59 protein-coding genes and 1 pseudogene (2 of these 60 only partly in view) are annotated in these 55,688 nt (G+C 69.3%); 32 read left to right on the top strand and 28 right to left on the bottom strand.

The annotated features are described in order from the left end of the window. The 5 genes from AAF430_17820 to AAF430_17800 all read left to right on the top strand — a co-directional run. On the top strand, positions 1–1,376 hold the 3' portion of the coding sequence (locus AAF430_17820) for an ABC transporter ATP-binding protein (GenBank protein ID MEM7412090.1). The gene continues 439 nt to the left of window position 1, outside the view; the window shows 1,376 of its 1,815 coding nt (coding positions 440–1,815); the start codon falls outside the window, past its left edge; the stop codon is at positions 1,374–1,376. Positions 1,377–1,439: 63 nt separating this feature from the next. Further along, positions 1,440–2,063 (top strand): MSMEG_1061 family FMN-dependent PPOX-type flavoprotein, encoded by a 624-nt coding sequence (locus AAF430_17815; protein MEM7412089.1) that lies wholly within the window; start codon positions 1,440–1,442, stop codon positions 2,061–2,063. A gap of 296 nt (positions 2,064–2,359) precedes the next feature. Continuing rightward, positions 2,360–3,841: a DEAD/DEAH box helicase gene (locus AAF430_17810; protein ID MEM7412088.1), complete on the top strand. Its 1,482-nt coding sequence runs from the start codon at positions 2,360–2,362 to the stop codon at positions 3,839–3,841. A gap of 61 nt (positions 3,842–3,902) precedes the next feature. Next, positions 3,903–5,357 carry an NAD(P)/FAD-dependent oxidoreductase gene (locus AAF430_17805; protein ID MEM7412087.1) on the top strand — a complete coding sequence of 485 codons (1,455 nt, stop codon included), beginning with the start codon at positions 3,903–3,905 and terminating at the stop codon, positions 5,355–5,357. Between the two features lie 31 nt (positions 5,358–5,388). After that, positions 5,389–6,708 (top strand): NAD(P)-binding domain-containing protein, encoded by a 1,320-nt coding sequence (locus AAF430_17800; protein ID MEM7412086.1) that lies wholly within the window; start codon positions 5,389–5,391, stop codon positions 6,706–6,708. Here the strand turns inward: AAF430_17800 and AAF430_17795 are convergent. After that, complete coding sequence (locus AAF430_17795; GenBank protein MEM7412085.1) at positions 6,705–7,589, bottom strand: LysR family transcriptional regulator; 885 nt, start codon at positions 7,587–7,589, stop codon at positions 6,705–6,707. The two genes, AAF430_17800 and AAF430_17795, sit on opposite strands and share 4 nt — an antisense overlap. A gap of 109 nt (positions 7,590–7,698) precedes the next feature. Between AAF430_17795 and AAF430_17790 the strand changes: the two genes are divergently transcribed. From AAF430_17790 to AAF430_17750, 9 genes and pseudogenes are all read left to right on the top strand, one after another. Next, on the top strand, positions 7,699–9,978 hold the full coding sequence (locus AAF430_17790) for an aconitate hydratase (GenBank protein ID MEM7412084.1): 2,280 nt from the start codon (positions 7,699–7,701) through the stop codon (positions 9,976–9,978). Between the two features lie 77 nt (positions 9,979–10,055). Further along, positions 10,056–10,190 carry a hypothetical protein gene (locus AAF430_17785; GenBank protein ID MEM7412083.1) on the top strand — a complete coding sequence of 45 codons (135 nt, stop codon included), beginning with the start codon at positions 10,056–10,058 and terminating at the stop codon, positions 10,188–10,190. A 12-nt stretch (positions 10,191–10,202) separates the two neighbouring features. Further along, a pseudogene (locus AAF430_17780) lies at positions 10,203–10,529 on the top strand (hypothetical protein). 25 nt (positions 10,530–10,554) lie between these two features. After that, positions 10,555–10,929 (top strand): hypothetical protein, encoded by a 375-nt coding sequence (locus AAF430_17775; protein ID MEM7412082.1) that lies wholly within the window; start codon positions 10,555–10,557, stop codon positions 10,927–10,929. Positions 10,930–10,971: 42 nt separating this feature from the next. Then, positions 10,972–11,682, top strand: coding sequence for a hypothetical protein (locus AAF430_17770; protein MEM7412081.1), 711 nt, complete (start codon positions 10,972–10,974; stop codon positions 11,680–11,682). Beyond that, positions 11,679–12,443: an SDR family oxidoreductase gene (locus tag AAF430_17765; protein ID MEM7412080.1), complete on the top strand. Its 765-nt coding sequence runs from the start codon at positions 11,679–11,681 to the stop codon at positions 12,441–12,443. Before AAF430_17770 ends, AAF430_17765 begins: the two co-directional genes overlap by 4 nt. A gap of 108 nt (positions 12,444–12,551) precedes the next feature. Next, a complete protein-coding gene (locus AAF430_17760; GenBank protein ID MEM7412079.1) occupies positions 12,552–13,016 on the top strand; it encodes a VOC family protein in 465 nt (154 codons plus the stop codon). A 52-nt stretch (positions 13,017–13,068) separates the two neighbouring features. After that, a complete protein-coding gene (locus AAF430_17755; GenBank protein ID MEM7412078.1) occupies positions 13,069–13,818 on the top strand; it encodes an SDR family oxidoreductase in 750 nt (249 codons plus the stop codon). 45 nt (positions 13,819–13,863) lie between these two features. Continuing rightward, complete coding sequence (locus AAF430_17750) at positions 13,864–15,180, top strand: MBL fold metallo-hydrolase (GenBank protein ID MEM7412077.1); 1,317 nt, start codon at positions 13,864–13,866, stop codon at positions 15,178–15,180. 12 nt (positions 15,181–15,192) lie between these two features. Here the strand turns inward: AAF430_17750 and AAF430_17745 are convergent, their stop codons facing one another. Then, positions 15,193–15,615: a hypothetical protein gene (locus AAF430_17745; GenBank protein ID MEM7412076.1), complete on the bottom strand. Its 423-nt coding sequence runs from the start codon at positions 15,613–15,615 to the stop codon at positions 15,193–15,195. Between the two features lie 87 nt (positions 15,616–15,702). On the opposite strand from AAF430_17745, the gene AAF430_17740 reads away from it, so the two are divergent. After that, positions 15,703–17,007, top strand: coding sequence for a DNRLRE domain-containing protein (locus AAF430_17740; protein MEM7412075.1), 1,305 nt, complete (start codon positions 15,703–15,705; stop codon positions 17,005–17,007). Here the strand turns inward: AAF430_17740 and AAF430_17735 are convergent. Further along, complete coding sequence (locus AAF430_17735) at positions 17,004–17,891, bottom strand: SDR family oxidoreductase (protein ID MEM7412074.1); 888 nt, start codon at positions 17,889–17,891, stop codon at positions 17,004–17,006. The genes AAF430_17740 and AAF430_17735 overlap by 4 nt on opposite strands. 254 nt (positions 17,892–18,145) lie before the next feature. Here AAF430_17735 and AAF430_17730 point away from each other — a divergent pair, with 254 nt between their 5' ends. Genes AAF430_17730 through AAF430_17720 form a run of 3 tightly spaced genes read left to right on the top strand, consistent with a single transcriptional unit; the run spans position 18,146 to position 22,342 of the window. After that, entirely contained in the window at positions 18,146–20,101 is a 1,956-nt protein-coding gene (locus tag AAF430_17730; protein MEM7412073.1) for a VCBS repeat-containing protein, read from the top strand. A gap of 3 nt (positions 20,102–20,104) precedes the next feature. After that, positions 20,105–21,223, top strand: coding sequence for an ASPIC/UnbV domain-containing protein (locus AAF430_17725; GenBank protein ID MEM7412072.1), 1,119 nt, complete (start codon positions 20,105–20,107; stop codon positions 21,221–21,223). A gap of 24 nt (positions 21,224–21,247) precedes the next feature. Next, positions 21,248–22,342, top strand: a complete 1,095-nt coding sequence (locus AAF430_17720) for an aromatic ring-hydroxylating dioxygenase subunit alpha (GenBank protein MEM7412071.1) — start codon at positions 21,248–21,250, stop codon at positions 22,340–22,342. Between the two features lie 2 nt (positions 22,343–22,344). Here AAF430_17720 and AAF430_17715 read toward each other — a convergent pair whose 3' ends face one another. Then, the gene (locus AAF430_17715) at positions 22,345–22,899 is read right to left on the bottom strand and encodes a DUF4124 domain-containing protein (GenBank protein MEM7412070.1); all 555 of its coding nucleotides are present in this window, start codon (positions 22,897–22,899) and stop codon (positions 22,345–22,347) included. 105 nt (positions 22,900–23,004) lie between these two features. On the opposite strand from AAF430_17715, the gene AAF430_17710 reads away from it, so the two are divergent. From AAF430_17710 to AAF430_17700, 3 genes are read left to right on the top strand one after another with little or no spacing between them, the layout of a single operon-like run. After that, positions 23,005–24,414 (top strand): phosphotransferase family protein, encoded by a 1,410-nt coding sequence (locus AAF430_17710; GenBank protein MEM7412069.1) that lies wholly within the window; start codon positions 23,005–23,007, stop codon positions 24,412–24,414. Between the two features lie 13 nt (positions 24,415–24,427). After that, entirely contained in the window at positions 24,428–25,399 is a 972-nt protein-coding gene (locus AAF430_17705) for a hypothetical protein (protein MEM7412068.1), read from the top strand. Positions 25,400–25,445: 46 nt separating this feature from the next. Further along, positions 25,446–26,723 (top strand): acyl-CoA dehydrogenase family protein, encoded by a 1,278-nt coding sequence (locus tag AAF430_17700; GenBank protein MEM7412067.1) that lies wholly within the window; start codon positions 25,446–25,448, stop codon positions 26,721–26,723. Between the two features lie 9 nt (positions 26,724–26,732). Here the strand turns inward: AAF430_17700 and AAF430_17695 are convergent, their stop codons facing one another. Next, positions 26,733–27,188 carry a PaaI family thioesterase gene (locus tag AAF430_17695; GenBank protein MEM7412066.1) on the bottom strand — a complete coding sequence of 152 codons (456 nt, stop codon included), beginning with the start codon at positions 27,186–27,188 and terminating at the stop codon, positions 26,733–26,735. Between the two features lie 150 nt (positions 27,189–27,338). Here AAF430_17695 and AAF430_17690 point away from each other — a divergent pair, with 150 nt between their 5' ends. The 3 genes from AAF430_17690 to AAF430_17680 all read left to right on the top strand — a co-directional run bounded on the left by AAF430_17690 (position 27,339) and on the right by AAF430_17680 (position 30,203). Next, a complete protein-coding gene (locus AAF430_17690; protein MEM7412065.1) occupies positions 27,339–28,379 on the top strand; it encodes an alcohol dehydrogenase catalytic domain-containing protein in 1,041 nt (346 codons plus the stop codon). Between the two features lie 8 nt (positions 28,380–28,387). Further along, positions 28,388–29,089, top strand: a complete 702-nt coding sequence (locus tag AAF430_17685) for a VOC family protein (GenBank protein ID MEM7412064.1) — start codon at positions 28,388–28,390, stop codon at positions 29,087–29,089. Between the two features lie 226 nt (positions 29,090–29,315). Beyond that, positions 29,316–30,203 carry a fructose bisphosphate aldolase gene (locus AAF430_17680; protein ID MEM7412063.1) on the top strand — a complete coding sequence of 296 codons (888 nt, stop codon included), beginning with the start codon at positions 29,316–29,318 and terminating at the stop codon, positions 30,201–30,203. Positions 30,204–30,260: 57 nt separating this feature from the next. Here AAF430_17680 and AAF430_17675 read toward each other — a convergent pair whose 3' ends face one another. The 8 genes from AAF430_17675 to AAF430_17640 all read right to left on the bottom strand — a co-directional run bounded on the left by AAF430_17675 (position 30,261) and on the right by AAF430_17640 (position 37,141). Further along, positions 30,261–31,451: an MFS transporter gene (locus AAF430_17675; GenBank protein ID MEM7412062.1), complete on the bottom strand. Its 1,191-nt coding sequence runs from the start codon at positions 31,449–31,451 to the stop codon at positions 30,261–30,263. 30 nt (positions 31,452–31,481) lie between these two features. Next, positions 31,482–32,255 carry an acyl-CoA thioesterase gene (locus tag AAF430_17670; protein MEM7412061.1) on the bottom strand — a complete coding sequence of 258 codons (774 nt, stop codon included), beginning with the start codon at positions 32,253–32,255 and terminating at the stop codon, positions 31,482–31,484. Positions 32,256–32,266: 11 nt separating this feature from the next. After that, a complete protein-coding gene (locus tag AAF430_17665; protein MEM7412060.1) occupies positions 32,267–32,734 on the bottom strand; it encodes a hypothetical protein in 468 nt (155 codons plus the stop codon). Between the two features lie 51 nt (positions 32,735–32,785). After that, entirely contained in the window at positions 32,786–33,763 is a 978-nt protein-coding gene (locus tag AAF430_17660; protein MEM7412059.1) for an aldo/keto reductase, read from the bottom strand. Between the two features lie 101 nt (positions 33,764–33,864). Continuing rightward, positions 33,865–35,106, bottom strand: coding sequence for a cytochrome P450 (locus AAF430_17655; protein ID MEM7412058.1), 1,242 nt, complete (start codon positions 35,104–35,106; stop codon positions 33,865–33,867). Beyond that, entirely contained in the window at positions 35,103–35,594 is a 492-nt protein-coding gene (locus tag AAF430_17650; GenBank protein MEM7412057.1) for an SRPBCC domain-containing protein, read from the bottom strand. Before AAF430_17650 ends, AAF430_17655 begins: the two co-directional genes overlap by 4 nt. 2 nt (positions 35,595–35,596) lie before the next feature. Continuing rightward, complete coding sequence (locus tag AAF430_17645) at positions 35,597–36,433, bottom strand: SDR family oxidoreductase (GenBank protein MEM7412056.1); 837 nt, start codon at positions 36,431–36,433, stop codon at positions 35,597–35,599. 48 nt (positions 36,434–36,481) lie between these two features. Beyond that, positions 36,482–37,141, bottom strand: a complete 660-nt coding sequence (locus tag AAF430_17640) for a TetR/AcrR family transcriptional regulator (GenBank protein MEM7412055.1) — start codon at positions 37,139–37,141, stop codon at positions 36,482–36,484. A 202-nt stretch (positions 37,142–37,343) separates the two neighbouring features. Between AAF430_17640 and yghU the strand changes: the two genes are divergently transcribed. Next, positions 37,344–38,183: a glutathione-dependent disulfide-bond oxidoreductase gene (gene yghU / locus AAF430_17635; GenBank protein ID MEM7412054.1), complete on the top strand. Its 840-nt coding sequence runs from the start codon at positions 37,344–37,346 to the stop codon at positions 38,181–38,183. 60 nt (positions 38,184–38,243) lie between these two features. Then, entirely contained in the window at positions 38,244–38,927 is a 684-nt protein-coding gene (locus AAF430_17630; protein MEM7412053.1) for a glutathione S-transferase family protein, read from the top strand. 25 nt (positions 38,928–38,952) lie between these two features. Here AAF430_17630 and AAF430_17625 read toward each other — a convergent pair whose 3' ends face one another. Next, positions 38,953–39,813, bottom strand: a complete 861-nt coding sequence (locus AAF430_17625) for a phytanoyl-CoA dioxygenase family protein (GenBank protein MEM7412052.1) — start codon at positions 39,811–39,813, stop codon at positions 38,953–38,955. A 190-nt stretch (positions 39,814–40,003) separates the two neighbouring features. Here AAF430_17625 and AAF430_17620 point away from each other — a divergent pair, with 190 nt between their 5' ends. The 3 genes from AAF430_17620 to AAF430_17610 all read left to right on the top strand — a co-directional run bounded on the left by AAF430_17620 (position 40,004) and on the right by AAF430_17610 (position 42,100). Continuing rightward, positions 40,004–40,639, top strand: a complete 636-nt coding sequence (locus AAF430_17620) for a hypothetical protein (GenBank protein MEM7412051.1) — start codon at positions 40,004–40,006, stop codon at positions 40,637–40,639. 104 nt (positions 40,640–40,743) lie between these two features. Further along, entirely contained in the window at positions 40,744–41,400 is a 657-nt protein-coding gene (locus tag AAF430_17615) for a hypothetical protein (protein MEM7412050.1), read from the top strand. An 85-nt stretch (positions 41,401–41,485) separates the two neighbouring features. Beyond that, the gene (locus AAF430_17610; GenBank protein MEM7412049.1) at positions 41,486–42,100 is read left to right on the top strand and encodes a glutathione S-transferase family protein; all 615 of its coding nucleotides are present in this window, start codon (positions 41,486–41,488) and stop codon (positions 42,098–42,100) included. Positions 42,101–42,130: 30 nt separating this feature from the next. Here AAF430_17610 and AAF430_17605 read toward each other — a convergent pair whose 3' ends face one another. Further along, a complete protein-coding gene (locus AAF430_17605) occupies positions 42,131–42,895 on the bottom strand; it encodes an SDR family NAD(P)-dependent oxidoreductase (protein ID MEM7412048.1) in 765 nt (254 codons plus the stop codon). A gap of 194 nt (positions 42,896–43,089) precedes the next feature. On the opposite strand from AAF430_17605, the gene AAF430_17600 reads away from it, so the two are divergent. The 3 genes from AAF430_17600 (at position 43,090) to AAF430_17590 (ending at position 44,230) form a co-directional block, all read left to right on the top strand. Beyond that, positions 43,090–43,254 carry a hypothetical protein gene (locus tag AAF430_17600; protein ID MEM7412047.1) on the top strand — a complete coding sequence of 55 codons (165 nt, stop codon included), beginning with the start codon at positions 43,090–43,092 and terminating at the stop codon, positions 43,252–43,254. A gap of 3 nt (positions 43,255–43,257) precedes the next feature. Continuing rightward, a complete protein-coding gene (locus tag AAF430_17595; GenBank protein MEM7412046.1) occupies positions 43,258–43,632 on the top strand; it encodes a hypothetical protein in 375 nt (124 codons plus the stop codon). A 109-nt stretch (positions 43,633–43,741) separates the two neighbouring features. Further along, positions 43,742–44,230 (top strand): hypothetical protein, encoded by a 489-nt coding sequence (locus AAF430_17590; protein MEM7412045.1) that lies wholly within the window; start codon positions 43,742–43,744, stop codon positions 44,228–44,230. Positions 44,231–44,252: 22 nt separating this feature from the next. Here the strand turns inward: AAF430_17590 and AAF430_17585 are convergent, their stop codons facing one another. The 13 genes from AAF430_17585 to AAF430_17525 all read right to left on the bottom strand — a co-directional run. After that, a complete protein-coding gene (locus tag AAF430_17585) occupies positions 44,253–45,101 on the bottom strand; it encodes an LLM class F420-dependent oxidoreductase (GenBank protein MEM7412044.1) in 849 nt (282 codons plus the stop codon). Continuing rightward, positions 45,098–45,541, bottom strand: coding sequence for a hypothetical protein (locus tag AAF430_17580; GenBank protein MEM7412043.1), 444 nt, complete (start codon positions 45,539–45,541; stop codon positions 45,098–45,100). Before AAF430_17580 ends, AAF430_17585 begins: the two co-directional genes overlap by 4 nt. Positions 45,542–45,571: 30 nt before the next feature. Further along, positions 45,572–46,537: an SDR family NAD(P)-dependent oxidoreductase gene (locus AAF430_17575; protein ID MEM7412042.1), complete on the bottom strand. Its 966-nt coding sequence runs from the start codon at positions 46,535–46,537 to the stop codon at positions 45,572–45,574. A 128-nt stretch (positions 46,538–46,665) separates the two neighbouring features. Beyond that, positions 46,666–47,940 (bottom strand): hypothetical protein, encoded by a 1,275-nt coding sequence (locus AAF430_17570; GenBank protein ID MEM7412041.1) that lies wholly within the window; start codon positions 47,938–47,940, stop codon positions 46,666–46,668. A 24-nt stretch (positions 47,941–47,964) separates the two neighbouring features. Further along, entirely contained in the window at positions 47,965–48,795 is an 831-nt protein-coding gene (locus AAF430_17565) for an enoyl-CoA hydratase (GenBank protein MEM7412040.1), read from the bottom strand. A 19-nt stretch (positions 48,796–48,814) separates the two neighbouring features. Next, positions 48,815–49,564: an LLM class flavin-dependent oxidoreductase gene (locus AAF430_17560; protein MEM7412039.1), complete on the bottom strand. Its 750-nt coding sequence runs from the start codon at positions 49,562–49,564 to the stop codon at positions 48,815–48,817. 8 nt (positions 49,565–49,572) lie between these two features. After that, complete coding sequence (locus tag AAF430_17555) at positions 49,573–50,511, bottom strand: oxidoreductase (GenBank protein ID MEM7412038.1); 939 nt, start codon at positions 50,509–50,511, stop codon at positions 49,573–49,575. A gap of 59 nt (positions 50,512–50,570) precedes the next feature. Continuing rightward, on the bottom strand, positions 50,571–51,317 hold the full coding sequence (locus AAF430_17550) for an SDR family oxidoreductase (protein MEM7412037.1): 747 nt from the start codon (positions 51,315–51,317) through the stop codon (positions 50,571–50,573). Between the two features lie 13 nt (positions 51,318–51,330). Further along, the gene (locus AAF430_17545) at positions 51,331–52,752 is read right to left on the bottom strand and encodes an aldehyde dehydrogenase family protein (GenBank protein MEM7412036.1); all 1,422 of its coding nucleotides are present in this window, start codon (positions 52,750–52,752) and stop codon (positions 51,331–51,333) included. A gap of 28 nt (positions 52,753–52,780) precedes the next feature. After that, positions 52,781–53,689 carry a CoA ester lyase gene (locus tag AAF430_17540; GenBank protein ID MEM7412035.1) on the bottom strand — a complete coding sequence of 303 codons (909 nt, stop codon included), beginning with the start codon at positions 53,687–53,689 and terminating at the stop codon, positions 52,781–52,783. Positions 53,690–53,709: 20 nt separating this feature from the next. Further along, entirely contained in the window at positions 53,710–54,195 is a 486-nt protein-coding gene (locus AAF430_17535; GenBank protein MEM7412034.1) for a MaoC family dehydratase, read from the bottom strand. A gap of 3 nt (positions 54,196–54,198) precedes the next feature. Beyond that, on the bottom strand, positions 54,199–55,401 hold the full coding sequence (locus tag AAF430_17530) for an acyl-CoA dehydrogenase family protein (GenBank protein MEM7412033.1): 1,203 nt from the start codon (positions 55,399–55,401) through the stop codon (positions 54,199–54,201). Continuing rightward, positions 55,398–55,688 carry the 3' portion of a MaoC family dehydratase gene (locus tag AAF430_17525; protein ID MEM7412032.1) on the bottom strand. Its footprint extends 204 nt past the window's final position, so the window shows 291 of its 495 coding nt (coding positions 205–495); the start codon falls outside the window, past its right edge; its stop codon occupies positions 55,398–55,400. The genes AAF430_17530 and AAF430_17525 overlap by 4 nt, the downstream gene beginning before the upstream one ends.

Below are 55,688 nucleotides of genomic sequence, written 5' to 3'. Positions count from 1 at the left end.
AATTCGCCCATGAGCCCCTCCAGCAGCTGATCGGCGCGATGGCCGCTCCGCTCGTCGTCTTCCTGGTGTTGCTCGTGCAAGACGTTCCGATGGCGGTCGCCACGATGGTGAGCATCGTGCTGTCCCTGCCGATCTTCGTATGGACGAATCGCGTGTTCCGGCAGCTCGCCGCCGAACGCCAGGAGCTCCAGGCCGAGGCGTCCAGTCGCATGATCGAGTACGTCCAAGGGCTGCCGGTCATCCGGGCGTTCCGACTCACGGGGGAGCGCCTGACCCTGCTACGCGCGGCGCTCGACGACTACCGCGCGATCAACACGCGCCTCGCGGTGCGGCTCGCGCCGCTCGGGCTGAGCTTCATGGCGACGGTGTTGCTCGGGATCCCCTGCGTGCTCTTCTTCGCAACGCTCTGGCTCGCCAACGGGACGATCGATGCCGGCACCTTCCTGGTCTTCGCCGTGCTCACGCTCCGAGTGTTCCAGCCGTTGGTCGCGGCGGCCGAGTCCTTCGAGAGCCTGCGCATCGCCGACGCCTCTCTCGACCGCGTGGCGCACGTCTTCGATACACCCGTCCAGGCCGAGCCGGACCGCGAGACGTCACTCGGCTCCGAGATGGATGTGGCCTTCGACGGCGTTTCCTTCGCGTACGGCGCGGACGGTCCCGTTCTCGAGGACGTCTCGTTCGTGGCACGGTCCGGCCGCATGACCGCGATCGTCGGTCCGTCGGGTTCGGGGAAGAGCACCCTGCTGCAGCTGGTGGCGCGCTTTCGCGAACCGCAGCAGGGCGCGGTTCGCATCGCCGGGATCGAGCTCCGCGACCTCACGACCGAGCAGATCTTCGACGCGGTCACCTTCGTGTTCCAGGACGTGTATCTCTTTCCCGGGACGATCTGGGACAACATCGCGATCGGTCGCCCGGATGCCCGCTTCGAAGACGTGGTCGAGGCGGCGAAGGCCGCGCAGGCCCACGCGTTCATCGAGGCGTTGCCCGACGGATACGAGACGCCCGTCGGCGAGGCCGGTGCACGCCTCTCGGGCGGCGAACGGCAGCGCATCAGCGTGGCCCGCGCGATCCTCAAGGACGCCCCGATCGTCTTGCTCGATGAAGCGACCGCGGCTCTCGACCCGACCAACGAGCGTCAGCTCCAGGAGGCGCTCTCGGCTCTGGTGCGAGACAAGACGCTGATCGTCGTGGCGCACCGTCTTTCGACGATTCGCGCGGCGGACCAGATTCTCGTGCTCGAGGAGGGCCGGATCGTCGAGCGCGGCCGCCACGAGGAGCTGTTGGGGCAGGGGGGCAGGTATCGCAGACTCTGGTCCCAGCGCGAGCGCGCGAGCCGCTGGCGGCTCCGCTCCGCGGACGATCCGCCTGCGGGCTGAGTTTCGAAGCGCGGACGAATCACCCAGCCGGGAAACCGGAGTCGCGAGCGAAGGAGCCTCCGCATGTCGCAGGAACACCAGATCACGACCGTGGCGCAGCTGCGCGAGCGGATGGGAACGGCCTCGCCGGCGACATCCGGGAAGATCGACGATCGGATCGATCGCTTCGCGCGGGAGTTCATCGAACGCTCGCCCTTCCTGCTGCTCTCCACCGCCGACGCGGCGGGCCATCAGGATGTGTCGCCGAAAGGCGACGACGCCGGCTTCGTCGCGATCCTGGACGATCACACCCTGTTGGTGCCCGACCGCAAGGGCAACAAGCTGCTGATGGGGTTGGAGAACATCCTGGAGAACCCCCAGGTCGGGCTCCTGTTCCTGGTGCCCGGCTGTGAGGAGACCCTGCGCGTGAACGGCAGGGCGACGATCTCCGCGGATCCGGACGTGCTGTCGGTTCTCGCGGCGCGCGGTCAGGACGCCCTGGTGGCGATCCGGGTGACCGTGGAGGAGGTCTTCTTCCACTGCGCGAAGGCGTTCCGCCGTTCGTCCCTGTGGAAGCCGGAGACCTGGACGCCTCACAAGGTGTCCTTCGGAGAGATCTTCGCGGAGCGGCTGGCGCGCCAGGAGGACCGCGAGATGATCGACAACATCGACGCGGCGATCGAGCAGGACTACCAGGAGAACCTCTGACGCACCGCGGGGTCGCCCACGCGTCGATGGCATGGCCCGGGAACCTGGGCTAAACCCTTCGCATCTCGGGCAGTTGTCCCGATCCGAGCCCACGGAACCCGACCTGCGGCTTCGATTCCAAGACCCCGAAACCGACGGCTTCCAGCAACCGGCTCACTTCTGACCCACGCGGCGACAGCAGCGCCCACGCATACCCGAGGCGCGCCGCCCCAGTTTCGTTTTCTCAGCTCTGTTGTCTGAGAACGCACGCCGTGCCCCGGAGCACCGATTCGCTCCACGGCACCTGGAGATCTCCATTGTCCAGCGCAATTGCGCATTCCCTCGAACCCGGGGGCTTCGAAGACCTGCCCCTCGACCGCGCGCTGCAGAAGGCCCTGGCCGCTGCGGGCTTCCGTGAACCCCGACCGATTCAGGCCGAGACCCTGCCCGCGGCGCTCGAAGGGCGCGACGTGCTCGGCCTGGCCCAGACCGGCACCGGCAAGACCGCGGCCTTCGCCCTCCCGCTGATCCAGCGCGCCCACGCCGAGCGGCGTCGCGGCACGCGCGCCCTCATCCTGGCGCCCACCCGAGAACTGGCCAGTCAGATCGAACGCGAGCTGCGACTGCTGTCCCGCTTCACGAAGGTCTCGGTCGTCTCGCTCTATGGCGGGGTGCCCGTCAGCAAGAACGTCCGTCAGCTGAAGCGCCGTCCCGACATCGTGGTCGGCTGCCCGGGCCGTGTGCTCGACCTGATGCAGCAAGGCGTCTTCGACCCGCGCTCGATCGAGGCCCTGGTTCTCGACGAAGCGGATCACATGTTCGACCTCGGTTTCCTTCCCGATCTGAAGCGGATCCTGAAAGGGCTTCCGAGGGACCGGCAGAACCTGCTGTTCTCGGCGACGATGCCGCGCGAGATCCGCAAGCTCGCGAACCAGGTCCTGGAGCAGCCCCAGGTGATCGAACTCGCGCCGTCCGCGCCGAGTCAGCACGTGGAGCACTTCCTCTACCGCGTTCCCGAGACCGGGAAGCGCGACTTGCTCGACCAGGTGCTGGCGGGGGACGACTGCGCCACGGCGATCGTCTTCACGCGCACCAAGCACCGCGCGAAGCGGACGGCCCAGCGGCTGGCCGAACTGGGCCTGAAGGCCGTCGCTCTCCAGGGGAACATGAGCCAGGGCCAGCGGCAGCGCGCCATGTCGGGTTTTCGCGAGGGCAAGTTCGACGTGCTCGTCGCGACCGACATCGCGGCGCGTGGCATCGACGTCGCGGGCATCGACTACGTGGTGAACTTCGACGTTCCGGACACGAGCGACGCCTACACCCACCGTATCGGTCGGACCGGCCGTTCGGAAACCTCGGGGAAGGCCTGCACCTTCGTCACGCCCGCCGACCGGCGCTGGCTGCGCGACACGGAGCGGGCGCTCGGGTCGTCGATCCCCGTGCGCGGCGTGGTCGGCGGCGCCGAGGAAGCCGAGCCCGAGGAGCGCGGCCGCGGCAAGCGCTCCGGCCGCCCCCACGCGAACCGTGGGCGACACTCGAAGCCGGGTCGCGCGAAGTCCAGTCGACCGAAGTCGACCGGATCCAAGCCGAACCGGGCGAGGCGTCCGGGCGCGAACGGAGCCGGGCTCTCGGAGGCGAGTGGCTCGGGACGCTCGGGCACGCAGGGGGCAGGGCGCTCGGAAGCGAACGAGTCCAGACGCACGGACCCGAAGCGGGCCGGGGGCCCGAAGCCGAAGCGCGCGCGCAAGCCGCGCCCCGCGGCGCGCCGGCGCTCGAAGCCGCGTTCGGTGAGTCGCTAGAGAGCCCGCGTCCGTCTGCGCTATCCCTTCCCGCGCTCAGTCGGAGGTGGATGTGTCGGACGTGACCCGGACGCAGTTCGCAATCATCGGAGCCGGAGCGGGCGGGCTCTGCGCAGGCATTCAGCTGCGAGAGTCCGGTCGCACGGACTTCTTGATCTTCGACCGCGCAGCGCGCGTCGGCGGCACCTGGCACCGCAATACCTACCCGGGCGCGGCCTGCGACATCGCGTCGCATCTCTACTGCTACTCGTTCGCGCCGAACCCCGAGTGGAAGAAGCCGTACGCGACCCAGCCCGAGATCCAGGCCTACCTCGAGCGCACCGCCCACGCCTACGGGCTCGAGCCGCACCTGCGCCTCGAGACGGGCGTGGCCGCTGCCCAGTGGGACGAGGGGCGCGCGCGTTGGCAGCTGCGCCTCGAGAACGGAGCCGCGGTCGAGGCCCAGTACGTGATCAGCGCCGTGGGGATGTTCGGCGAGATGGCACGTCCCGACATTGCCGGCCTCGAGACCTTCGAGGGCGTCTGCTTCCACTCCGCCGAATGGAACCACGACCACGACTTCGCGGGGGAACGCGTCGCCGTCATCGGAAGCGCGGCCAGCGCCGTCCAGTTCGTGCCGGAGGTCGCGCCCCGGGTGGAACGGCTCCATGTCTTCCAGCGCACCGCGAACTGGGTGCTCCCGAAGCAGGACGATCCCTACACGGATGCCGAACGAGAGCGGTTCCGAACCCACCCGGAGCTGATGGCCGCGCGGCGCGAGGAGATCTATCAGATCGTCGAGGTGGCGCTCACCTACAGCAATCCCGAGCCGTTTCGCGCCGCCGAAGAGATCGGGCGCCAGGCGCTTGAGGTGGTCGAAGATCCGGAGCTGCGCGCGAAACTCACGCCGGACCATCCGTTCGGTTGCAAGCGCCCGCTGATCTCGAACGACTATCTCCAGAGCTTCAATCGCGACAACGTCGAGCTGGTCACGGTCCCGATCGAGCGGGTCACGTCCCACGGCGTGGTGACCCAGGACGGCATCGAACGCGACGTCGATACGATCCTGCTCGCGACGGGCTTCCACACCCAGCGCTATGTGAGCGGGATCGAGGTGACGGGGCGCCACGGCGTTCCGATCGGCGAGGCCTGGGCCGACGGGCCCGAGGCGTACCTCGGGGTCACGACCCACGGGTTTCCGAACCTCTTCATGCTCTACGGGCCGAACACGAACGGGGGCAACTCGATCCTCCTGATGCTCGAGTTCCAGATCGCCTACGCCCTGCGGCTCGTCGCCGAGGCGGAGAAGTCCGGCGCCGATTGGATCGACGTGCGGCGCGACGTGATGGACCGATTCAACGACGAGCTGCAGCAGGAGCTCGGGGGCATCGACGTCCTCCACGCGGGCTGCAACGGCTACTACCGGAGCCCGTCCGGGCGCATCGTCACTCAGTGGCCCCACAGCTTCTCGGTCTATCGGGAGCGCGCCGATCGCGACGATCTCGGCTCCTTCGAGACCGGGCGCGTCGCCGGCTAGTTCGCCGCGAACCCACCCGGGAGAGCCTCCCATGACGACTTCCCCCCGCGTGGCCGTGATCGGCGCAGGGCCCTGTGGTCTCGCCGCGACGAAGACGCTGCGCGAGTTCGGTGTGGCGGTGGAATGCCTCGAAGCCGGGAAGGGCGTGGGTGGCATCTGGAACGTGGAGGACGCCCCGGGCGGCGGCTATCGCTCGCTGCAGACGAACACGTCGACGCGGGGCATGGCGTACTCGGATTTCCCGTTCGCGGAAGACGCACCGGTCTATCCGAGCGCCGCGCAGATGGTCGCGTACTTCGAAGCCTACGCGCAGCACTTCGACCTGTGGCCCCACATTCGCTTCGGGCAGCGGGTGGAGCAGGCGACGCCCCGCGACCGCGGGGGGTGGCGGCTCGAGATGGGCGACGGCGAGACCCGCGAGTTCGATGTCGTCGCCGTGGCCACGGGCCAATACCACACGCCGAAGCGGCCCCACGACGCGACTCGCGGCAACTTCGCCGGCGCCCAGCTCCACGTGTACGACTATCTCGATGCCAGCGCACCGGTGGACTGTCGCGGAAAGCAGGTGGTGGTGGTGGGTCTCGGCAGCAGCGCGGCGGAAGTGGCCGCCGAGCTCTCGGATCCCCAGGCACCGGCGGGCCATGCGGCCAAGGTCGTGCTCTCGGCTCGGTCCGGGCGCTGGGTGCTACCGAAGGTCATCGACGGGGAACCTCTCGATGCGAAGTCGCTCCACCCGTCGGCCCCTTTGCCCGAGGAGGCTCGCCAGCTCTCGCCCGAAGACGGTGCCTGGGCCATGCGCAAGCTCTTCGGCGGCATGCTGCGCGCCCAGAGCGAGAAGCTCGGCGGAGCCCGCGCACTGGGCCTGCCCGAACCCACGATCGAGCCTTGGGAGGACCGCCCCACCATGTCGCTCGACTTCATTCCCGCGCTCCAGGCCGGTCGCATCGAGGTGCGACCCGGGATCGAGCGCTTCGACGGGAAGACGGTCGTCTTCTCCGATGGGAGTGCGGTCGAGGCCGACGTGCTGCTCTACGGGACGGGCTACCAGCTCGGCTTTCCCTTTCTCGGCGACGACATCCTCGGGGCGCCCGCGCCCGACCTGGCGCTCTACCAGCGCATCGCGCATCCCTCGTTCGACGATCTCTTCTTTCTGGGCTGCTGTCGGGTGATGTGTGCGCTGTGGCCGCTCGCCGAACAGCAGAGCCGCTGGCTCGCCCGCTTACTCTCCGGAAGGTTCGCGTTGCCCTCGCGCGAGGAGCGCGCGACGCGGGCGGTTTCGTTGCAGGCCACGCTTCCCGTGATGTGCAACTTCTACGTCGAGGGGCTGCGGCGCGAGGCCGGCGGGCTCTAGATGCCCCGGCGTAGCCGCGCGAAGAGCGCGGCCGCCGCCGGCGAGAGTTCGCCGCCTTTGCGCGTGACCAGCACGAGGCTCCGCGAGACCACCGGTTCGACCAGGGGAACCACCCGCAGCTTCGGGTGGGCCCCGGCCTGGACGGCCAGCGCCGGCACGATGGCCGCCGCGACACCTGCGGCGGCCAGTCCGACTGCGGTCGAGCTGCGTTGCACCTCGTACTGCACGTCGAGGCGTGGCGGAGCGTCGGTCAGCGCGGCTTCGAGGAGCGGGCGGTTGCCGCTCGCGCTGCCCACGAAGACGAGGGGGTGACCCGTGAGCTTTCGCCAGGCCAGGCGCTTGCGCTCGGCGAGCGGGTGGTCGCGTCGGCAGATGAGCACGAAGCGATCTTCGAGCAGAGGTTTGCTCTCGAGTTCGGTCGGCAGTGCGCCGGCGATCGCGATGCCGAACTCGACCTCGCGGCGCCGCACCGCTTCGATCACGTGGGCCGAGGCGTGGTCGAGGATCTGCACCCGGTTCTCGGGGTACTCGCGGGCATAGGCCTGGATCACTCGGGGCAGGTACTGGACGCCGACGGTGGGCACGCAGGCGATCGCGACGTCGCCGCGCTCGGCCCGACCCGTCTCGCGGAGCTCCACGAGCGAGGCGCGCAGCTCGCCGAGCAGGCGCCGCGCCCGCGGCAGGAAACGCTCGCCGACCGGAGTGAGACCGACCGAGCGTGTGGTGCGTTCGACCAGGGCCACGCCGAGGTCGGCCTCGAACTGCTGGAGACGGCGGGTGAGGGCGGTCTGGGTGATGTGCAGCGCGCGGGCCGCTGGGGTGAAGCGCCCGTGCTCGGCGATCGCGAGGAATGCTTCGAGTCCGAGAATGTCGACGTGCATGCTGGGCCTGGATGGGTGCGAGCGGGCGGATCTCATTGATGATCGAAATGCATCAATTCATCAGAATAATCCATTTTACGGGAAGGCGCGGTCCGGCGAAGGTCTCCCCATGGATGCCCATCCCCGATCCGACGAAGCCGCCAACCCGACCGACGGCCTCGCCGCGCAGGCGGCGGGGGTCTACGCACGCCTGGCGGAGCGCGTGGGCGAAGCCCGCGCCCACCTGGGGCGACCGCTCACGCTGGCCGACAAGCTCCTGTTCGGTCACCTGCACGAGCCGCCGCGCGGCAGGCTCTGCCCCGGCGAGAGCCGGCTCGTGCTGCGGCCCGACCGGGTCGTCCTGCAAGACGTCCTGGGGCAGACGGCGATGCTCCAATTCGCCCAGTTGGAGCGGGAGCGCGTCGCGATCCCCACCTCGATCCACTGCGACCATCTCGTGCAGGCCCGTGACGGGGCCGCGTCGGACCTGTCCGCGTCGCGTCGCGAGAACGACGAGGTCTACACCTTCTTGCGTTCGGCCGCGGCACGCTATGGCGCCGGTTTCTGGGCACCGGGCGCCGGCATCATTCACCAGGTCGTTCTCGAGACCTACGCGTTTCCGGGCGCGCTCGTTCTGGGTACCGACTCGCATACTCCGAACGCCGGCGGGCTGGGGGCTTGCGCCGTGGGCGTCGGCGGGGCGGACGCGGTCGAGGCGATGGCGGGTCTGCCCTGGGAACTGCGTTATCCGCGCCGAATCGGCGTCGTCCTGCGCGGTGTGCTCTCGGGCTGGGCGTCTCCGAAGGACGTCATTCTCTGGCTCGCGGGACGTCTCACCACTGCCGGCGGCACCCACGCGATCCTCGAATACCTCGGGCCTGGAACCCGCACCCTCGCGGCGACCGGGAAGGCGACGATCGCAAACATGGGAGCGGAAGTCGGCGCGACCACCTCCGTGTTCCCGGCCGACGACGCGATCTGCGCTTACCTCAGGGCTACGGGACGCGGCGCGGTTGCAACACTCGCGGCGGCCCACGCCGCTGACCTGAGCGCCGATCCCGAGGTCGAGGCCGATCCCGGCGCGCACTACGACGAGGTCATCGACCTCGACCTCTCCACACTCGAACCCCACGTCGTCGGTCCCCACGCGCCCGATCGGGCGCGCCCCCTCTCCCAGCTCGCCGACGAGGTGCGAACCGGGAAGAGCGAAGTCGTCGACGCACTCTCGGCGGCGCTGGTCGGCAGCTGCACCAACTCGTCCTACCAGGACCTGACCCGGGCGGCGCAAGTGGCCGCGCAGGCCTCGGAGCACGGCGTCCAGGCTCGGGTGCCGCTCTGGGTGACGCCCGGATCGGAGCGAACGCGGGCCACGGTCGAACGCGACGGCCAGCTCGAGGCGTTGCGAAGCCTCGGTGCCCGCGAGCTCGCCAGCGCCTGCGGGCCCTGCATCGGGCAGTGGCGTCGCCAGGACGGCAGCGACGCCGACGCTGCATCGAGCATCGTGACCAGCTTCAACCGCAACTTCCGGGGGCGCAACGACGGGCGGCGCAGCACCCAGGCGTTCATCGCGAGTCCCGAGCTGGTGGTGGCGTTCGCGCTCGCCGGTCGCCTCTCCTTCGATCCCACCCGCGACACGCTCGTGGATCGGGAGGGTCGAGCTTTCCGGCTGGACGCGCCCACGCCCGCGCCGGACGTGCCGCCCGACGGCTTCGCCGGCGCGAGCGACGCCTACGTGGCTCCTCCCGCGGATGGTCGTGGCGTCGCGCTCACCATCGCGCCGGACAGTGAGCGCTTGCAGCGGCTCGAACCCTGGCCGGCCTGGGACGGGCGCGACTTCCAGAACCTCCCCGTGCTGATCAAGACCGCCGGCCGGACCACCACCGACCAGATCTCGCCGGCCGGCGCGTGGCTGCGCTACCGCGGTCACCTCGAGCGCTTCAGCGAGAACCTGCTGAGTGGAGCGATCGACGCCTTCCTCGGGACGACGCGCAAAGGCGTCGCGCGCCAGGCGCGGGCCTGGCAGGCCGAAGGCCTGCGCTGGGTGATCGTCGGCGACGCGAACTACGGGGAGGGCAGCAGTCGCGAGCACGCCGCGCTCTCGCCGCGGTTGCTGGGGTGCGCGGCCGTGATCGCCCGGGGCTTCGCCCGGATCCATGAATCGAACCTCAAGAAGCAGGGGATCCTGGCGCTGACCTTCCGCGATCCGGCCCACTACGACCGGGTGGGTCGCGACGACCGCATCGACCTGACCGGGCTGGCCACGCTCGGGGAGGGCGCGCCGGTGGAGGGGCGCATTCGTCATGCCGACGGGACGACCACCGAGATCCTCCTCGAGCACTCCTACACATCGGCTGAACTCGTCTGGTTTCGCGCCGGCTCGGCCCTCAACGCCATCGCGGCCGAGGGCTGAACGACGCCTGGTTTTGGCTTGCCGTTCCCGGACGAAGCACCCACTCTGTGGACTTCGCGCCCCGCCGGGAGCCCGCCATGGCCGAGAAACTGAATCTGCTGGACACCTTCCCGAGCGTGACCCTGTCGCTCGTCGGGGGTGGGTCGGTGACCCTGCCCGACGACATCGAGACGCCGTACGCGGTGGTCCTCTTCTATCGCGGCCATTGGTGACCATTCTGTCGCCGGCTGCTCGCCGGCTATGAAGAACGCCGGGATGCGTTCTCGAAGCTCGGAACCAGCCTCTTCGCCGCGACGGTCGACTCCGAAGACGACACGGCCAAGGTGGCGGCCGATCTCGGCTACCCGGTCGGGTACGGCGTGACGCGGGACGTCGGCGACCGCATCGGCGCCTGGTGGGAAGAGCGCCGCGATCACATTCAGCCGAGCGAGTTCATCCTGACCCAGAAAGGGCGCGTGATGGCCTCGATGTACGGAAGCTCGCCGGTGGGCCGGATGGACCCGGACGAGACCCTGCGCCTGCTCGGAATTCTCGCGAGCCGCGCCAAGTAACTTCGCGCCCGAACCCGGAGGCCTCATGGCCCAAGTCCAAGCCACGATTCCCGATGGGCTCGCCGCCGAAGTCGAAGCGGCGCTCGCCTGGTGGAACGGCACCCAGGACCTCGATTTCGAGGTGACCGGGATCCTCGACCCCGACGCCGCACTGGCCAGTGCCGGCGCGCGCGAGCTGCGTCTCGTGTTGTGTGGCGGCGATCGCTGTGAGCAGCAGTCCTTCCGCGTCACGCCGAGCGACGCCGGCTACGAAGTGCAGCTGGCCGACGACGCGGCTCCGGTCAGCGGCTCGCCCCAGGCCGAGCTCGACCCGCCGCCGGGCGCGCGGCGCAGCTGGCTCGACCGCGCGCTCTCGCAGCACGCCTTCGTGGTGCTCGTCTTCTATCGCGGTTTCTGGTGACCGCCCTGTCGCTCCGAGTTGCGGGGCTACGTGAAGGAAGGGGTGGCCGCGAAGGTGCGTGCCGCGGGCGGCGAGATCTACGCGGTTTCGAGTGAACCGCAGGGGCTGAGCGCCCGCGCCCGGACGGACTGGGAGCTCGATTTCGAAACCGTCGGTGATCCCCACCACGAGATCGCCGAGACCTGTCGCGAACGGGGCTGGGTGGATCTGTTCGTGAACGAGCGCATCGAGTTCCTCGAGAGGAGCGTCGCCGCCTCGGACGCCGACTTCGAAGTCACCCACCCGAACGGCTACTTCCAGCCCGGTGTCCTGGCCGTCGGAGCGGGGGGCCGCGTGCTCTATCGCTGGCGTGGCGTCCCGACCCACCAGAACATGGGCGGCGCCACCGAGCGACCCACGGCCGAGTACGTGTGGTCTCGCCTCGAGCAGGCCCTCGCGGGCGACGGGACCCAGGGCGACGCCGCGCTGGACACCGACCCGCCCCTCGATTCGAGGGGGATCCCCTGGCCGCTGTTCTCGTCGTTGTTGATGGCGAACGGCTGGTTCCTGGGGCCGCGTGGCTTCCGCTCGCCGAAACACATCCTCTACGCAGGGCTGCGTTGGATCGGATTCATTGCGGCCTGGATCGCGGCCTTCGCGTTGCTGCCGAAGCTGCCGGTCGCGGTCGCCCTCGCCGGCTGGGTGGCTTACATCGCGCCGAAGTACCGGTGGGTGGGGGAACAGTTTCAGGAAGTGGAGGTACCGGCGGGATGAGCGTGGCGGTCGTGACGGGTTCGGCATCGGGGATCGGCAAAGCCGTCCGCGCGCTGCTCGAGGCCGATGGCATGCGTGTCGTCGGGGTCGACCTGCGCGACGCAGAGGTCGTCGCCGACGTCTCGACGCCCGAGGGGCGCGAGGCGGCCGTCGCCGGCGTTCGCGAGGCCACCCCCGACGGCATCCAGAAGCTCGTGGTGGCGGCCGGCGTGGGTGGGCACATCGAGCAAGGCGATCTGGTCCCGCGCGTGAACTACTTCGGGGCGCTCGCTGTGCTCGACGGTCTGGCCGAGTCACTCGAGGGTCAGCCCGGCGCGGCGGCGGTCGTGGTCTCCTCGAACTCGGCCCAGTTGGGTTCCCCCGACGAGCACCCTTTCGTCCAGGCGATGCTTGCCGGCGACGAGGAGCGCGCAGTGAAGGAGCTGCCGGGCGGGACGGCCGCGGCCGCCTACCCGATGTCGAAGCACGCGGTCGCGCGCGCGGTGCGGCAGCGCGCTGCCGCCTGGGGCGAGGCGGGCGTACGACTCAACGCGATTGCGCCGGGCACCACCGAGACACCGCTGTTTCGGGGCTCCGCGGATCACCCGGTGCTCGGCAAGTTCGTGGGGGACATTCCGATCCCGCTCGGACGTCCGGCCCAGCCCGAAGAGATCGCCCAGGTGATCTGCTTCTTGCTGAGCGACGCCGCGTCCTACGTGCACGGTTCGGTGATGTGGGCAGACGGCGGCTCCGACGCGGTACTGCGGCCCGGCCAGTTCTAACGAGCGCCTGACCTTCCCCGGACTTCCGGTCCTTCCTGCCGACGGGACGGGTTCTTCGCGCGTCGACGCGACGACCCGTCTATGATGGGCGCCCGCCAGGAGATGCCCATGGACGCTGCCTCGCTCGCCGCCGAACTCGGACTGCCGCCCATCGACCAGGTGGGCTACGTGGTGCGCGATCTCGAGAAGGCGCTCCAGTCGTTCGGACCGCTCTTCGGCCCTTTCCAGACGATGGACAGCGACCTCGAGGGCACGAACTACCGCGGCCGCTCGTCGGACGTGAAGCTGCGGATGGGCTTCGGGCGCTCGGGCGATCTCGAAGTGGAGCTGATCGAGTGGGTGTCGGGCGACAGCCCCCACAAGGAAGCCCTCGACCGCGGCGGAGAGGGCGTGCACCACGTCCGCTTCAAGATCGAAGATCTCGCCAGCGCCCAGGAGAAGCTCGAGTCGAAGGGCTTCTCGGTCGTGTGGTCTCACGCCTTTCCCGCGGCCGACATTGCCTGGGCCTATCTCGAGGGGCCGGCCGAGCAGGGTGGCATGATGGTCGAGCTCTACCAGAATCCCCACGTCTGACACGGACGCGGCCCGGGCGGATCGGGAAGGGAGCCAGGAGAGGGATCCAGGGATGGACGCGGTTCGGTTCGACTTCGCCGGCTGCCGGGTGCTCGTCACGGGCGGCACCTCGGGCATTGGCTACGGGGTGGCGAGCGCTTTCGCCGACGCCGGAGCCGAAGTGCTCGTCACCGGCCGCAAGGCCGCAGCGAGCGACTACGACCGCGATCTGTCGCGCTTCGAGTACGCGTCCGCGGAGATGACGAACGCGGCGTCCCTCGACGCCCTCGTCGGCGGCCTCGATCGTCTCGACGTGCTCGTGAACAACGCGGGTGCGAACCTCGTGGCGAAGGACGAGTGGAAGCCCGAGACCTTCGCCGAGGCCCTGCAGATGCACCTGGTCAGCGGCTTTCGCCTGGCCGTCGGCGCGAAGCCCCTGCTCGCGAAGAGCGCGCTCGAGGGTGGGGGCAGCGTCGTGAACTGCGCGAGCATGTCGGCGTTTCGCGCCGTGCCGCTGGTACCCGGCTACGGCGCCGCGAAGGCGGGGATCGTGCAGATGACCCTGAACCTGGGCGTCGCCTGGGCGCGCGAGAACGTGCGCGTGAACGCCGTCGCGCCCGGTCTGATCGATACGAACATGACCTCGGTGATGAAGGCGAAGGGCATGGAGGCGATCGAGTCCGCCGAACTGGCGCGGGTGCCGATGGCGCGCTGGGGCGTGCCCGGCGACGTCGCGCCGACCTTCTTGTTCCTGGCGAGCCCGGCGGCTCGCTTCATCACCGGTCAGACCCTCAACGTCGACGGCGGCTACTCGGTGATGTAGCGCCGGACGCCCGCGGCGTTCCGGCATGGCGAGATAGGAGTCCGAATGAGCGAACGAGGCGAGCCCCTCTACAAGAGTCGACCGACCGGTCCCGAGGCGGCCCGCTTCGGCTGGTGCACCCGCTTCAACGATTCCGTGTCGATGTCCGAGGGCAACTCGAACACCTACCTGATCGAGACGTCCGAGGGGAACGTGCTGATCAACACCGGCATGGGGTTCGAGGCGCCGGTGCACCACCACAACTTCCGCGAACTCGCCGGCGAGATCGACGGCAAGCTCCGGTACGTGGTGACGACCCAGGGCCACGTCGACCACGTCGGCGGCGTCCAGTTCTTCCGCGACCGCAACCCGGGGCTCCAGTACGTGGCCCACGCGAACAACCCGGAGCATCAGTCCTACGACCGGCGACTGACGCGGTTTCGCCAGGCGCGCTCCGCCTTCCGGTTCGCCGACACCTTCCCGAAGGTGTTCCAGGCCTACGCCGAGGCCGGCTACACCGACCTGAACCCCCAGGACACCCCGACCGCCGACGTACTCTTCGAAGACCGCCACACGCTGACGCTCGGCGGTGTCGAGATCGTGCTGATCGGACAAATGGGCGCCGAGACCAACGACTCGTTGATCGTTTGGCTGCCGGAGTCGCGGCTGTGCTTCACGGGGAATCTCTTCGGGTGTCCCTTCGGGCACTTCCCGAACCTCGTGACGATCCGCGGCGACCGCTACCGCGACGCGCTCACCTGCGCCGAGGCGGCCCAGACCGTCCTCGACCTGGAGCCCGAAGCCATCCTCTACGGCCACCACGCGCCGGTCGTCGGGGCCGAGCTGATCCAGCGCGAGGTGACGGCGATTCGCGACGCCATCCAGCACGTCCACGACGCGGTCGTGAAGGGCATGAACCAGGGCAAGGATCTCGCGACCCTCCAGCAGGAGATCACGCTGCCGCCCGAATGCGAGGTGGGGCAGGGCTACGGGATGGTCTCGTGGAGCGTGCGCGCGATCTGGGAGAACTACGCGGGTTGGTTCAAGCACGCGTCGACGACGGAGCTCTACGGCGTGCCCCAGTCGGCGGTCTTCCGCGACCTGCTGGAACTCGCGGGAGCCGACGCGGTGGTCGAGCGGGCCCGGAAGAAGGCCTCGGGTGGTGAGCGCGAGGCGGCGCTCCACCTGCTCGACATCGTCCTCGCCGCCGAACCCCAGCATGCGGGGGCCGTGGCCCTGTGCATCGAGGTGCACGAATCCCTGCTTGCCGACGCGCGTACCTTCTGCACGACCGGGAACTTCTGGCTCGAAGGCTGGCTCGAGCATCAGCTCAAGCTGCTGCGCGGCGGCAAGTTCACCTCGCTCGCGGAAGTGCTGAAGTAAGGGCGGCGCGCGCTAGCCCGAGCCGAAGAGCAGGTCGAAGGCCTGCTTCGAGTCCCAGTACTCCTGGAAGCGCGCGATCTTGCCGTCGCGCAGCTTCACCAGGAACAGATAGTCGTTGATGTAGTCGCGGCCCTGCTTCGTCTTGCAGGTCATCGTGAACTGGTAGACGACGTGGTCGTCCTCGGCCTCGAGGTAGAGGCGATGGGGGTGCTCCATCGTCTCGGGCAGATACCCGACATCGAGGTCCTTCCCGCTGTTGGCGACATTGAGCACCGCTTCGAACCCCTGGTGTTCGATCGAACTCTCGTTGCCCGGGATGGGCATGGAGCGCGTCGTGATCCAGGTGACGTCCTCGGTGGCCAGCGAACGCGCGAGCTCCGGGTCGGTCCAGAGCGAATCGAAGAAGGTCTGGACGGTGGCTTTGTTCGAGGCCATGGGGAACTCCGGGGTGGCTAGGGGCGGTTTCGAGAAGCCGATACACTGCCCGAGGACGCGCAGACGAATCAACCGGGGGGTGAGCCGATGCGTGAACGGTGGGGAGACGTGGGCCTGGCGTTCGTCCGGGCGCGACGCCAGGGCGTGGCCGGGGGGCTCGGCGCCGCGATCGCCGTCCTGTTGACGAGCGGGGCCTTCGGGGCGACTTCCGTGCTGGTACCGATCGCCGATGGAGAGCTGAGCGACGATCCACGTGACGGCGTCTTCGACACGATCGATGCGACGGACGTGGCGATCGATCTCGAGAGCATCGCGAGCCAGAACGTGTTGCGCCGCGGCGCCCTCGAGTTCGACCTGACGGCGATTCCGGTCGGCGCCACGATCACCTCGGCCACCTTGCGGCTGACCCAGTTCGGCGGTGGCACCGCACCCTCGCGCATCGACGTCCACGGCTACGTGGCCGACGGATCGATCGATCTCGGCGACGCCGAGGCTTCGAACACCCTCGCGGGTCAGACCTTCTACTCGAGCGTTCCGGCGTTCGTCGTGGTGGACGTGACGGGCTACGTCGAGAGTCTCGTCTCGCGGGGCGTTCCTACGCTGGGGCTCTCGTTGCGCACCGACGAGAGTTCGGCGAACGCGCGGCTGCGTTTCGGCGCGTCGGAGCTGGCGTCGGACCCGCCCGAGCTCATGATCGAGTGGGACGTCAGCGGGCCGGCGGTGCCGCCCCACATCTGGCGTTGGCTGCCCGTCCTCGAGGACGGCTACGCGACCGACGACCCGACGGATGGGACCTTCGACACGATCACGACGACGGGCTCGTCGCTCCGAGCGCACAGCCAGGTCACCCAGTTCCTGTCGATCTTCATCACCCGCCGGGCGATGCTCGAGTTCGATCTCGCGATGCTTCCCGGCGCACCGATCCTGGCAGCGACCCTCGAACTCGACGCGTCCCAGCTCTCCACGAGCGGCGGCTCCGCGGACTTCGAGCTCTACGGCTACGAGGGGGACGGCGTCGTCGAACTTGCCGACGCCGACGCGGGCGCGGCCCTCGTCGACACCGTGACGCTCAGCTCGACCACGCCGCCGGTGCGCTTCGACGTGGCCTCCTACCTCACGACGCTGCAGGGCAGCCAGGCGGCGGTCGCCGGCTTCAACCTCCGCTCGGCCCGCGACGGCATGTCCGGCGGGAACGGCCACGACGACGAAGTCACGGTCGGCAGTCGCGAGAGCACCTCGATCGTCCGGCTGCCGCCGCGCCTGATCGTGGAGAGCGCCGCGTCGACGCCCGTGCCGAGTGGGGGAGCCGTGTGGACGGCAGGGGCGGTTGGGCTCCTGGTGGCCTGCGCCGCCCGTCACCTCCGGCGGGTGCGTCGCCGCGCACCCGCCTAGCTCGGGGGCGTCGCCTGTTCGAGGGCCGCGGCGAGCTCGGGCACCGGCCACGGACCCTGCTCGGTCGGGCGGTAGGCCAGCAGGGTCTCGCTCCCGCCGGTGTGGAGTCCGACGTAGCCTCCCACGGCCGTGAACAGACGCCCGGTCCAGGCGGCGGCGCGTTGCCCGGCGAGCGCGGCGTAGAGCGGACCGACGAACCCGGGCGCATCGGGGGCAAGCGACGCGTCGCGCTGCAGGTCGTTCATGATCCCACGCGCATGGAGGTCTCGGATCTTCGCCTCGTAGGCAGGGCCGCTGCTGAGGCGCGTGCGGGCGCCCGGGCAGATCGCGTTCGCCCGCACGCCGTGCTCGCGGAGTTCGGCGGCGATCGCGAACGTCAGGCTGTTGATCCCGCCCTTGCCGGCCGGGTAGCCCGTCCCCCCGTAGTGGCCGAGGTAGGCGTGGGAGCTGGTGTTGAGGATCGCGCCGGAGCGCTGGGCGACGAAGAGCGGCGCTGCGTGACGGCAGGTGTGGAAGGTGGCGGTGAGATGGGAGTCCACCAGCTCGTGCCAGGCCTCGGGGGCGAGATCGAGGATCGAGGAACCTTCGGGCTCGGCGATGCCGGCGCAGTTGATCAGCACGTCGAGACGCCCGAACGTGTCGCGCGCCTGGGCGACGAGTTTGCCAGCCAAGTCGAAATCCGCGACCGACCCGACGCAGCCCACCGCGTCGCCACCTGCCGCGACGAGCTCGCCCACCACGCGCTCCACGGCGTCGGCATGGCGTCCGTTCACGACCACCCGGGCGCCTTCGCCGACGAGGGTGTGGGCCACGCTCCGCCCGATGCCCCGACTCGATCCGGTAACGACAGCGAGCTGGCCCTGAAGCGAGGAGGGCGCCGTCACCGCGAGGAGGCCGCCGGCTCCGCCCGCGCGCGCGGCGGGGACGGGGGTTGGGGGTGCGGAGCGCGGGATCGTTGGGGCATTCGGCCTCGGCGACGGGCGGTGGGTGGCAAAGGAAGCAGGCAGTGGTTCGGCAATGGAAGCAGGCGGTGACGGGAGGCAAGGCAGGCAGACGGCGGTGGTGCCTCAGGCGCACTCCAGACGCCGCCCGCGCGTTCCGATAAGATAGGTCGCCTGCGCCCCCAACCCGGGATCCCGTGAAGCTGCCCCTCCCGAGAATCCTCGCTCCCCTCGCCTCGGCCCCGATCGGCGTCGCCTGCACGCTCTTCCTGGCGGGCGTCCTGGCCGGCTGCTCCGAGTCCGAGCCCGAGCCGCCGCCGCGCGCCACGCCGCCGCCCGTCGAGAACCCGATGCTCGCCGAGCCGCGGACCGAGAACGACCAGCAGCGTCTAGACGCCGTGGTCCGCTCCGAGGACCTGATCGAGCAGATGCGCGCGCAGCTCGGCGAGCTGGCGTTCGCGATCAAGAACCTCCAGCTCCCCGACGCGCGCACCCGCGAGCTGTTCTGGCCGGCGGTGCTCGAGGTCTGGGATCTGGCACCCGAACCCGCGGAGAGTGCCTCCGGGCCGGCGCTCGGCGCGGTCGGGATCGCAGTGCGGGACTGGCCCGTGGTCGGCCCGAAGACGGTGGGGACGCCGGACCTCGACCTTTGGCGTCCGCTCCTCGATGGCGTGGCCCGCTTCGAGCACGCGAAGCTCAAGATCAAGAGCGGCCGGTTCGTCCCGGGCGATCCCGAGCGCTTCGAGACGGACGTGAAGTTCACCGCGCTGGCGGTGCTCGCGTCGGGCGAGCTGTCCTGGGTGAAGTCCATGCAGAAGATGCGCTGGCGGCCCCTGCCCGGGAAAGACGTCACGAAGTCCGAGAACTGGCGCATCGAATCCTGGGAGCTCGTCGACGCCCGTCGTCTCGATGCGCCCGAGCGTCTGTTCGAGGAAGTGGTCGACTTCGCGCTGCCGAGCCGCGAGGCCCGCTCCCGCGCGCGCTTCAACATCCACGAACGCCTCGTGGCGGACCGCATCCTGGCCTCGCGCGCGGGAAAGTCGTTCGAACTGCCCCACGACAACTTCATCGATCCCGCCAACGACCGGCAGCCCGGCGTCGCGGTGGTCGACATCGACCGCGACGGCTTCGACGACATCTACGTGATGTTGCGGCTCGGGAAGAACCAATTCTTCCGCAACCTGGGGAACGGGCGTTTCGAAGAGGTGGCGGGCGAACTCGGGATCGACGTCGATTCCTACTGCTCGGCGGCGCTCTTCGCCGACTTCGACAACGACGGCGACGACGACCTCTTCCTCGGGCGCACCGAGCGACGCAGCCTCTACTTCGAGAACGTGGACGGCCGATTCGCCGATCGTTCCGGGGAGCGCTTCGATGTGGCACTGCCGTACTTCGTGTCCGGCCTCTCGGCTGCCGACTACGATCAGGACGGCCTCCTCGATCTCTACGTCACGACCTATTCGTCGCTGCGCCAGACCGAGAGGACGCTGAAGGGATTCCTGGACCCGGGCGAAGTCGCCGAGGTGGTCAAGCGACGCACCCGCGGCGGGCAGAACGTCTTCTACGACAGCGCCGGTCCGCCGAACGTCCTCTTCCACAATGGCGGGGCGAAGGGCTTCACGCGCGTGCGAAGCCCCGGGGCCCTCGCGTCCTGGCGCAACTCCTTCCAGGCGACCTGGTCCGACTTCGACGGCGATGGCGACCCGGATCTCTATCTGTCGAACGACTTCGCGCCCGACGCCATGATTCGCAATGACGGCGAGGGGCGCTTCGTGGACGTGAGCGAAGAGTCGGGCATCACCCACTTCGGTCTCGGCATGGGTGCATCCTGGGGCGACTACGACCGGGACGGTGAGCTGGACCTGTACGCGACGAACATGTACAGCACGGCCGGCACCCGCATCACCGATCAGCTGACGTATCTGAACCCGAAGATCGCCGACGCGACCGCGGGCAACTACCTCTACCGCAACCAGTCCGGATCCTTCGAGAAGGTCTCCGAGCGAAAGCCGCCTGGCCTCGCCGTTCAGGAGACGGGCTGGTCCTGGTCTTCTCAGTTCGGCGACGTGGACAACGACGGCTACCTCGATCTCGCGGTGCTGAACGGTTTCTACACCGCGCCCCGCGAGGTCGCGCTCTCCGGCGACACCTGAAGCGTGTTCTGGCGGGCGGTCGCCCGCGACGATCCGAACTCCCCGGAACCCTCGATCTTCGATCGCAGCCAGGGGCCGCACTCGGCCGGCTACATCGAAGGCGTGTCGTTCAGTGGCAACGAGCGCAACAACCTGTTCCTCAGCGAAGCGGCGGGCCGCTTCGAGGACGTGTCCGGGCTGTCGGGGATGGACCATCCGGCAGATGGTCGGGCGATGGGCATCCTCGACTACGACCGGGACGGCTACATCGACCTCGCCGTCGTGAACGCGAATGCGCCGAGCTTCCAGCTCTTCCGCAACCGCATCGGTGACCTCGGCCCGAACCGGGAGATGCTGGCGCTCCGTTTCGTGGGCAGCCATCGCGGAGGCGATCCGGACCCGACCCGTTCGAACCGCGATGGCTACGGCGCCCGCGTGGAGCTCACGATGGGCGATTCCCGGATCGTCCGCGAGCATCGCGCGGGAGAGGGGTTCTCGTCCCAGAACAGCCGCACGCTGCTCGTCGGGCTCGGTGAGGATCCGGGCGCGCTGGGCCTCCAGGTGCGCTGGCCTTCGGGGAAGCTGCAAGAAGTCGCCGCCGCGGACGCGGGTTCGCTGGTCACGCTCTATGAGGATCCGGCCGAATCGCCGGACGGTTCGGGGGTCGTCGTCGAGCCCTACCGGCGCCCCGGGCTCGCGGCGAAGGCCCGGCAGGCGTCGCCCCGATCGCTCGCGCTGAAGAAGCTCGCGCTGAGCTCCTACGGTTCGAGCAACGGCGCGAAGCTGCGCATGCTCACCACGATGGCCACCTGGTGCGAGACCTGCAAAGGCGAGCTCCCCCAGATCGCGCTGCTGCGCGACGCCTTCGACGCGAAGGACGTGGCCCTGCTCGGCGTGCCCGTCGACGAAGACGACGACCCGGCGAAGCTCGAGCGCTACCGCGACGAAAACGAGCCGGCCTACGAGATGCTGATGCCGCTTCCCGAGACGGACCGCGCTGCGGTGCAGGCGGCGGTGATGGAAGCGCTGCGGATCGACGCGCTGCCCGCCACGATCATCGTCGACGGGAGTGGGAACGTCGTCTACGCCGATGCGGGCGTTCCATCCGTCTCGGAACTGCGCTCGCTGCTCGCGGGCAGCTGAACGAGGCGGGTAGGGGGCCACAGCGTGACCGAACCGCTTCCGCTCTCACCCGAGTCACTGGAGGCGGCGGCGCGACCGCTCGAGAAGGCAGGCACGCTCCCCGCCGAGGCGTACACGTCGCCCGCGGTCTACGCCCTGGAACGCCGCCATCTCTTCGAGGGCGGCTGGCTGTGCGCGGGACGCGTCGACCAGGTGCCCGAGCGCGGCGACTTCGCGCCGCTCGATCTCCTCGGCGACCGGCTCATGCTGGTCCACGGGAGCGACGGCGAGATCCGCGTGCTGTCGCGGGTGTGTCGTCACCGCGGCGCCGAACTGGTGGGCGAGCCGGGCAACACCCGCGTCTTCCAATGCCCCTATCACGCCTGGACCTACGATCTGACCGGCCGCTTGCGCGGCGCACCCTTGATCGACCGCGACGACCCGGCCCTCCACGACTGTCGTCTTCCCGAAGTGCGCAGCGAGGTCTGGCTGGGCTGGGTGTTCGTGAACCTCGATGGCCACGCAGCGGCACTCGGGCCCCAGCTCGAACCGCTCGAGGAAGCGCTGGCTCCCTTCGGGATCTCGGAGATGACGGCGGTCCATACGGCGACCTATCCCTCGCCCTTCAACTGGAAGGTGCTCGTGGACAACTTCATGGAGGCGTACCACCACATCGCCACCCATCGCGACACGCTCGAAGGGGTGTTTCCCGCAGCGCGCTCCGAGGTTCCCGACAACCACGGCCCCTACTCGCTCCTGCGGATGCCGGCGAAGGAGGAGGGCGTCGATCCGCTGCTGGCCGCCGTCGTCTATCCCTTCCACCTGTTCGCGCCCGGCAAGCATGGCACGGCGTGGTATCAGCTCTTCCCGTTGGACGCCGAGCACTTCGAGCTGCGGATCTACACCTGCGCAACGCGCGCGCAGTGGGAGGATCCGGCGACGGCCGAGGCGCTGACCGGGATGCAAGCGCTGGTGCGAACCGTGCACGAACAGGACATCGGCGCGTGCGAGGCCGTCCAGGCCGGGATGCAGGCGGCGAGCTTCGAGGTCGGCACGCTCGCGCGCTTCGAGAAGGCGATCTGGCAGTTCAACCAGTGGTGGCTCGGGCGTTGGTCCGGCCCCTCGGCGAGCGGTCGCTGAGCTCAGCGGAACCACCCCGGCGGCACGCCCGCGCGTCGACCGCTCTCGACCCAGTTCTCGAGCCAGGTCTGGTTCATCGAGAGGTTCGAGCGCGCGCGGCTGCAGGCCTGGGCTTCGCGGACCTCTTCATCGCGAGCGCGTCGCCCTGCACCCGACTTCCAGCGGAAGCGGTCCTTCTTGCAGGCTTCGACCTGGGGCTCGAGGCGAGCGATGGCGGCGCGGTAGCCCTCCGCGCGCTCGCGCCACTGGGCTTCGGTGAGCCCGTTGACGCGCTCTTCCTCGGGCTCTGGCCTGGCACCGCGACGCCCGGGCCGCTTCGTCGCGGGGGCCGGGGAGGCGGCGGCCGGAGGGGGCGACGAACCCTCGAAGCGTTGGAGGGATCCCTGGCCGCTGCCGAGGGGCCGCTCGGCGACACCGCGTTGATCGGGCGGGACTTCGTGCAGCCGGCTCGTGAAGTGGACGTTGCCCTGATCGTCGACCCACCGGTAGATCTCGGCGCTGGCCGGGAGCCCGAGCAGACACAGGACGACGGCGGCGCTGGCGGTCCGTATTCCCATGAAGCGCTCCTCGGAGGATCCCTCGGCCCGACCGGCCACGGTCTTGAGCGGCGCAACGCGTCGTGCTGGCAGCGCCGCGCGGAGCCGCCGTACACTGCGGCCGCCATGGCCGAGTTCGAGGAGCGTCTGCGCGAGAGCCTGGCCGGCGCCTTGCCCGGCTTTCGCGCCCTGCGTTCCGTCCGGCGTCTGAGTGGCGGGGCGAGTCAGGAGACCTACCGACTCGAGGTCGAGACCGCGGCGGGGCTGCAACCGCTCGCGGTGCGCCGGGCGGCTGGCGGATTCGACGCGGGCGACGAGGCGACGGGGCCCGGGCTCGCCGTCGAGGCCGAGCTCTTTCGGGTCGCGCGCGCGGCGGGGGTGCCCGAGCCCGAGATCCTCCACGTGTTCACTCCCGAAGAAGGGCTGGGCCCCGGCTTCGTCATGGAGTGGCTCGAGGGCGAGACCGTCGGCGGGCGGATCCTGCGCGCCCCGGAGCTGGAGGCCGTCCGTCCGCGTCTGGCCTTTCAGTGCGGTGAGATCCTGGCCCGCATCCACGGCATCGACGTCGCCGCGCACGGACTCGACGCGAAGCTGAAGACGGTGCCGGCGGAGGCGTTCGTCCGCGAGGTCTGGGACCGCTACGTCTCCTTCGAGACGTCGCTGCCGATGATCGACTACACGGCGCGCTGGCTCCTCGATCACCTGCCGCCCACCCAGGAAGCGCGACTCGTCCACAACGACTTTCGCAACGGGAACCTGATGGTGGGTCCGGAGGGCGTGGTGGCGGTGCTCGATTGGGAGCTCGCCCACCTCGGGGATCCGATTCGCGACCTTGGCTGGATCTGCACCAACTCGTGGCGCTTCGGTCGGACCGAGCTGCCCGTCGGAGGCTTCGGCTGCCTCGAGGATCTGCTCGACGGCTACGCGCACGTCTCTGGCGTGCGGGTCGACCCGGACCACGTGCGCTTCTGGGAGGTGTTCGGCTCGTTCTGGTGGGCGGCGATGAGTCTGTCGATGGCGGTGGCCTGGCGCGGTGGGCTCGATCGCACCGTCGAGCGGCCGGCCGTGGCGCGCCGGAGCTCCGAGTGTCAGGTCGACTGCGCGAATCTGATCATCCCCGGCCCGGTCGAACTCGTCGAGGAAGCGCCGGCGGCGAGCTCGGTCGACATGCCGCGTGTCGACGAGCTCTTGACGAGCGTGCGCGACTTCCTGCGCGAAGACGCCCGGGGGGCGCTCGAGGGGCGCGCCGCCTTTCTCGCCCTGGTCGCGTCGAACTCGGTCGACATCGCACTGCGCGAGGGCGCGCTGGGCCCGGCGCATCGCGCGTGCGAGCTCGAGCGACTGCGCCGACTGTTCCACAGCGAGGGCTCCCTCGCCGTCCTGCGCGCGCGACTCTGCCGCGAACTCCGTGAGGGCGACATGCGACTCGACCGCCCGGGCCTCGCCGACCACTTGCGCATCACCGCCGCCAACCAGCTCGCCATCGATCAGCCGCGTTACTCGGGGTTGGCGACGGCGCTGAACGCAGCCCCCTGACCCAGGAGACCCCATGGCCAAGATCCTCGGAAACCTCTCGCCGGAAGACGACGGGCTGCACGCGCTGGGGCCGGAGCCCAACTTCAACGAGAGCATGTACTTCAACTTCTTCGATCCCAGCCGCGGGCTCGGTGGCTTCGTGCGTCTCGGCAACCGGGCGAACGAGGGACGCGCAGAGATGACCGTCTGTGTGTTCCTCCCCGATCGCCGGGTGCTGTTCGCCTTCAAGCGGGCCTCGATCGACCACAACGACGCGTTCGACGCCGGGGGCCTGCGCCTCGACGTGGTCGAGCCCACCCAGCGGCTACGCACGCGCTACACGGGCGGCGTGATCGAGCTCGCCGACCCGGTGGCGCTGGCCGATCCGAGCCGCGCCTTCCGGGACAGCCCGAAGCGTCGCCTGAACCTCGATCTCACCCACGAGGCGGTCGGGCCCATGTACGGGAAGGCGAACGACCCCTCGGAGGCGGGCCGCGATCCTGAGAAACAGTTCGCGAAGGCCCACTACGAACAGCACATGCGGGTCTCGGGCACGCTCGACTATGGCGATGGCGAGATCGCGCTCGGAGGCTTCGGGCTCCGCGATCACTCCTGGGGGCCCCGCTACTGGCAGGCGATCGACCGCTACGAGTGGCTGACCCTCAACTTCGGTCCGGACCTCGGCGCGATGGTCAGCCGCGTGCAGGTCGCGGGGGCACCGCTGCGGCAAGGCGGCGTGATCGTCCGAGGCGACGACGTCGACAACATCGTTGGGATCGAGATCGATGCCGAGTACGAGGAGAACGGCCTGTACCACCGGTCGCTCATCGCGCGGATCGAGACGAAGAGCGGCGCGTCACACGAGATCAGCGGGACCGTGCGCGGCTTCATCCCGCTGCGGAATCGCCGCGACGGCCGCATGACCCACATCGGGGAAGGCATGACCGAGTGGCGTTGGGGCGATCGCACGGGCTACGGCCTCTCCGAGTTCCTGCGCCAGGTCTGACACGCCGGCCGCCTTCGCGCGGCCGAGCACGCAAAGGAGAACCCCGGTGGACTTCGAGATTCCCGCCGAGCTGCAGTCCTACCTGCAGGAACTGGACGCCTTCATCGAGGCGGAGATCCGCCCGCTCGAGGAGCAGGACGACAACATCCGCTTCTTCGATCACCGCCGCGAGGACGCCCGCACCGACTGGGACCGGGGCGGTCTGCCGAACGAGGCCTGGGAGGCGCTGCTGGGGGAGGCCCGCCGGCGGGCCGATGCCGCCGGGCACTACCGCTACCCCTTCCCGAAGGAGTACGGCGGTCGCGACGGTACGAACCTCGGGATGGCGATCATCCGTGAGCACCTCGCCCACAAGGGTCTCGGCCTGCACAACGACCTCCAGAACGAGCACTCGATCGTCGGCAACAACGTGGGGCTCCTGCTGATGCTCGAGTACGGCACCGAGGCACAGCAGCGCGAGTGGGTCGACGATCTCGCGACTGGGCGGAAGGGTTTTGCGTTCGGGATCACCGAGCCGGCTCACGGCTCCGACGCCACCCACATGGAGACCCGTGCGGTGCGCGACGGCGACCACTGGGTGATCAACGGCGAGAAGACCTGGAACACCGGGATCCACAAGGCCCCCTACGACATGGTCATGGCGCGCACGTCGGGCGAGGCGGGAGACGGGAAGGGCATCACCGCGTTCCTGGTGCCCATGCAGGCCGAGGGCGTTCAGATCGAGGAGATGCTCTGGACCTTCAACATGCCCACCGACCACGGGCGGGTGTCGTTCACCGACGTCCGGGTGCCCGAGTCCGCCATCTTCGGCGGGGACGGGCGGGGGCTCGCGGTGGTCCAGCACTTCTTCAACGAGAACCGGATCCGGCAAGCGGCTTCGAGCCTGGGCGCCGCCCAGTTCTGCGTGGATGCGTCGGTGGCCTACGCCAACGAGCGGAAGCCCTTCGGCAAGCCCCTGTCGGCGAATCAGGCGATTCAGTTCCCGCTGGTCGAGCTCCAGACCCAGTGCGAGATGCTGCGCGCCCTGATTCACAAGACCGCCTGGCAGATGGACCGGGATGGCGCCTTCTCGGTCTCGGACCGGGTGTCGATGTGCAACTACTGGTCGAACCGGCTCTGCTGCGAAGCCGCCGATCGCGCCATGCAAGTACACGGCGGTCTCGGCTACTCCCGTCACAAGCCCTTCGAGCACATCTACCGTCACCACCGCCGCTACCGGATCACCGAAGGCGCCGAAGAGATCCAGATGCGCCGCGTCGCGGGCTATCTCTTCGGTTTCATGAAGCAGCGCGCGCCGAAGGGCGTCGACGAGGCGAAGGGCTGAGGCCGCCCGCTAGGTGCCGATGCGCCGCATCTGGTAGCGGTTGGTCGTGCGCGCGACGACCGTGCCCTCGGCGTCGACGAGCTCGCACTCCCAGTCGTAGTCGGCCTTGCCGTTGGCCTCGGCCGCAGCGGCGATCTCTTCGATCCGAGCGTCGGTGAGCGAGACCTCGACGGTGATGTCACTCTTCGCGGGCCTTCGGAACTGGATGTCGAGACTCTTGACGATCGGGTAGAACTGCTTCGCATCGAAGCTGCTCACGAACAGAGCGCCGCCCGGGACCTCGGCCAGCGTGAAGAGTGCGCCGGCGTACATCATCCCGACGTGGTTGACGTTTCCCTCGAGGGGCATGCGCATCCGGACGTAGCCGCGGCGCGCTTCTTCGAGCACGAGACCGCTGCGATCGACGAAGGGGATCAGGCCGCCGGTCGCCGAGCGCGGCGGAGTCTGCGAGGAATATTCGGGCACCAGAAAGGCCTCCGGGTGGGGACCCAAGAGGTACACCAGAAAACGAACGGACCCACGCGCCTTCGCCGCCGGTCTGGTCGGCCTGTCGATTCCCGCTCGGCACCGGTCGGGCGGGGTAGAATGCGACGACCCGAGGAACGGAGGACGACCGTGCGCGCGCTCTTCTATCACGGCAAGGAAGACATCCGCTTCGAGGAGGTTCCGGACCCCTCGCCGGAACGGACCGACGGAGTCGTCGTGCGCATCGAGCGCACCGCGATCTGCGGCTCGGACCTCCACATCTACCACGGCACGATGGGCGACGACCCCTACGCAATCGGTCACGAGGCGATCGGGGAGATCGTCGAGGTCGGTTCGGCGGTCCGACGCTTTCGCAGCGGCGATCGCGTGCTCGTGTCGGGCGTGATCGGCTGTGGGGGCTGCGGAAGCTGCTTGCGCGACTACGTCGATGCCTGCGAGACGTCCGGGGCACGGGTCTTTGGTACGAACCAGGGACTCGCCGGCGGTCAGGCCGAAGCCCTTGCCGTCCCGGACGCCGACCGGAGCCTGCACCGGATTCCCGACGGCGTGACGGCGAAGAGCGCCGTGCTGCTCACCGACATCCTGCCCACGGGCTACTACGGGGCGCTGAACGCCGAGATCGAGCCGGGCCACGACGTCGCCGTGATCGGCTGCGGCCCGGTCGGGTTGATGGCGATCCAGAGCGCCCAGCTCTTCGGTCCGCGGCGGGTGTTCGCACTGGACAGCGTCCCGGACCGGTTGGCTGCCGCCCAGAAGCTCGGCGCGATTCCCTGCGATGTCGGGGCCGACGTGAACGCCGAGATCCTCGAAGCGACGGGCGGCCTCGGTCCCCACAGCGTGATCGAGGCGGTGGGCGCCGACGCGACCATCCAGAACGCCCTGGCGCTGGTACGGCGAGGCGGCCGGGTGAGTGTGATCGGCGTGAACCTGAACCCCGAGTTCGTCTTTCCCATGTCGCTGGCGCTGATGAAGAACCTGACCTTCCGGATCGGCGTGTGTCCGGTGCCGCGGCTCTGGCCCAACCTGGTGCCATTGCTCGCCGAGGGCACCCTGCAGCCCGACTTCGTCTTCACCCACGAGCGTCCCCTCTCCGAGGGGCCCGAGGCGTACGCGCTCTTCGACAGCCGTCGCGACGGCGTGTTGAAGGTGCTGCTCGACCCCACGGCCTGAGTCACCGCGTGCCCGCCCGTCCCGCCAAGCCGTCCTTCGCGAAACCGTGTCTGGACATCGCGCTGATGACCGATCGGCTCGACGCCGCGCGCGCCTTCTGGGGCGAAACCGTGGGTCTCCCTTTCGAAGAGACGCTGCGGCCCCAACGGGGTGTGGCCCAGCACCGTTTCGGGATCCACGGGTCCGTCGTGAAGGTGAACTGCGTGGAGTCGCTCCCCGAGGAGCCGCGTTCGGGCATTCGCGCCCTGTGGATCGCGGACCCGGCGGTGACCGAGGCGCGCAGGCTCGAAGGGCCGCATGGCGAACACGTCGAGCGGGTCGCACCCGGCACGCGGGGCATCACCGCCCTCGGGATCGGGCTCGCGGTTCGCGATCGCGAACGACACCGGGCCTTCTACCGCGACGTGCTCGGCTTCGACGAAGACGGCGACGCCCTGGTGTGTGGAACCACGCGCCTCTTCCTGGAAGAAGACCCCGATGCGCCGGCCGACGCGTCGCTGTTCGGGCCGGGCTATCGCTATCTGACCGTGCAGATCTTCGACTGTGCCGAATCCCACCGACGCGCCCTGGCCGCGGGGGCGCAGGAAGGCGCGCCGCCGCGCCGCGCGGGGGAGGTCGCCATCTTCTCCATGGTCCGCGACCCCGACGGCAACTGGGTCGAACTCTCCCAGCGCGCATCCCTCACCGGGCCCCTCCCGGCCCCGGGCTGAGCGGAGCGGCCCGCGAAAGAGCGGGAGTTTCGGTGGTTTGCGGCCCCGTCGGGCGCGCCCGCAGGACAGGTGATCGTGGCCTCCGACGGGCGCCCGGAGTGATCGCCGCGGCCGGCGAGCGGCGCTAACCTGCCGGCCTTCCTGGGAACTTCCCGTTCCCCGACCACCCCAACGCCAACCCCACTCGTCCGGATCTGCCGTCCGGCCGCAGCCGCACGGAAAGAGCATGAATCAAGAGCAACTCGACAAGGTCCGCACCCAGCCCGGCTTCATCGCCGCCCTCGACCAGAGCGGTGGCAGCACGCCGAAGGCGCTCCGCCTCTACGGCGTTCCGGAAGACACCTACTCGGGCGACGCCGAGATGTTCGACAAGGTCCACGAGATGCGCTGCCGCATCATGACCAGCCAGAGCTTCGGGGGCGATCGCATCCTCGGCGCGATCCTGTTCGAGATGACGATGGACCGCGAGGTCGAGGGGCAGTCGACCGCCGACTACCTGTGGCAGAAGAAGCAGGTCGTCCCCTTCCTCAAGACCGACAAGGGCCTCGCCGACGAGAAGGACGGCGCCCAGATCATGAAGCCGTTCCCGGATCTCGACGATCTGCTCGATCGCGGCGTTGCGAAGGGCATCTTCGGCACGAAGATGCGCTCGGTGATCAAGCTCGCCAACGAGTCGGGCATCAAGGCTGTCGTCGATCAGCAGTTCGAGATCGGTCGCCGTATCGTCGCGAAGGGTCTCGTGCCGATCATCGAGCCCGAGGTCGACATCAACAGCCCCGAGAAGGCGGCCGCCGAGGAGATCCTGCGGCGCGAGCTGCTCGCCGGGCTGGGGTCGCTCTCGGCCGACGAGAAGGTGATGTTCAAGCTCACGCTTCCCGAGACGGACGGCTTCTACAAGGAGTGCCAGGACCACCCGAACATGGTTCGCGTGGTGGCGCTCTCCGGTGGCTACAGCCGAGAAGAGGCGAACGGTCGCCTGTCGCGGAACCCGGGAATGGTCGCGAGCTTCTCGCGCGCACTCACCGAGGGCCTGTCGGCCCAGCAGTCCCAGGCCGAGTTCGACAAGCAGCTCGACGAGTCGATCCAGAGCATCTACGACGCCTCGAAGACCTGATCGCGAAATCGCGGAGCGCCGGAACGACTTCGGCGCTCCGCTCCTCGCGCCTCCCGCTCAGGGCGCCTCCGGGCCCTGCGCGGCACGACGCACGCCCCGGCGCCAACGCTGCGCCACGATCGCGTGCAGGAGCACGATCGCCAGCGCGGACAAGACGCCCGAGGTGAGGAACGCGCTCCGGTAACCGCTGGCGCTGACGATCCCGCCGTAGACCGGGCCGATCAGCGCATTCGCCACGTCGAAGAACGCGGTGTAGGTGGCCATGGCCGAACCACGCTGGTGCTCGGGAACGCCCTGCACCGCGATCGCGATGAAGGACGGCGACTGCAGCGCGAGCCCGCAAGACAAGAGCGCCGCGCCGACGAAAACACCGGCCGGCGCCGCCCATCCCGCGACCACGAGACTCGCAAAAACGGTCGTGGCCAGGGCCAGGGTGCCGGCGCGCACCGGGCCGATTCGATCGGGGACGCTGCCGAAGAAGATCCGCACCACGACCATCGCGATCGACGACACCAGGAAGACTGCACCCACGTTCTCGAGGCCGACCTCGCGACCGTAGAGCGGCACGAACATCTGGAAGCCGTTGAAGGCGAACACGCCGAGCAGGGTGAGCATGCCCGGGGCCAGTGCGTTCCGATGGATCAGCGGAGAGGGCTCGGTCGACGGCGGCTTGGGCTGGCTGTGGAGGAAGAGCGCGACGCCGCCCCCCGCGGCGGTAACGGTCGAGAGGGTCGCCCACACCGCGGCGTAGGAGAGAAAGCCGAGCAGCACTTCGCCCAGCGCCGGACCGAGGCCCATGCCGACGTGGAAGGAGATCAGGACATAACTCGCGGCTTCGCTGCGCCGCGACTCGGGTGCGAGCTCGATCGAACGCAGGGTCGAGGCGGTCATCACGGCCGCGCTGCCCGCCCCGAGCACGAGGCGGGAGAGAATCGCGCCGGGCACGTGGGGGAGGGCGGCCAGCAAGAGCAGCCCCAGCGTGGCGAGCACAGCGCCGAGCAGGATCACGAGCCGCGCGCCCCGGCGGTCGGCGAGACGTCCCAGGCCGATGCGCGTGAGCAGCGCCGAGATCGCCGTCGAACCCATCACGATGCCCGCGGTGAGCTCGCTGCCGCCGAGTTCGTCGACCACGAAGCGTGGCAGCAAGGCGTTGACCGCGCTCGTGCCGAGGAAGAAGACGCTGGCCGAGGCCGTCAGCGTCCAGAACTCGGGCGTGAGCAGTCGCGGGCGGCTGCCAGCGTCAGCCACGAGGATGGGCCCGTTCGATCGTCGGGCCCATCAACGTCGCTTCGGGAGCGCGCCGCTCTGGCTGGCCGTGGCGAGCAGGGTTCCGTCCTCGGCAAAGAGCGAGAGTTCGCCGTGGAAGAACCCGGACGCCATGCCCTGCACGCGCGAGTCGATCAGGCACCAGCGCGCGGGGACCAGGCGACAGATGCGCAGGGTGTTGTCGAGACTGCTGGACCCTCGGGTCACCGGGATCGAGCCGGGCAGGAAGTCGGCGAAGATGGCCAGCAGCCCCGCCGTGATCGGCTCGTCCTCCAGGGTGCGGATCCAGACGCGCGCGTGGCCGTCGTGGTCGGTGGTCGTGTCGACGACGTCGCGACGCTCGAGCCGCGTATGGAGATCGTCTTCGGCGACGAAATGCGGCTCGTGTACGGGACAAGCGTCGGGCGGCGGCACCTCGGGCATGGGGACGTGCTGGCGCCCGGCCTGGTCGGGCCGGGAGCCGAGCGCGGCGTTCACCGTCAGGATCTCGCGCTCGCCCACGTGGCTCACCACGCGCGCCTGGGTCACGGTCTTCCCGGTCACGGGAATGTGCACGTCGATATCGACGGTGGCTCCGGGCGGTGCGAACGAGAGGTACTGGGCGGTGGCCCAGATCAGCGGGCGCCCGGTCGCCGTCTCCAGGGCGTGGATCGCGGACCCGAGACCCACGCCGCCCATCATGAACTGCCGCTCGGCCGGTCCGACGAGCAGGTCGTTCGCCACGGGCAACAGGAAGCGCCTTGGGTTGTGGGTCGCGACGGGCGTATAGAAGCGCGAATCGGACAACGCGTCTCCCGCTAGCGGGCGCCGAGTCGGTAGAGGTAGACCTCCGCGATGTTCTCGTTGCGCGGTCGCAGGCCGTACTTCACCTCGTAGGCGTCGGCGAAGCGGTCGAACTCCTCCTGGGTCTCGACGCGACTCGCGGCGAGCTCGTAGACCGCGTCTTCCACCTGGAGTCGGACGCGCGGATCGGCGTCCATGTGCTCGATCCAGGTGGCGCGCTCGGCCCCCGCGTGCACGTAGAGCTGGTCGTCCGCCGCGGCGATCCAGAGATTCACCGAGTAGGGCTCGCCCGGGTTCGTCTCGAGCTGGATGGTGTCGACCTCGTCGGTGAACGACCAGTCGGCAGGCGTCGCGGCCGTGGCGCCTTCGAGGGCGCCGCCGGGAAACAGGACGAAGGGTCCGCTGCAGGCCACGGCGAGCGGACCGACGAGCAGGGCGGTGAGCAGACGGCCGGTCTTCTTGATGGAGATGTGGGAACCCATGGTGTCCTCCTGGGCGCGTTGAAGTAAGGGGTGGGCCGGGAGCGCCCGAGCTTAGTCGTCGGTATCGGTGGTGCGCATCCAGCTGTGGCCGTAGCGCTCTCCGAAGACGCGCTCGGGCGCGAACAGGGCGTCGAGTCTGGCTTCCGTATCTGCCGGCAGGGCGACGTCGGCCGCCGCGGCGTTCTCCTCGAGATACGCACGTCGCTTTGTGCCCGGGATCGGCACGACGTCCGAGTGCTTCGCCAACAGCCAGGCGAGGGCGACCTGGCCCGGCGCGGCGTCGAGCGACGTCGCGATCTCCTGCAACTCGCGCACGAGGGTCAGGTTGCGCTCGAGGTTCTCGCCCTGGAAGCGGGGCATCGACGCCCGCATGTCGCTTTCGAACGCCGCGCCCTGCCCGAGCTTCCCGGTCAGGATCGCGCGCCCGATGGGGCTGAAGGGCACGAAGCCCACACCGAGCTCGCGGCAGGCCGGCAGCACGTGCTTCTCCGGGTCGCGCGTCCACAGCGAGTACTCGGATTGCACCGCTGCGATTGGGTGCACGGCGTGGGCCTTCCGCAGGGAGCGGGCCGAGATCTCGCAGAGACCCAGGTGCCGGACCTTCCCGGCCTTCACCAGGTCGGCCATCGCACCCACGGTGTCCTCGATCGGCACCTCCGGGTCGGGCCGATGCAGGAAATAGAGATCGATGTGATCGGTGCCCAGCCGCTCGAGGGACTCGTGGCAGCGGTCCGCCACCTGCTCGGGGCGACCGTCGATCGACGGTCCGCCGTCGCCGACGACGAAGCCGAACTTCGTGGAGATCTGGATCTCCTGGCGTCGCGGGCCGAGCACGCGGCCCAGCAGCTCTTCGTTGCGGCCCAGGCCATAGGCGTTCGCCGTGTCGAAGAAGGTGACGCCGATGTCGAGTGCGCGCTGGAGCGTGCGCTCGGACTCTTCAGGGTCGGCCTTGCCGTAGGTGTCGGACATGCTCATGCAGCCGAGACCGATGGCGCTGACGTCCAGGCCGCCGAGGCTTCGTCGATTCATGCTGGGTTCCTGCCGTCGGGCGCGGCGAGAGGGTCGCGCAGTTCGGGGTGGGTCGCTCGTCGGGCGGGGCCGGACGGTCGAGCGAGCGGGGGCGGGAGGGGCTATGCCGGCGCGATCTCCGCGCGTACGGGAAGGTGCTTGAGGCCTCCGACGAAGCTCGAGGCGAGCTTGGCGGGCTCCCCGGCCAGCTCGATCCGGCGCAGTCGCGGGACCAGCTCCTCGAGGAGGACGCGGATCTCCATACGAGCCAGGGTCGCGCCGAGGCAGAAGTGCTCGCCGATCCCGAAGCCGAGGTGGGGGTTCGGGTGGCGGTCGACCCGGAAGGAGAAGGGCGCCTCGAAGACGCTCTCGTCCCGGTTCGCCGAGGCGTAGAAGAGCGCGAGGGACTCCCCTGCGCGGATCTTCTGGCCGGCGACCTCCGTGTCCTCGGTGGCCGTCCGAACGAAGTGGTTCACTGGCGAGGTCCAGCGCACGATCTCGTCGGCCGCGCGGTTCGCCAGGCCGATGTCGGCCTGCAGCTTCGCGAGTTCGTCGGGGTGTTCGATGAGGGCCAGGAGGCCGCCCGAGAGGGCGTTGCGCGTGGTCTCGTGCCCGGCCGTGAGGACGATCAGGTAGTAGCTCAGCAACTCGAGCTGGGGGATGGGCGCACCCTCCACTTCGGATTGCGCGAGCACGCTGGCGAGGTCGTCGCTGGGGTTCGCGCGGCGTTCGTTCGCGATCTTCTGGAAGAACGCGAAGAAGTCCTGGCGCAGCTTCGCCGCGTCGGCTTCGGCATCGCCCGTGGCCTGGAACTCGGGATCCTGCGCGCCGAACATCTCGTTGGTCGCTCGCAGCACGAAGGGTTCGTCGGCCTCGTCGAGGCCGAACAGGTGGGCGATCAGCCGGAGCGGGTGCAGGGCCGCGACCTCGGTGACGAAGTCGGATTCTCGCGCGCTGCCATCTCCTGACATGCGATCCACGAGCTCGCGCGCGGACTCGACCATGCGCTCCTCGAGCGCCTTCAGGTTTCGCGGCTTGAACCAGGGCGTCGCCAGGTTGCGATAGACGCGATGGTCCGGCGGATCCATGTTGACCAGGGTGCGCATCTGGCTGCCGATCGAGTCGGTTTCCTCGAGCGCTTGCAGCATGACGGTCAGTCGCGGCTCGCTCGAGAAGCGCCCGGGATCCTTCGAGATCGCACAGATGTCCGCGTGTCGGGTCACCGCCCAGAAGCCGCGATAGCCCTCGGGTTCGAAGTAGTGGAGCGGCGCGTTCTTCCGCAGCTCGGTCCAGAGTGCGTGGGGGTAGCCGTCGCGCGCGTAGCGCGCGGGCGCGATCAGTTCGAGGCCGGTTCCGAAATTCATTGGGAACCGCCTCCGGACAGCTCGGAAACACGCTGCTCGAGCCCCTCGAGCATCCGGGCGTATGCCGGCTCGATCCAGTCATGGTTCCAGAAGGGCACCGCGATGCCCCGGTAGTCCTCGTGCTGGATCACCTTCGTGCCGCCCGCGACCGGCTCGAGCTGGTAGCGGTTGTGGAACTCGAGGATCCAGAACGGCCCGCCGACCTGGTAGAGCTCCTCGGCCGGGCGCATCTCCCTTACCGAGGACGTGATCGTGTACTCGCGTCCATCGGGCTCACGGAGGTGGTTCAGAAGCTCCGCCCCTTCCTCGAACTCCCCCTCGACCTTGTAGATCACCGGATTCCATGCGCCGTAGCCCGCCGGGTCGGTGATCACCTGCCAGACGACCTCGGGCGGGGCCGCGATCACGCGTTCGGTGTGGACCGAGCTGCAGGCGACGAGGCCGCACAGCAGGGAGAGAGCGAACGGGGTGGTTCGAGTTCGCGACATGTCTAGGCCTCCGGCAGCAGCAGCGGTGCGGCCGTGTCCAGGAAGTTCTGGCGCGGCGGGCCACCCATCATCTGCACCAGCATCTCCGCGTCCGAGCCGACCGGGTTGTGGACCGGCGTGTCGGCGGTCGCGCACAGGTAGATCCGGTCCGCGACTTCCTGGGGGTCGGCGGTGTCACCGCCCTCGGCCGAGACCGAGGAGCGGAAGTGCTCGCGGAGCTTCTTTGCGTAGGCGGCCAGCTCTTCCCCGCCGGCGTCGACGCAGTCGTCGTTCGCGTTCGCCGTGAACTCGGTCCGCAGGTACGCGCCGGGGGCCACCGTCTTCGCGTAGAGACCCAGCGGCTTCAGCTCGTAGGCGAGGGCTTCGGTCATGCCCTCGACGGCGTACTTGCTGCCGCAGTAGCTGGTCTCGAGCGGCAGACCGACGAGGCCCGCCATCGAGGTGACGTTGATGATCGTCCCCTGGCGCTGGCGTCGCATGTGGGGGAGCACCGCGCGGCAGGTGTCCATCACGCCGAAGACGTTGGTGTCGTACATCGCACGGGTCATCTCGTCGGTCGACTGTTCCAGCAGGGCGTGCCCACCGCGGGCGGCGTTGTTCACCAGCACGTGTATGCCGCCGAAGCGCTCGACCGCAGCGTCGACGGCGGCCTGGATGCTGGCCTTGTCCGTGACGTCCAGCCGGGTGACCCACACGCGCTCGAGCGCCTCGAGTTCGGTTTCCTTCTCGGGCGAGCGCATGGTGGCGACGACGTTCCAGCCCTTCGCCTGGAAGGTCTTCGCGGCGAGCTTGCCGATACCCGTCGAGCAGCCGGTGATGAGGACGGTCCGTTCGGTCATGTCGAGGTCTCCCTGGGTGCGCGACGCGTGCGCCGCGGTGAGGCGTTCCTAGCGGCCCTCGAGCCGCAGGTAGTCGGACGAAGCGCGAATCGCCTCGGCGATGAACACCGCGTCGGGTCGTCCGTCGAGCGCGGTGGGGATCGGAAGCGGGTTCAAGCGCACGTGGAGCAGGGCGCCGAGCTGATCGAGCACGAAGCGGGTCGCGAGCTCCGGGTCCGGATGCCCGATCTCGTCTCGGCGTGCGAGGAGCAGGGCGGCGAGACCGTCGTCGAGCATCCCGCGCAACGCGGCCAGGTGCTCGCGGACGCGTGCATCGCTGCGTGCCGCGACTACGCCGGCTTCCTGGAAGATCGGGCGCGGGCGGCTCGTCTCGAGGGAGAACTCGAGATACGCCCGCAGGATGTCGACGACCTTCGCGCCCGCCCAACGGGTCGGGTCGACGGCGTCCCGGATCGTCTCGGAGAGCTGTTCGCTCATGCGGTCGATCACGGCGTAGAGCAGGGTCCGCTTGTCCCGGAAGTGGTGGTAGACCGAGCCCACCGAGCAGTCCGCGCGCGCCGCGACGTCGGCGACCGAGGCAGCCTCGACTCCCTTCTCGGCGATCAGCCATGCTGCGGCCTCGAGGATCGCCTCCTGGGTGGCCTGCGCCCGCGGCTGTTGCCCGGTGCGGACCCAGTGCAGGTCGGAGATCCAGCGGCTGCGCGTCATCGAGGGGCCCTCGTAGCTCGGAGGTGCTGACTTCGAAGCGAATTTATCCGAATCCGAATTCAGATTCAACTTCAAATCCGACGCCGCCTGGGTCACTCCCAGGCCCACGGACCGCGCCAAACCGGGGCCCCTGTGGCCTCGACAGGGCCCGCGATGGGCTCCGCTACGCTGAGCGCGCGCCCCAACCCGAAAGGAACCCCCCGTGAGCGACACCGAATACACGCCGCCCGAAGTCTGGACCTGGGACACCGAGAGCGGCGGACGCTTCGCGAAGATCAACCGTCCGATCGCTGGCGCGACCCACGAGAAGGAGCTGCCGCGGGGCGAGCACGATCTCCAGCTCTACTCCTTGGCGACGCCCAACGGTGTCAAGGTCACCGTGATGCTCGAGGAGCTGCTGGCCCTCGGCAAGAAGGAAGCCGAGTACGACGCCTACCTGATCAACATCGGCGATGGTGACCAGTTCGGCAGCGGCTTCGTCGACGCGAACCCGAACTCGAAGATTCCGGCGCTCGTCGACTACGGCACGACACCTCCGACCCGGGTGTTCGAGTCGGGCGCCATCCTGATCTACCTGGCGGAGAAGTTCGGCGCCTTCCTGCCGACCGAGCCGAGCGCCCGCGCCGAGGCGATGTCCTGGCTGATGTGGCAGATGGGCAGCACGCCCTTCCTCGGAGGCGGCTTCGGTCACTTCTACGCCTACGCCCCGGCGAAGTACGAGTACCCGATCAACCGCTACACGATGGAAGTGAAGCGCCAGCTCGACGTGCTCGATCGCAACCTGGCGAACCGTCGTTACCTGGCCGGCGACGACTACACCATCGCCGACATGGCCACCTGGCCCTGGTACGGCGGCTTGCTGCTCCACAACCTGTATCAGGCCGAGACCTTCCTCGAGACGAAGACCTACAAGAACGTCCGGCGCTGGGCAGACGAGATCCAGGAGCGCCCGGCGGTGAAGCGCGGGGAGCGCGTGAACAAGGCCTGGGGCCCCGAAGAGCTGCGGGTGCCCGAGCGCCACTCGGCCAGCGACCTCGACTGAGCGTCTCTCCAACCCAGCCCCACCGACGGATGGAGTACCCATCTGTCTGGAGGTCTTGCCATGAGCCTCATCCTCTACGGCGCACCCCTGTCCCCGTTCGTCCGCAAAGTCGACGTCCTCCTGCGCGAGAAAGGGGTCGAGTTCGAGCTCGAGCCCGTCAACATCCTGCCGATGCCCGACTGGTTCAAGGAGATCAGCCCGGCGCGTCGGATCCCGGTGTTGCGCGATACCACGGTCGGAAAGGAAGGACCGCCGGGCACGATCCCCGATTCGTCGGCGATCTGCGCCTTCGTCGAGAGGCGCTTCCCCGAGCCGGTCTGCTATCCGGCAGAGGCCTTCGAGCACGGTCGCGCGCTGTGGCTCGAGGAGTACTGCGATACCGAGCTGATCGGGCAGATCGGGATGGGCATCTTCCGCCCCATCCAGTTCGCGCGCTTCCAGGGGAAGGAGCCCGACGTGGCGACCGCTCGGAAGACCTACGCCGAGCAGCTGCCGTCCCGGCTCGACTACCTCGAGGGTGAGCTCGGCGACCAGGACTACCTGGTCGGCGGCGCGCTCTCCATCGCCGACATCAGCCTGGCCTGCATGATCGTCCAGCTCGAGCTGGTCGGTGGGCCGCTCGACGCGAGCCGCTGGCCCGGCGTTTCGGGTCTCGTGCGACGCCTCACCGACCGGCCCTCCTTCCAGCCGGGACTCGCGATCTGCAAGAAGGTGGTGAGCCAGGACCCGATCGACCTGGGCTGAAGGGCCGGGGGCACAGCCGCAGGGGTCAGGCGCCGGCTGCGTCGACGGTGCGACCCAGGAACCCGAGTTCCGGGTTCTCGAGCGGTTGAAGGCAGCCGTCGTAGGTCTGGCCGCGCACCAGGGTGAAGCCGTACTCGGCGAGCATCGGCCCCGTGCTCTTGCATCGCGCGTTCGCCATGTGGAGCGTGACCACGCGCCGGTGGCGCTGGGTGCGGTTGCCGCCGCTCCGGTGCAGCAGCCGAGTGTGGAAGAGCAGACAGTCGCCCGGATCCAGTTCCAGCGTGATCGCCTGCTCGTGGAATGCGTCTTCGCCCTCGACCCCCGCGGCGGCGAAGGCCCCGGCGTTGATCCCGTCCCGGACTTCGTGTTGCCGCACCTCGAGCTGATGGGAGCGCGGCACGATCGACAGGGAGCCGTTTTCCTCGTCCACCGGGTCGAGCGGAATCCAGACACCCAGGCAGTCTTCGTGCGGGCCGAACATGAAGTAGGCCGCATCCTGGTGGAACGGGTGGACCGACTGCGCCACGCCGGGCGGCTTGTAGATGAACATCAGCAGGAAGGCGAGCAGGTCGGACCCGATCAGTGACTCGACCGCATCGAGCACTTCGGGGATCCGCATGCACTCGGCGAGGACCGGGTCGAAGCGATCCGGATTCAAGATCTTCCAGATCGCGTGTTCCGGGTCGTCGGGGAGGGGGAGCGTTCCCTTGGCGTACGCGATGTCGCGCACGATCCGGTTTGCCGCGGCCTTGGGGACGTCGCCGTGGGCGATCTCGCGGGCGCGGTCGCAATAGCGTTCGACGCGCTCGGCATCGACGAGCCCAGGCACCACGACGTAGCCCTCGCGCTGGTAGTGGTCGATCTGTTGCGGAGTCAGGCTTCCCACTGCGCACCTCTCGCCTCGCCGATCGCACACGCTAGCGGGTGGTCTCGCGGTTGCCATCGAGGGCAGGGCGCCCGGGGAGGGTGGCTTCGGGCCGAGGCGCTGGGCAGAATGGGACGCCTCGATCGGTTCCCACGCGGGTTCGGCATCGTCGTACCCACCCGAGCGCCCACTCCCAAGGAGGGAAGACCCCATGACACCGACGCGCTGGACCTGGGCCGTGCTCCTGGGTGCCTATGCGCTCTTCTGCGGTTGGTACACCTCCTGCGGCGGACCCCTCACCGAGGTGGAGATCGACGCCTACGTCGCACGCATGCAGGACCGCGAGCCTCCGCTTCCGCCCGAGCGACTGGAGCGCCTGCGCCGGTTCCTCGAGGAGGACACGGGCGACGACTTCGTGATGGTCAACCTGATCGACATGTACGAAACGCCGCTCGCCGTGGAGGGCGTCGAGCCCGGCGAAACGAGCGACGAGGTGATGGACAAGTACATGGCGTTCATGACCCCCGAACTCGCGAAGCGCGCGAGTCACCCGGTGCTCTACGGCCAGGCGGCGAACACGGCGATGGACCTGATGAACGCCGATGGGATGGAGCGCTGGAGTGTCGGGGCAGGCATGCGCTACCGCAGTCGACGCGACCTGATGGAGATCGCGACGAACCCGGACTTCGATGGGGCGCACCACTTCAAGGTCGCCGCGATGGCGAAGACCATCGCCTTCCCGATCGATCCGTGGCTCCAGCTGGGCGACCCGCGGCTGGTGCTCGGGTTGCTCTTCGCCGCGCTGGGAAGCGCCCTCAGCTGGTTCTGGGCGCTGCGGAGCCGCTGAGGGCCGGCGGCGGCGCCTCGGCTTGGCCCGGCCCCGGAGATCCCCAATACTGACCCTTGCGTCCGGACGCCCGCCCGCGTCCAGGATCCGCTGGAGGGACCCCCATGGCCGAAGCCACCGTCGACCCCGCTGCCGCAGCTGCCGAGAAGGCCGCGCTCGAAGACGCGGCCCGCAAGATCGACCACGCCCGCATGCGCCAGATCGGCGGCTACCACTTCGCCATGGCGATGGGCGTCCTCACGCTCTGGGGCGCCGGGCAGGTGTGGGCGGCGACGACGGGTTCCTTCCTCGCGGAGGCGGTGGCCGTCGGCAACGCCGTGGTGGCCGGCTTCGTGCTCATGAGCATCTTCCACGAGTGGGGCCACTTCACGGGAGCGCGACTCTCGGGCGCGGTGTCTCCGATGCTCGAGGAACCGCGGCGCCACTTCTTCCTGTTCGACTTCGACATGGAGAAGAACGACCTCCGCCAGTTCAGCTGGATGAGCTGGGGCGGCATCCTGGCTCCCTGGCTGGCCGTGCTGCTCGTGTTGGCATTCGCAGACCTGAGGCTCTTGAGCAGCGTGGTGCTGCTCGCCACCCTGGTCTTCCGCGCGGTCGCCGCGGGCGCCTTCGAAGCGCCGATCGTGCTCGCCGCGGGCCAGAGCGGCAATCCGGGCGCCGAGCTCGGCAAGGCCGTGGCTGGGGGCGGCCTCGATCGCGGGCGTCGCGTGGGCATGGCGGTCGGGATCGCCTGCTTCGCCCTGGTGTGGTTGGCGGTCTAGCGCCAGCACGACTGCTTCCGAGACGGGCGTCTGGTGTAGGATCGTCGTCCGCGCCGACGACACCGGCTTGCCCCAAGGAGATCCCGTGCTCAAGCTTCACTTCGCCCCCAACTCCCGTGCGGTTCGTTCGCTCTGGCTCCTCGAAGAGCTCGGGTTGCCCTACGAGCTCAACCAGATGGCCTTCCACCCGAAGGACCTGAAGTCCGATGCCCACCGCGCGCGACACCCGCTCGGGCGGGTGCCGGTGCTCGAAGACGGCGATATGACGCTCTGGGAGAGTGGGGCGATCGCCGAGTACATCCTCGAGCGACACAAGAACGGGGGCCTGAAGCCCGCCGTCGACGCGCCCGAGTACCCCGCCTACCTCCAGTGGTTCCACTACTGCGAGGGCATGGTGATGCCGCCGGTGAACACGATCGTCGTGCACACGATCCTGCTCCCCGAAGACCGTCGTGACGCCACGGTGCTCGGCCAGGCGCAGCGCCTGCTGACGCGCTCCTGGGCGCCGGTCGACGAAGCGCTCGCCGGCAAGGAGTACCTGATCGGGGACTTCTCGGCGGCCGACACGATGCTGGGTCACGCGGCCGTGATGAGCAACCGGCTCGGCTGCGTCCCCGACGAGATGCAGAGCCTGAAGGCGTACGTCGCCCGGATCGAGGCGCGGCCCGCCTTCCAGAAGGCGGACTCGGCCGGGCACTGACGCGCGCCCGGGGACACACCGCTCCGGCGGCTAGTGGTTCCACCAGGCGAGGTCCGAGTACGAACGCAGGTCGATCTCGTGGGTCCAGGCCGAGCGGTGCTGCTGGTGCAGATGGAAGTAGGTGTCGGCCATCTTCTCCGGCAGCATCAAACCGTCGTGCTCCATGCCGCGGGACTCGCGCAGCTTCTGGAAGCCCTCGGGCCCGAGCATCTTTCCCAGCGTGTCGGGCGCATCGACGGCCCCGTCGATGAGCACGTGGGCGACGTGGATGCCCTTCGGTGCGAATTCGGCGTTGAGCGTCTGACACAGCATGCGTCGGCCGCCCATCGCCGCCGCATGGGAGTGCTGTCCGGCGTTGCCGCGCACCGCGGCCGTCGCCGACGTCACGAGCAGGGTTCCGCGGCCGCGCTCCACCATGCGCGGCAGGAGCGAGGTCGCGAGTCGAAACAACCCGAAGGTGGCGAGCCGCCAGCCGAGCTCGAAGGCCTTGTAGGTGGTGTCCCCGAGCTCGCGGTTGCCGATCTGCGCACCCAGGTTGAAGAGCGCGACCTCGATCGGCCCGACCTCGCTCTCGATCGCAGTGACCTGGTCCTCGATCGTGTCCGGATCGGCGGCGTTGAGCAGGAGGCCCGTCGCGGACCCCCCGGCGGCTTCGATCTCGGTGACGAGCTGCTTCAGCCCCTCCTCGTCGCTGCGGCGGCACAGCACTACGTGAAATCCCTCGCGCGCGAAGCGCTTCCCGACGTTTCCACCAATGCCGGCGCCGGCGCCGAGCACGAGACAGACAGGCTTCATGGAGAATTCCTCTTTCCGCGCGACCCATCGCGGGCGGGCTGCCCGAGGGTGGGCGCGGTGGGGTGGGCGCGAGACCAAGCTATGCGAGGCGGGCCTCGAACGCGAGCGGGTTCTGGCGGCCGGTCGCGGCCCGATGGCGCGTCGCGCGGTCCTGCGAGATGCTCCCGTTTCCGTCGACTGCTCGTGAGGACCGTATGACGCCCGGAGGCTTCCGCATCGACCTGGCCCGTATTCCCGGGCCGATCCTGGGGCTGTTCACCGCGGCCAACCAGACCCTGCGCGCCGCGTGGACTCTGCCCGAGCGACTGCGCGAGATCATCCGCCTGTATTCGGCGTACGAGCACCAATGCCACACCTGAACGGTGTCACGCGACGAGGCGGGGCTTCGTCAAGGACTCACCGACGCGCTGGCGTCCCGGGTTCACACTCCCGAGGGCGCCGGCTTCGAGCCTGCCGAGCAGGCCGTGCTCGAGGCGCTTCCGCTGCTGCGCGCCGAGACCGCCGACGCGGCGCTCGAGATCCTGAAGCGCCACTTCGACCAACCCGAGGACCGGGGGGAAGTGGGGCAGATCGTCCACGCCTACGGTCTCTATCGCGGGCTCCACACCACACTGGCCGCTCTGGGCGCCGAGATCCTCGACGCCGAGGGTCGGCCCCTCAGCGAGCGCGAGGGCTTCTCCATCGTGACGACCGACGAAGGTCACTTCCTCGCCCGCAAGGACGTTTCGCTGCCCTGAGGCACCGGAGCGGGGCGGGCGGCGGCGTTCCTTACCCGGGCCTAGAATCAGCGCCCAACCCGAGCTCCGCTGTGCTGCGGAGAACCGGGAAACCCAAAGGAGGGTCGCCATGGCCGCGCTTCGCTGGTTGGGAATCGTGCTCGGGGGTCTCGTGGCCCTGCTGGTCGTCGTGTTCATCGGCGCGCGCTTCGCGGATGGCCCGGTCGCCATCATTCCCGGTGGTCCGCTCTCCTCGGGTGAGCTCGTCGAGAAGCGCGACGTCGACTGGACCTTCGCCACCGACACGGGCGAGATCGAACTCGAGAGTTCGGGACGCTCGCGGACGACGTGGATCCTGGTGCTGGACCGTTCGGCGTACGTGCCGGTGAGCCTCGACTTCCCGCCCGGGAAGTCCTGGCACCACGAGGCCCTCGAGGCGCCAGCCGCCGTGGTCCGGGTGGACGGCAAGCGCTACCGCCGCACGCTCGTTCGCGTCGATGACGAGCCGACCCGCGAGAAGCTGAGTGCGATCGTCAGCGAGAAGTACGGCGGCGGTCCGTCCGGGAACGACCTCAGCCGGGCCTGGTTCTTCGAGCTGGCGCCGCCCGCCGACTCCTAGGCTCCGCTCTTCGTCGCCGCTCTCAGTTTCCGAGGTCGGAGAGCGAATCCAGCACCGTGCGGATGCGGCGCAGGCCGTCGAGGTGCTCGTCGGCGGTCCATTCGGCGCCGAGCGTCCGCATGCACAGGTGCGTGACGCCCGTGGCGGCTCGTTGACGCACCAGTTCGGTCCACTCCGCTTCGCTGCGGTTGCAGATGCCCACGCCGCTCTCGGCGCCGATCGTGGCCGGGTCGCGACCTGCGTCGCGCGCGTGCGCGTCGATGCGCGCGCGCAGCTCGGCGAACTGCTCGGGTGCGCAGATCGCGAACCAGCCGTCGGCATGGCGGCCGATGCGCTCGAGGACGGGTTCCGAAGGCACCGAGGCGCCGCCGATCCAGATCGGGATCGGTTGCTGGACGGGGAGCGGGTCGATGCCGTTCTTGCGGACGCGATCGAACTCTCCCTCGAAGGTCACCTCGGACTCGGTCCAGAGGCGGCGCAAGAGCTGGATCTGTTCGCTGCAGCGACGTCCGCGGGTATCGAAGTCCATCCCCAGCGACTGATACTCGCGGCGGTGGCCCCCGACACCCACGCCGAGGCGCAAGCGGCCGCCCGAGAGCCGGTCGAGTTCCGCGGCCTGCTTCGCCACCAGCACGGTCTGCCGCGCTGGGAGCACCAGCACCGACGGGCACAGCTCGATCGCCCGGGTGCAGCCCGCCACCCACGCGAGCAGCGTCAGGGGCTCGTGGAGGTGCCCCGAGTCGCGGCGCGCGATCTGTTCGGGCACCCGCAGGTGGGTGAAGCCGAGCTCTTCGGCGAGGGTCGCGAACGCCCGAATCGCACCGAGGTCGTCGCGCAGCTCGCGAACCGGGAGGGAGACGCCGATCTTCATTCGGTGGCGTCGGCTCCCGCCTCGTCCAGCTCCACGACGACCAGCGTTCCGGCCCACGAGACCGCGTCGGGGCGCAGGCGGCTGAAGACGTCGGCACGGCGCTCGGGGTCGTCGGTCACCGCGCGCACGGTGCCGGTGAGTTCCTCTCCGCGGATGAAGACCGTCCCGGGGCCGCCTTCCGGCGGGATGCTGCGCCACCAGGGAAAGTCGGCGCCGGCGTAGACGAAGTCGCCTTCGCGCAGGTAGTTCACCGGAATCGTCTTCCCCGACGGCAGGGTGAGCAGCATGACCTTCTGGGCGCGATCCCCGTCCGGATCCTCGCGGAGCTCCCGCTCGACGCCCGGGTTGACCCACCACGAGTACACGCAAGCACTCGCGAAGAACAACACGACGAGCAGCAGCGCGCCGACGAGGATCCACGAAATCCAGGAGCGACTCATGACCGAAGAACCTGTGACATGGCCGTTTCCCTAGAGTGAGAAGGTCTGGCCAACGGCCGCTTCGGACACGCCCCACAGCCGCTCGGCGGCTTCCGGGTCCAAGGCGTAGGCGCGCACGCCCTCGGCCGCGTTCTCGGCGTCGTCCACTCCGGCGACGTGACAGTCCTCGAGGTAGAGACCGCCGCGACCCTCGAGCTCGGGCGCGGACGCGGCCCAGACGCTCGTCGCTGCGCCGGCTTCCACGCTCTTGAATTTCGACGCACCGCGCGAGGCCGCTCGCTCCCGCAGGAACTCGTAGTCGTCTTTGCGCATGTGGCGCGAGAGGTCGGTCGCGATCATGCCCGGGTGCAGCGCGTTCGCGTGCACGCCGCGGTCGCCCAGTCGCTTCTCGAGGCCGACGGCGAACAGGATGTTCGCGGTCTTCGACTGCCCGTAGGAGGACCACTTCTCGTACTCGCGGTTCTCGAAGTGGATGTCGTCGAAGACGACGGGGGACATCTGGTGGCCGCGCGAACTGACCGACACGATGCGCGCGGGCGCCCCCCGCAAGAGCGCCGGGGCGATCAGGCCCGTCAGCAGGAAGTGGCCGAGGTGGTTGGTGCCGAACTGCATCTCGAAACCGTCCTGGGTCTTCCCCTGCGGACAGGCCATCACACCGGCGTTGTTGATCAGCAGCTGCAGCGCGTCGTACCGGGAGAGGAAGCGGTCGGCGAAGGCACGAATGCTGTCGAGGGAGTCGAGCTCGAGGGCTTCCATCGACACCTTGGGGTTGCCCGTCGCCTTGCGGATCCCCTCGATGGCGGCCTCACCCTTGGCGAGGTCACGGGCGGTCACGATCACCTCGGCCCCCTTCGCCGCGAGCGCACGCGCGGTTTCTTCGCCGAGTCCACCCGAGCCGCCGGTGACCAGTGCGCGCTGGCCGGTGAGGTCGAGCCCTTCGAGGACTTCTTCGGTGGTGGTGTCGTGGCCGAAAGCACTGCGGTCGGTAGGCGTCATGAGGTGGCTCCTGGTCGTTCGGGTGGAGTGGGGCGGGCGCCGAGCGACCGCCACTCTATTCGGGGGGCGCCGCGTGCCGCAAGGCATTCGCCGCAGGTCGCGACACGCTTCTCGGCGCCGATCCGTGTTCAGTGCCGAAATCGCGCCTGCACGTGCCGCCGGCGCTCGGCGACCGCGGCGGCCCGCTCCTCCGGGCCCAGGCGGGGTTCGTCCGCGGGGAGCAGGCTCCAGAGCGCGTCCAGCGGCACCCGTCGCGCTACCGGGTGTTCGTCCTCGGGGAGAGCGTCGAGCCCGAGTCCGTCGTAGCGCAGCATCACGACGCCGCGGCGAAAGCCCTCGGTGTCGAGCCAGTTCGCGACGCCCGGGTCGCGCGCGCTCACCACGAAATGGAAGGCGCCGTCCGAGCTGCGATGGGCCTGGTCGGCCGTGAGGCTGACCTGTCGGTTCGCATAGTCGAGGGATTCCCACCAGTGGTGTCCGAGCTGGATGCCCTGGTACGCGGCGTCGCTCGGCCAGGTCGTGATCCACAGCGCCTCGTCGTCTGCGAGCTCGTAGTGTCCGCCGACCATCAGGCGCCCGGAGAGCCCCCCCTCGGTCCCGGTGTCACGGGGCGGTGTGAGGGCGTTCTCGGGGAGAAGCGCGTGCAACCGGGTGCGGCTGAACTCGGGCCAACGGCGGACGTTGCGCGCGAACGTCGTCGTCGCGTCGTCGAGTCGTTCGGCCATGATCGCGGGCGAGAAGGGCGGGTAGGTCGGCCGCTCTCCGTCGACGCGATCGATGTGGATGCTCCCCGGCGTTTCGGTCGACCAGTCCGAGTGAATCTGGCGGACCAGCAGGCGCACGGTTCCGGGCCGCGAGGCGAGCCAGTTGTGCTCGCGCGGTGCGCCGCCGATGAACACTTCGAAGCCTCCGTCGTCGTCCACCACGAGCGCATCGGTCGTGAGGGTCGAGATCGACTTCGAGAGCTCGTCCTCGCCGTAGAGGGTGAAGTCGAGACGCCGACTCGAGCCGCGGTCGCCGAACACGCGGTAGACGGCGTCGCCGCGCAGACTGGCACCGAGGTAACGCTGGTCGGGATTGTCCATTCCGCCCTTCGAGCGCGGATCGAGCTCCGCGAAATCCGGGAAGTCCGGATCGGTCAACGCCTTGCTCTCGAGCGCCGAGACGAGGGCCCGCACGACGTGGCGGTGTGCCTCGGCCTGTTCGCGTTCGGACCCGTACCAGAGGTGGCCCCGCACGAACTGGCCCGCGTCGCGGACGGCGTCGGCGAGGCGCTCGAGACTGCCCTCGAGTGCAGCGTGTTTCCGGGCGGGGGGTGCGGTCTCCATGCGCAGTCCCCACCCGAACACGACCAGCCCGCCGACGAGGCTCCCCGCCGCGAACCAGAGGGCGTTCTTCCACATGCGCGCGTCCTCTCTGCGGGTTGCTTAGCGGTAGCGGAACTCGGGAGCGCGCTTCTCGAGGAAGGCGCGCACGGCTTCGCGGGCGTCTTCGGTCTCGAAGCTCATCACCATGTGTTCGGCTTCGAGCGCCAGCGCTTCCCGCAGGCCGATGTCCGCGCCGCGGTTGAGGTTGCGCTTCATGCGACGCAGGGCGAGCGCCGGGCCGCGCGCGAGGCGCGCGGCGTAGTCGAAGGCGTCGGCACGGAAGCTCTCCTCGGGGAAGATCGCGTTGACGAGCCCGAGGGTCTGGGCCTCTTCGGCGCCGATGCGTTCCGAGAAGAACATCAACTCCTTCGCCTTCGCCTGACCGAGGAGTCGGTTCAGGAACCAGCTCGCGCCGTAGTCGCCCGAGAGCCCGATGCGAATGAAGCCCGAGGAGAGGAAGGCGCCGGGGCTCGCGACACGCAGGTCGCAGGCGAGGGCGATCGAGAAGCCGGCGCCAACGGCGGGCCCGGGGAGCGCGGCGACGGTGGGCATGGCCAGCTCGTAGAGGCGGAGCGTGAGCGCTTCCTGTTTGCGGATCAGCTCCGCGACCCGGTCGTCGGGGGTGCGTTTCGGTGCGTCGGTGGGGTGGGGCGCGTCCGGGGACGCTCCCATGCCGCTCACGTCTCCGCCCGAACAGAATGCCGGGCCGGTACCGGTCAGCAGGACACACCCGACGTCGGCACGGGCTTCGAGGACGAGGAGCAGCTCGCGCAGCGCCGGGCTGAGCTGGTCGCTGAGCGAGTTGCGCTTCTCGGGCCGGTTGAAGGTGACCGTCGCAACCCGGTCCTCGATCTCGCAGAGGAGCTCTTCGGTGCCCGTATCGATGCGCATGGGGGCCTCCCGGCGCGCTCTACAGCGCCGCGCGCAGGGTAGCCATTCGCTCGAAGCTGGGGGTGAGGTCGAGGACCACCACGTCGTCGAACCCGAGGGCGCCGAGGTGCTGCACGCGTTCGATCGCCGGCGCGAGGTCGGCGCCCAGCTGCACGTTCGTGACGATGGCCCGGCGCCCGCCGGCGTCGCGGAAGCGCGCGAGCGTGGTGGCCAGCGCGGTGTCGTCGTTGTGCATGGCCGACGCAATCCAGCCCGCGTGGTCGCGCGCGGCGCGCTCGATCCAGCCGCCCCGCCAGGCGCCGATGTAGAGCGGCACCCGACCCGCGACACCGGGCCAGGGCGAGAGGTCCACACCCTCGTGCTTTCCCGTCGTCAGCAGGGCCTCGAGTACCGGAACCTGCTCGGCGAAGCGGCGGCCCCGGCCCGCGTAGTCCCCGCCGAAGGCCGCGAAGTCGTCGGCGGTGGAACCGGGCCCGACGCCGAAGAGCAGGCGTCCGTCGGCGACGCGCGCCAGGGTGAGGACGCGATGGGCGATCTCGGCCGCGTTGCGAATCGCGGTCTGGAGCACGCCCGTGCCGAGCTCGACGCGCTCGGTCACGGTGGCTGCCATGGTCAGGGCCATCAACGGGTCGGGCAATGGAAAACCGCGGCCGATGGCGTCGAAGACCCAGATCGAGTCGTAGCCCTGCCGCTCGATCTCCTGCGCGGCGTCGCGCCATTGGTGCGGCGCGACCTCTCCGCCGTCCAGGCCGAAGATCGGCAGTGCCATCCCGAGCTTCACGCCGGCGACGCCCCCGGGATCTCGAGGCGCAGGCCGGTCTCTCGCTCGGACACCTGCCAGAGGGCGTCGATCGCGGATTGGAGGCCCAGGCGACGGAAGATCGGTTTCACGACGGGCGGTCCGTTGTTCACGAAGAGCGGTCCGTAGAAGTCGCCGCCCTTGGCGGTGGGGTCGGTCGCGGCGCGCAGCTGGGAAAGCGCGCCGGTGGCCGCGTCCATGCCCGTGCTGCCCGCGAGCCAGTGGAAGAAGCGCGAGATGGCGGCTCCTCCGGTCTCGGAGACGCTGTGGCTCTGGAGATTCGTGTCCGAGAGACCCGGGTGGGCGAGCAGGCTCGTTGCAGCGACGCCGGCGTCGGCGAAGCGCTGCTGGAGCCCCAGGGCGAAATGGAAGTTCGCGAGCTTCGATTGGCCGTAGGCGGTCCATTCGCCGTAGCGACCCTCGAGATGGGGGTTCTGCGGGTCGACGGCACGGCCGAAGTGGTGCGCCGTACTCGTCACCGAGACCACGCGTGCGGCGTCGGCGGCGAGCAGATTCGGGAGCAGGCGTGCCGTGAGGGCGTAGTGGCCGAGGTGGTTGACGCCGAACTGCATCTCGAAACCGTCGGCCGTCTTGCGCTCGGGGATGGCCATCACCCCCGCGTTGTTGATCAAGAGATCGACGCTCGCGTGGCGGGCAGCGATCTCCTTCGCGGCGGCCTCCACCGAGGCGAGGGAACCGAGGTCGAGCGGGACGACCTCGAAGTGCGCGTCGGGGAGTTCGTTGCGCAGGTTCGCCTCGGCGCGCTCGGTCTTCTCGGGCTGACGTGCCGCGAGCACCACGGTGGCACCCGCGCGTCCGAGGGCCCGTGCCGTCTCGAAGCCGAGGCCGCCGTTCGCGCCGGTCACGACCGCGACGCGGCCCTCCTGCGAGGGAATGTCCTGGGTCGTCCATGCCATCGGTCGATTCCTCCGTTGGGGGAAAGGGTGGGGCGAGCGAGAGGAAGACCCGCCTCGGACTATTGGATGCTGCGACCGCCGTCGATGTCGAGGCAGACGCCGGTCAAGAAGCCGGCTTCCTTCGAGGCGAGGAACAGGATCGCGCTCGAGACGTCCGTCGGAAGCGCGCGGCGTCCCATCGGGATTCCCTTCACGACGTCGGCCTCGAGGGCATCGGGGAGTGTGTCGATGCCCACGGCGTTCTTGTCGAAACCGGTCGGCGCCGACACCGGGTTGACGCAGTTCACGCGGATCTTCGGGGCGAGCTCGGTTGCGAGGCCGCGGGTGAGGGTGATCACCGCCCCCTTCGACGCGTTGTACGCCGTGAGGCCGGGGCGGGGACGGCGTCCGCCGATGGAAGCGGTGCTGACGATCGCGCCGCCCTCGCTCATGTGGGGCACGCAGTGCTTCGCCGCCAGGTACACGCTGCGGACGTTGATCGCGAACATGCGGTCGAAGTCTTCCACCGAGAGATCGATCAGCGCGGACATGCGGTGGGGGACGCCCGCGTTCGGGCAGACCACGTCGATCCCGCCCCAGGCGTCCACCGCGGCCTGGGCCATGGCCTGGTTCTGGGCGTCCTCGGCCACATCCACACCGCAAGCGATCGCGCCGGGTAGGGTCGCCGCCACGTCCTTCGCGCCGGCCTCGTCGAGGTCGGCGACGAGCACCCGCGCTCCTTCCTCGGCGAACGCCTTCGCGAGCTCGCGTCCAAATCCGGAAGCCGCACCCGTCACGATCACGCGCTGGTCCTGGAATCGGGTCATGGGGGGATCCTCCCTAGAGCGTGATGGTCACGCACTTGAGTTGGGTGTAGTGGTGAAGGGCTTCGATGCCCTTCTCGCGTCCGTACCCGCTCTGCTTGTACCCGCCGAAGGGCTGCTCGATCGAACCGGCGATCCAGTCGTTCACGTAGACCTGGCCGGCTTCGAGGCGGGCGGCGACGCGGTGGGCCCGTGAGATGTCGCGCGTCCACAGGCCGGCAGCGAGGCCGTAGTCCGAGTCGTTCGCGATGGCGATGGCTTCGTCCTCGTCACCGAACGGAATCACCGACGCCACCGGCCCGAAGATCTCCTCGCGGGCGATGCGCATGTCGTTGCGGACCCCGGTGTACACGGTCGGCGGAACGAAGTAGCCGCCCGCGAGCGCGGGGTCGTCGGGCAGGTTGCCGCCGACCGCCGCGGTCGCGCCCTCCTGCTTCGCCGTCTCGAAGTAGCCCTGCACCTTCTCGTACTGAGCCTCGGTCGTCAGGGGCCCGATCATCTGGCCGGGCTTGACCGTCTCGGCGGCGGTGACGAGGGCGGCGACGAAGTCGTCGTGCACGCTCTTCTCGACCAGCAGCCGCGTCCCCGCGCTGCAGATCTGGCCGGCGTTCGCGACGAAGCCGCGCAGGGCGCCCGGGACGGCCTTGGACATGTCGGCGTCGGCGAAGACCAGGTTCGGCGATTTGCCGCCGAGCTCGAGGGTCAGGGGGAGGATCCGGTCGGCCGCGACCCGTCCGATCTCCTTGCCCGCCCGCAGCGAGCCGGTGAAGGCGACCTTGCGCACCTCGGCGTGCTCGACGATCGGGGCGCCCGCTTCGGGGCCGGTCCCAGTCACCACGTTGAACACCCCCTTCGGCAGGCCCGCTTCGTGGGCGATGCGGGCGAGCTCCAGCGTGCTCGCCGAGGTGAACTCGGAGGGCTTGCAGACGACCACATTGCCCGCGGCCAGGGCCGGGGCGATCGCGCGTGCGGCCTGGGTGAGGGGCGCATTCCAGGGCGTGATCACGCCGATCACGCCGAAGGGCTCGCGGAGAGTGTAGGAATGGAGGTGAGGGCCCACGTTGAGGGTCTCGCCTTCGAGCGTGTGGACGAGGCCGCCGAAGAACTCGAAGTAGCGCGCCGAGGACTCCACCTCGAGGGGCGCTTGGAACGCCGGTTTCCCCGTTTCGAGCTTCTCCAGTTCGGCGAGGTGTTCGGTGTTCGCGCGGATCGCCCGGCCGATCTCGGTGATCAGGCGGGCCCGGTCCATCGGCAGCATGGCCCGCCATTCGGACGCTGCGGCTCTCGACGAGGCCACGGCGCGGTCCACGTCGGCGGCGTTGCCCCGCGCAATCTTCGTGATGTGGGCACCGGTGGCCGGATCGCTCGAATCGAGGATCTCGCCGCTCTTGCCGGCGACCCATTCTCCGTCGATGAAGTGCTGCCAGGTTTCCTTCATGGGAAATTCCTCGTGCGCGCGTGGCGCTCTAGAGTCGGCCGCACTGTTTGGCGCGGTCGAGCACGGCCTGGAAGAGTCGCAACGACGCGGCGTCGACCAACATGCCGCCGGTGCTGCCGGCGCCTTCGCCGCTCTCGGTGGCCGCCTTGTAGGCGTCGACCTGCTGTTGGGCGAAGGCGATCTCCTTGTCGGTGGGGGCGAAGACTTCGTTCGCGATCTCGATCTGGCTCGGGTGGATGCACCACTTGCCCACGGCACCGAGCGTGCTCGCCCAGGTCGCCTCGCGGCGGTAGGCATCGGGCTTCGTGAAGTTCGCGAAGGGGCCGTCGATCGGATCGAGACCATTGGCGCGGCAGGCAGAGATCATCCGGTTCCGGGCCGCGTGCCACGGATCGCCCGGGTACGCGTCGTCACCGCTCGCATGACCCGTGCGAAAGCCGAGGCTCGCGGCGAGGTCTCCGAAGCCGAGGATCAGGGCCTCGAGGCGGGGCGAGCAGGCGGCGATCTCCTCCACGCACGAGAGCGCCTTCGACTCCTCGATCAGGGCTTCGAACTGGATCTTCGGCGGGATGCCGAGCTTCTGCTCGAGCTGATCGAGGAGGGTCTCGAAGAACCAGATGTCGCGTGGGGCGTAGGGCTTGGGGATGATGATGATATCGAGGTGCTCGTGGGCCTGGGTGACGACCTCGACGACGTCGTCGGTGGCCCAGCGCGTGTCGGCCGAGTTGACGCGGACCGCGCGCAGGGTGTCACCCCAATCGAGGGTCTTCAGGCCGTCGACCACGTTCTTCCGCGCTTCTTCCTTGAGGGCGGGAGCGGTGGCGTCCTCGAGGTCGAGGAACACGAGGTCGGCGGCACTGGCCGCCGACTTCTTGATCATCTTCGGGTTGGCGGCCGGAACGGCCAGTTCGGATCGGCGCAGGCGCTCTTGGGTCATCGGATCTCCTGTCGGGGCGTTCAGGCCGTCACCCAGTGGGAGCGGCGTTTGATCAAGACCTCGCGTTCGCCTTCGAAGACGACGGTGTCGTCCTGCTTCAGGCCCCAGTGCTTGAAGCGGACGATGCCCGCGTCGTCGCGGTCGGCGTCGCGCGTCTCGAGGACTTCGGTGTAGGCGGTGAGCGTGTCACCGTGGAAGACGGGGGCGCGAAAGCGCAGGCCGTCGAGGCGCAGCTCGGCAAGGGCGTTCTCTCCCGTGTCCTGGGTCGCGAGCCCGATGACGAGGGAGCCGGTGATGAGCCCGAAGACCAGCCGCTGGCCGAAGGGCAGGGCGGCCATCTTCTGCTCGTTGAAATGCCCATCGGCCGTGTTCATCACGAGCTTCGTGAGCATCTGGTTCTCGACTTCGTCGACGGTGCAGCCGCGCGCGTGGCGCATGCGGTCACCGGCCTGAAAGTCCTCGAAGTAGTTGTCGTCGCCGGTCGGGGCGGGCAGGGGGGTGGTCATCGCTCACTCTCCGCGCGGCTTGCGCAGCAGCTGGTCCGAGATGATCTTGCGCTGGATCTCCGAGGTTCCCTCGAAGATGGTCGTGAGGCGCGCGTCTCTCCAGTAGCGCTCGACCGCGCGCTCGGTGGTGTAGCCGTTGCCGCCGTGCACCTGGAGACCCGCCGACGTGACGCGCTCGGCCATCTCGGTGGCGAAGAGCTTCACCATCGCGGCTTCCTTCTCGACGGGCAGGCCTCGGTCGACCTGGTCGGCCACGAGGTACATCAGCGACCGTGCGGCCTCGATCTCGGTGGCCATGTCGGCCAGCTTGAAGCGCAGCGCCTGGAACGACGCGATCGGCTTGCCGAACTGCTCGCGCTCCTGGGCGTAGGCGAGGGCGTCTTCCAGCGAGCCGCGCGAGAGGCCGATCGCGCGCGCGGCGGTGTGGATGCGTGCCACGGCGAGGCCCTGCATCGTGGCGTTGAACGCGCCGCCGGCGCCCTTGCGTGCCTGGCTCGCGCTGCGGGCGCCGATGCGGTTTCCGGCTGGGACCCGCACGCCGTCGAGATGCAAGGCGTAGCTGGTGATGCCGTGGTAGCCGATCTTGGGGATCGGCTCGCCGGTCATGCCGCGCGGGAACTCGCCCGGCGGCTTCTCGAGGATGAAGCTCTGGATGCCCTTCGCGCGGTGCTCGCCCGGGGCCGGGTGCTCGGTGCGCGCGAGCAGCTGGATGAAGTGGGAACCGAGTGCGTTGCCGCACCAGCGCTTCTCGCCCGTGATGACGTATTCGTCGCCTTCGCGCTCGGCCCAGCACTCGACGCCCGCGAGGTCCGAGCCGACGTTGGGTTCCGAGAGTGCGGCGGCGCCGATCCATTCGCCCCGGGCGCTGCGTCGCAGGAGCTCGTCGCGGCGCTCCGGGTCGGCCACCTGGGTGCCCATGCCCTGGGCGCGTGCGATGATGCTCGCCACGCTCATCCAGGCGCGGGCGAGTTCTTCGGCGATCAGGGCGTACTCGAAGACGCCTTTCCCCATCCCGCCGTACTCCTGCGAGATGGTGATCCCGAAGTAGCCGAGCTCGCCCATGCGCTTCAAGAGTTCTTGCGGGATGTCCCGCTGTTGCGGGTCGAGCTCGTTGGCGACGGGGAGGACTTCTTCCTGCGCGAAGCGTCGGGCCCGCGCCTGGATCTCGAGTCGTTTCTCGGTGAGGAAGGGGTGGGACGCGCTCACGACGTCTCCTCTCGCCGCTTGGCGACCAGGTTGGTGCGCTCGTAACTCACCACCACCTCGTCGCGTTGGTTTCGGGCCTCGGTGCGCCAGGTGACGATGCCCATCGTCGGGCGCTTCTCCGACTCGCGCTTCGACACGACTTCGCTGTGGGCGGTCAGCGTGTCCTGCGCATACACCGGCGTGTGGAACTCGATCTGGTGGATGCCGAGGAATGGCCCGCCGGCCTCGGAGAGGTCTTCCACCGAGAGGCCGACGACCGTGCAGAGCACCAGGAGCGGGTCCATCAC

This window comes from Myxococcota bacterium, assembly GCA_039030075.1.
In the GTDB taxonomy this organism is placed as follows: Bacteria; Myxococcota_A; UBA9160; order UBA9160; family SMWR01; genus JAHEJV01.
This window is presented reverse-complemented; position numbering and strand designations above follow the sequence as displayed.

Excerpts from the sequence above, each read along its gene's own strand:
- AAF430_17815 (MEM7412089.1), top strand. The coding sequence starts at position 1,440 with ATGTCGCAGGAACACCAGATCACGACCGTGGCGCAGCTGCGCGAGCGG.
- AAF430_17800 (MEM7412086.1), top strand. The coding sequence starts at position 5,389 with ATGACGACTTCCCCCCGCGTGGCCGTGATCGGCGCAGGGCCCTGTGGT.
- AAF430_17795 (MEM7412085.1), bottom strand. The coding sequence starts at position 7,589 with ATGCACGTCGACATTCTCGGACTCGAAGCATTCCTCGCGATCGCCGAG.
- AAF430_17790 (MEM7412084.1), top strand. The coding sequence starts at position 7,699 with ATGGATGCCCATCCCCGATCCGACGAAGCCGCCAACCCGACCGACGGC.
- AAF430_17785 (MEM7412083.1), top strand. The coding sequence starts at position 10,056 with ATGGCCGAGAAACTGAATCTGCTGGACACCTTCCCGAGCGTGACCCTG.
- AAF430_17775 (MEM7412082.1), top strand. The coding sequence starts at position 10,555 with ATGGCCCAAGTCCAAGCCACGATTCCCGATGGGCTCGCCGCCGAAGTC.
- AAF430_17765 (MEM7412080.1), top strand. The coding sequence starts at position 11,679 with ATGAGCGTGGCGGTCGTGACGGGTTCGGCATCGGGGATCGGCAAAGCC.
- AAF430_17760 (MEM7412079.1), top strand. The coding sequence starts at position 12,552 with ATGGACGCTGCCTCGCTCGCCGCCGAACTCGGACTGCCGCCCATCGAC.
- AAF430_17755 (MEM7412078.1), top strand. The coding sequence starts at position 13,069 with ATGGACGCGGTTCGGTTCGACTTCGCCGGCTGCCGGGTGCTCGTCACG.
- AAF430_17750 (MEM7412077.1), top strand. The coding sequence starts at position 13,864 with ATGAGCGAACGAGGCGAGCCCCTCTACAAGAGTCGACCGACCGGTCCC.
- AAF430_17745 (MEM7412076.1), bottom strand. The coding sequence starts at position 15,615 with ATGGCCTCGAACAAAGCCACCGTCCAGACCTTCTTCGATTCGCTCTGG.
- AAF430_17740 (MEM7412075.1), top strand. The coding sequence starts at position 15,703 with ATGCGTGAACGGTGGGGAGACGTGGGCCTGGCGTTCGTCCGGGCGCGA.
- AAF430_17715 (MEM7412070.1), bottom strand. The coding sequence starts at position 22,899 with ATGGGAATACGGACCGCCAGCGCCGCCGTCGTCCTGTGTCTGCTCGGG.
- AAF430_17710 (MEM7412069.1), top strand. The coding sequence starts at position 23,005 with ATGGCCGAGTTCGAGGAGCGTCTGCGCGAGAGCCTGGCCGGCGCCTTG.
- AAF430_17705 (MEM7412068.1), top strand. The coding sequence starts at position 24,428 with ATGGCCAAGATCCTCGGAAACCTCTCGCCGGAAGACGACGGGCTGCAC.
- AAF430_17680 (MEM7412063.1), top strand. The coding sequence starts at position 29,316 with ATGAATCAAGAGCAACTCGACAAGGTCCGCACCCAGCCCGGCTTCATC.
- AAF430_17665 (MEM7412060.1), bottom strand. The coding sequence starts at position 32,734 with ATGGGTTCCCACATCTCCATCAAGAAGACCGGCCGTCTGCTCACCGCC.
- AAF430_17660 (MEM7412059.1), bottom strand. The coding sequence starts at position 33,763 with ATGAATCGACGAAGCCTCGGCGGCCTGGACGTCAGCGCCATCGGTCTC.
- AAF430_17655 (MEM7412058.1), bottom strand. The coding sequence starts at position 35,106 with ATGAATTTCGGAACCGGCCTCGAACTGATCGCGCCCGCGCGCTACGCG.
- AAF430_17650 (MEM7412057.1), bottom strand. The coding sequence starts at position 35,594 with ATGTCGCGAACTCGAACCACCCCGTTCGCTCTCTCCCTGCTGTGCGGC.
- AAF430_17645 (MEM7412056.1), bottom strand. The coding sequence starts at position 36,433 with ATGACCGAACGGACCGTCCTCATCACCGGCTGCTCGACGGGTATCGGC.
- AAF430_17640 (MEM7412055.1), bottom strand. The coding sequence starts at position 37,141 with ATGACGCGCAGCCGCTGGATCTCCGACCTGCACTGGGTCCGCACCGGG.
- AAF430_17630 (MEM7412053.1), top strand. The coding sequence starts at position 38,244 with ATGAGCCTCATCCTCTACGGCGCACCCCTGTCCCCGTTCGTCCGCAAA.
- AAF430_17620 (MEM7412051.1), top strand. The coding sequence starts at position 40,004 with ATGACACCGACGCGCTGGACCTGGGCCGTGCTCCTGGGTGCCTATGCG.
- AAF430_17615 (MEM7412050.1), top strand. The coding sequence starts at position 40,744 with ATGGCCGAAGCCACCGTCGACCCCGCTGCCGCAGCTGCCGAGAAGGCC.
- AAF430_17605 (MEM7412048.1), bottom strand. The coding sequence starts at position 42,895 with ATGAAGCCTGTCTGTCTCGTGCTCGGCGCCGGCGCCGGCATTGGTGGA.
- AAF430_17600 (MEM7412047.1), top strand. The coding sequence starts at position 43,090 with ATGACGCCCGGAGGCTTCCGCATCGACCTGGCCCGTATTCCCGGGCCG.
- AAF430_17590 (MEM7412045.1), top strand. The coding sequence starts at position 43,742 with ATGGCCGCGCTTCGCTGGTTGGGAATCGTGCTCGGGGGTCTCGTGGCC.
- AAF430_17585 (MEM7412044.1), bottom strand. The coding sequence starts at position 45,101 with ATGAAGATCGGCGTCTCCCTCCCGGTTCGCGAGCTGCGCGACGACCTC.
- AAF430_17580 (MEM7412043.1), bottom strand. The coding sequence starts at position 45,541 with ATGAGTCGCTCCTGGATTTCGTGGATCCTCGTCGGCGCGCTGCTGCTC.
- AAF430_17575 (MEM7412042.1), bottom strand. The coding sequence starts at position 46,537 with ATGACGCCTACCGACCGCAGTGCTTTCGGCCACGACACCACCACCGAA.
- AAF430_17570 (MEM7412041.1), bottom strand. The coding sequence starts at position 47,940 with ATGTGGAAGAACGCCCTCTGGTTCGCGGCGGGGAGCCTCGTCGGCGGG.
- AAF430_17565 (MEM7412040.1), bottom strand. The coding sequence starts at position 48,795 with ATGCGCATCGATACGGGCACCGAAGAGCTCCTCTGCGAGATCGAGGAC.
- AAF430_17560 (MEM7412039.1), bottom strand. The coding sequence starts at position 49,564 with ATGGCACTGCCGATCTTCGGCCTGGACGGCGGAGAGGTCGCGCCGCAC.
- AAF430_17555 (MEM7412038.1), bottom strand. The coding sequence starts at position 50,511 with ATGGCATGGACGACCCAGGACATTCCCTCGCAGGAGGGCCGCGTCGCG.
- AAF430_17550 (MEM7412037.1), bottom strand. The coding sequence starts at position 51,317 with ATGACCCGATTCCAGGACCAGCGCGTGATCGTGACGGGTGCGGCTTCC.
- AAF430_17545 (MEM7412036.1), bottom strand. The coding sequence starts at position 52,752 with ATGAAGGAAACCTGGCAGCACTTCATCGACGGAGAATGGGTCGCCGGC.
- AAF430_17540 (MEM7412035.1), bottom strand. The coding sequence starts at position 53,689 with ATGACCCAAGAGCGCCTGCGCCGATCCGAACTGGCCGTTCCGGCCGCC.
- AAF430_17535 (MEM7412034.1), bottom strand. The coding sequence starts at position 54,195 with ATGACCACCCCCCTGCCCGCCCCGACCGGCGACGACAACTACTTCGAG.